55 protein-coding genes and 1 pseudogene (1 of these 56 running past the window's edge) are annotated in these 55,088 nt (G+C 72.9%); 23 read left to right on the top strand and 33 right to left on the bottom strand.

Features of this window, described 5'->3' with window-relative positions; all coding sequences use genetic code 11:
* Both BSZ37_RS20410 and BSZ37_RS22900 read right to left on the bottom strand, forming a co-directional pair.
* On the bottom strand, nt 1-1,936 hold the 5' portion of the coding sequence (locus BSZ37_RS20410) for a relaxase/mobilization nuclease domain-containing protein (RefSeq protein WP_179299802.1). 59 nt of this gene lie to the left of the window's left edge; the window shows 1,936 of its 1,995 coding nt (coding positions 1-1,936); the start codon lies at nt 1,934-1,936; its stop codon lies beyond the left edge, outside the window.
* A 148-nt stretch (nt 1,937-2,084) separates the two neighbouring features.
* A complete protein-coding gene (locus tag BSZ37_RS22900) occupies nt 2,085-2,579 on the bottom strand; it encodes a plasmid mobilization protein (RefSeq protein WP_095512530.1) in 495 nt (164 codons plus the stop codon).
* A gap of 602 nt (nt 2,580-3,181) precedes the next feature.
* Between BSZ37_RS22900 and BSZ37_RS22820 the strand changes: the two genes are divergently transcribed.
* From BSZ37_RS22820 to BSZ37_RS20390, 3 genes are all read left to right on the top strand, one after another.
* On the top strand, nt 3,182-4,354 hold the full coding sequence (locus BSZ37_RS22820; RefSeq protein ID WP_095512529.1) for a peptidoglycan DD-metalloendopeptidase family protein: 1,173 nt from the start codon (nt 3,182-3,184) through the stop codon (nt 4,352-4,354).
* 134 nt (nt 4,355-4,488) lie between these two features.
* Nucleotides 4,489-5,811 (top strand): hypothetical protein, encoded by a 1,323-nt coding sequence (locus tag BSZ37_RS20395; RefSeq protein ID WP_095512528.1) that lies wholly within the window; start codon nt 4,489-4,491, stop codon nt 5,809-5,811.
* A gap of 79 nt (nt 5,812-5,890) precedes the next feature.
* A complete protein-coding gene (locus BSZ37_RS20390; protein WP_095512527.1) occupies nt 5,891-6,280 on the top strand; it encodes a plasmid mobilization protein in 390 nt (129 codons plus the stop codon).
* Nucleotides 6,281-6,315: 35 nt separating this feature from the next.
* Here BSZ37_RS20390 and BSZ37_RS20385 read toward each other — a convergent pair whose 3' ends face one another.
* From BSZ37_RS20385 to parS, 3 genes are all read right to left on the bottom strand, one after another.
* A complete protein-coding gene (locus BSZ37_RS20385) occupies nt 6,316-7,749 on the bottom strand; it encodes a replication initiator protein A (protein ID WP_095512526.1) in 1,434 nt (477 codons plus the stop codon).
* Nucleotides 7,750-8,146: 397 nt separating this feature from the next.
* Nucleotides 8,147-8,617, bottom strand: coding sequence for an RES family NAD+ phosphorylase (locus BSZ37_RS20380; protein ID WP_095512525.1), 471 nt, complete (start codon nt 8,615-8,617; stop codon nt 8,147-8,149).
* Complete coding sequence (gene parS / locus BSZ37_RS20375; protein ID WP_095512524.1) at nt 8,614-9,048, bottom strand: type II RES/Xre toxin-antitoxin system antitoxin; 435 nt, start codon at nt 9,046-9,048, stop codon at nt 8,614-8,616. The genes BSZ37_RS20380 and parS overlap by 4 nt, the downstream gene beginning before the upstream one ends.
* Nucleotides 9,049-9,306: 258 nt before the next feature.
* Between parS and BSZ37_RS20370 the strand changes: the two genes are divergently transcribed.
* The 4 genes from BSZ37_RS20370 to BSZ37_RS20355 all read left to right on the top strand — a co-directional run bounded on the left by BSZ37_RS20370 (nt 9,307) and on the right by BSZ37_RS20355 (nt 11,894).
* Nucleotides 9,307-9,675, top strand: a complete 369-nt coding sequence (locus tag BSZ37_RS20370; protein ID WP_143537778.1) for an AbrB/MazE/SpoVT family DNA-binding domain-containing protein — start codon at nt 9,307-9,309, stop codon at nt 9,673-9,675.
* Nucleotides 9,676-9,921: 246 nt separating this feature from the next.
* Nucleotides 9,922-10,206 (top strand): FitA-like ribbon-helix-helix domain-containing protein, encoded by a 285-nt coding sequence (locus BSZ37_RS20365; protein ID WP_095512522.1) that lies wholly within the window; start codon nt 9,922-9,924, stop codon nt 10,204-10,206.
* A complete protein-coding gene (locus BSZ37_RS20360) occupies nt 10,203-10,610 on the top strand; it encodes a type II toxin-antitoxin system VapC family toxin (RefSeq protein ID WP_095512521.1) in 408 nt (135 codons plus the stop codon). Before BSZ37_RS20365 ends, BSZ37_RS20360 begins: the two co-directional genes overlap by 4 nt.
* 225 nt (nt 10,611-10,835) lie before the next feature.
* The gene (locus BSZ37_RS20355) at nt 10,836-11,894 is read left to right on the top strand and encodes a tyrosine-type recombinase/integrase (protein WP_095512520.1); all 1,059 of its coding nucleotides are present in this window, start codon (nt 10,836-10,838) and stop codon (nt 11,892-11,894) included.
* A gap of 31 nt (nt 11,895-11,925) precedes the next feature.
* Here BSZ37_RS20355 and BSZ37_RS20350 read toward each other — a convergent pair whose 3' ends face one another.
* Nucleotides 11,926-13,083 (bottom strand): AAA family ATPase, encoded by a 1,158-nt coding sequence (locus BSZ37_RS20350; RefSeq protein WP_095512519.1) that lies wholly within the window; start codon nt 13,081-13,083, stop codon nt 11,926-11,928.
* A gap of 104 nt (nt 13,084-13,187) precedes the next feature.
* Here BSZ37_RS20350 and BSZ37_RS20345 point away from each other — a divergent pair, with 104 nt between their 5' ends.
* From BSZ37_RS20345 to BSZ37_RS20325, 5 genes are all read left to right on the top strand, one after another.
* Nucleotides 13,188-15,524, top strand: a complete 2,337-nt coding sequence (locus BSZ37_RS20345) for an ATP-binding protein (protein ID WP_095512518.1) — start codon at nt 13,188-13,190, stop codon at nt 15,522-15,524.
* Nucleotide 15,525: 1 nt separating this feature from the next.
* Nucleotides 15,526-16,632: a hypothetical protein gene (locus tag BSZ37_RS20340; RefSeq protein WP_095512517.1), complete on the top strand. Its 1,107-nt coding sequence runs from the start codon at nt 15,526-15,528 to the stop codon at nt 16,630-16,632.
* On the top strand, nt 16,629-17,405 hold the full coding sequence (locus tag BSZ37_RS20335) for a hypothetical protein (protein WP_143537776.1): 777 nt from the start codon (nt 16,629-16,631) through the stop codon (nt 17,403-17,405). Before BSZ37_RS20340 ends, BSZ37_RS20335 begins: the two co-directional genes overlap by 4 nt.
* A gap of 13 nt (nt 17,406-17,418) precedes the next feature.
* The gene (locus tag BSZ37_RS20330; protein ID WP_245838732.1) at nt 17,419-19,158 is read left to right on the top strand and encodes an Eco57I restriction-modification methylase domain-containing protein; all 1,740 of its coding nucleotides are present in this window, start codon (nt 17,419-17,421) and stop codon (nt 19,156-19,158) included.
* A 229-nt stretch (nt 19,159-19,387) separates the two neighbouring features.
* Nucleotides 19,388-19,750 carry a helix-turn-helix domain-containing protein gene (locus BSZ37_RS20325; protein ID WP_179299798.1) on the top strand — a complete coding sequence of 121 codons (363 nt, stop codon included), beginning with the start codon at nt 19,388-19,390 and terminating at the stop codon, nt 19,748-19,750.
* Between the two features lie 219 nt (nt 19,751-19,969).
* On the opposite strand, the gene BSZ37_RS20320 is transcribed toward BSZ37_RS20325, so the two are convergent.
* The 8 genes from BSZ37_RS20320 to BSZ37_RS20285 form a co-directional block, all read right to left on the bottom strand.
* Nucleotides 19,970-20,338 carry a hypothetical protein gene (locus BSZ37_RS20320; protein WP_095512513.1) on the bottom strand — a complete coding sequence of 123 codons (369 nt, stop codon included), beginning with the start codon at nt 20,336-20,338 and terminating at the stop codon, nt 19,970-19,972.
* Nucleotides 20,338-21,207, bottom strand: coding sequence for a nucleotidyl transferase AbiEii/AbiGii toxin family protein (locus BSZ37_RS20315; RefSeq protein WP_095512512.1), 870 nt, complete (start codon nt 21,205-21,207; stop codon nt 20,338-20,340). The genes BSZ37_RS20320 and BSZ37_RS20315 overlap by 1 nt, the downstream gene beginning before the upstream one ends.
* Complete coding sequence (locus BSZ37_RS20310; RefSeq protein ID WP_095512511.1) at nt 21,204-22,319, bottom strand: type IV toxin-antitoxin system AbiEi family antitoxin; 1,116 nt, start codon at nt 22,317-22,319, stop codon at nt 21,204-21,206. The genes BSZ37_RS20315 and BSZ37_RS20310 overlap by 4 nt, the downstream gene beginning before the upstream one ends.
* A gap of 58 nt (nt 22,320-22,377) precedes the next feature.
* Nucleotides 22,378-23,673: a hypothetical protein gene (locus BSZ37_RS20305; RefSeq protein ID WP_095512510.1), complete on the bottom strand. Its 1,296-nt coding sequence runs from the start codon at nt 23,671-23,673 to the stop codon at nt 22,378-22,380.
* Between the two features lie 24 nt (nt 23,674-23,697).
* Nucleotides 23,698-23,847, bottom strand: coding sequence for an SEFIR domain-containing protein (locus BSZ37_RS20300; RefSeq protein ID WP_095512509.1), 150 nt, complete (start codon nt 23,845-23,847; stop codon nt 23,698-23,700).
* Entirely contained in the window at nt 23,847-27,395 is a 3,549-nt protein-coding gene (locus BSZ37_RS20295) for a DNA methyltransferase (protein ID WP_095512508.1), read from the bottom strand. Before BSZ37_RS20295 ends, BSZ37_RS20300 begins: the two co-directional genes overlap by 1 nt.
* A gap of 200 nt (nt 27,396-27,595) precedes the next feature.
* Complete coding sequence (locus BSZ37_RS20290) at nt 27,596-27,946, bottom strand: TerB family tellurite resistance protein (RefSeq protein ID WP_095512507.1); 351 nt, start codon at nt 27,944-27,946, stop codon at nt 27,596-27,598.
* Nucleotides 27,947-28,133: 187 nt separating this feature from the next.
* Entirely contained in the window at nt 28,134-29,276 is a 1,143-nt protein-coding gene (locus BSZ37_RS20285; protein WP_095512506.1) for an AAA family ATPase, read from the bottom strand.
* A 411-nt stretch (nt 29,277-29,687) separates the two neighbouring features.
* Here BSZ37_RS20285 and BSZ37_RS20280 point away from each other — a divergent pair, with 411 nt between their 5' ends.
* Nucleotides 29,688-30,311: a DUF433 domain-containing protein gene (locus tag BSZ37_RS20280; protein WP_095512505.1), complete on the top strand. Its 624-nt coding sequence runs from the start codon at nt 29,688-29,690 to the stop codon at nt 30,309-30,311.
* Between the two features lie 91 nt (nt 30,312-30,402).
* Nucleotides 30,403-30,819 (top strand): annotated as a pseudogene (locus tag BSZ37_RS20275) (PIN domain-containing protein); the annotation flags it as partial.
* Between the two features lie 21 nt (nt 30,820-30,840).
* On the opposite strand, the gene BSZ37_RS20270 reads toward BSZ37_RS20275, so the two are convergent.
* The 12 genes from BSZ37_RS20270 to BSZ37_RS20215 form a co-directional block, all read right to left on the bottom strand.
* Nucleotides 30,841-31,266 (bottom strand): hypothetical protein, encoded by a 426-nt coding sequence (locus tag BSZ37_RS20270; RefSeq protein WP_095512503.1) that lies wholly within the window; start codon nt 31,264-31,266, stop codon nt 30,841-30,843.
* Between the two features lie 86 nt (nt 31,267-31,352).
* On the bottom strand, nt 31,353-31,775 hold the full coding sequence (locus BSZ37_RS20265) for a hypothetical protein (RefSeq protein ID WP_095512502.1): 423 nt from the start codon (nt 31,773-31,775) through the stop codon (nt 31,353-31,355).
* 121 nt (nt 31,776-31,896) lie between these two features.
* A complete protein-coding gene (locus BSZ37_RS20260) occupies nt 31,897-32,856 on the bottom strand; it encodes a DUF6166 domain-containing protein (RefSeq protein WP_095512501.1) in 960 nt (319 codons plus the stop codon).
* Nucleotides 32,857-32,961: 105 nt separating this feature from the next.
* Nucleotides 32,962-33,279 carry a hypothetical protein gene (locus tag BSZ37_RS20255; RefSeq protein ID WP_095512500.1) on the bottom strand — a complete coding sequence of 106 codons (318 nt, stop codon included), beginning with the start codon at nt 33,277-33,279 and terminating at the stop codon, nt 32,962-32,964.
* 106 nt (nt 33,280-33,385) lie between these two features.
* Nucleotides 33,386-34,165, bottom strand: coding sequence for a JAB domain-containing protein (locus BSZ37_RS20250; protein ID WP_218830605.1), 780 nt, complete (start codon nt 34,163-34,165; stop codon nt 33,386-33,388).
* Between the two features lie 216 nt (nt 34,166-34,381).
* Complete coding sequence (locus BSZ37_RS20245) at nt 34,382-35,227, bottom strand: Mom family adenine methylcarbamoylation protein (RefSeq protein WP_179299797.1); 846 nt, start codon at nt 35,225-35,227, stop codon at nt 34,382-34,384.
* Between the two features lie 234 nt (nt 35,228-35,461).
* Entirely contained in the window at nt 35,462-36,157 is a 696-nt protein-coding gene (locus tag BSZ37_RS20240; RefSeq protein WP_095512499.1) for a hypothetical protein, read from the bottom strand.
* Between the two features lie 409 nt (nt 36,158-36,566).
* Entirely contained in the window at nt 36,567-37,070 is a 504-nt protein-coding gene (locus BSZ37_RS20235) for a hypothetical protein (RefSeq protein ID WP_095512498.1), read from the bottom strand.
* 127 nt (nt 37,071-37,197) lie between these two features.
* On the bottom strand, nt 37,198-40,455 hold the full coding sequence (locus BSZ37_RS20230) for a strawberry notch-like NTP hydrolase domain-containing protein (RefSeq protein ID WP_218830604.1): 3,258 nt from the start codon (nt 40,453-40,455) through the stop codon (nt 37,198-37,200).
* A gap of 397 nt (nt 40,456-40,852) precedes the next feature.
* Nucleotides 40,853-41,944 (bottom strand): acyltransferase family protein, encoded by a 1,092-nt coding sequence (locus BSZ37_RS20225; protein ID WP_179299796.1) that lies wholly within the window; start codon nt 41,942-41,944, stop codon nt 40,853-40,855.
* Nucleotides 41,945-42,017: 73 nt separating this feature from the next.
* Nucleotides 42,018-42,446 (bottom strand): hypothetical protein, encoded by a 429-nt coding sequence (locus BSZ37_RS20220; RefSeq protein WP_095512495.1) that lies wholly within the window; start codon nt 42,444-42,446, stop codon nt 42,018-42,020.
* Between the two features lie 169 nt (nt 42,447-42,615).
* Nucleotides 42,616-43,056: a hypothetical protein gene (locus BSZ37_RS20215; protein ID WP_095512494.1), complete on the bottom strand. Its 441-nt coding sequence runs from the start codon at nt 43,054-43,056 to the stop codon at nt 42,616-42,618.
* Between the two features lie 137 nt (nt 43,057-43,193).
* On the opposite strand from BSZ37_RS20215, the gene BSZ37_RS20210 reads away from it, so the two are divergent.
* Genes BSZ37_RS20210 through BSZ37_RS20170 form a run of 9 tightly spaced genes read left to right on the top strand, consistent with a single transcriptional unit; the run spans nt 43,194 to nt 47,259 of the window.
* Complete coding sequence (locus tag BSZ37_RS20210; RefSeq protein WP_095512493.1) at nt 43,194-43,460, top strand: glutaredoxin family protein; 267 nt, start codon at nt 43,194-43,196, stop codon at nt 43,458-43,460.
* Nucleotides 43,457-43,888 (top strand): hypothetical protein, encoded by a 432-nt coding sequence (locus BSZ37_RS20205; protein WP_095512492.1) that lies wholly within the window; start codon nt 43,457-43,459, stop codon nt 43,886-43,888. The genes BSZ37_RS20210 and BSZ37_RS20205 overlap by 4 nt, the downstream gene beginning before the upstream one ends.
* Before the next feature lie 49 nt (nt 43,889-43,937).
* Nucleotides 43,938-44,264, top strand: coding sequence for a four-helix bundle copper-binding protein (locus BSZ37_RS20200; protein WP_095512491.1), 327 nt, complete (start codon nt 43,938-43,940; stop codon nt 44,262-44,264).
* 4 nt (nt 44,265-44,268) lie between these two features.
* Nucleotides 44,269-45,111, top strand: coding sequence for a hypothetical protein (locus BSZ37_RS20195; RefSeq protein ID WP_095512490.1), 843 nt, complete (start codon nt 44,269-44,271; stop codon nt 45,109-45,111).
* Nucleotides 45,112-45,123: 12 nt separating this feature from the next.
* Nucleotides 45,124-45,621, top strand: coding sequence for a heavy-metal-associated domain-containing protein (locus BSZ37_RS20190; RefSeq protein ID WP_095512489.1), 498 nt, complete (start codon nt 45,124-45,126; stop codon nt 45,619-45,621).
* The gene (locus tag BSZ37_RS20185; protein WP_095512488.1) at nt 45,618-46,040 is read left to right on the top strand and encodes a hypothetical protein; all 423 of its coding nucleotides are present in this window, start codon (nt 45,618-45,620) and stop codon (nt 46,038-46,040) included. Before BSZ37_RS20190 ends, BSZ37_RS20185 begins: the two co-directional genes overlap by 4 nt.
* 2 nt (nt 46,041-46,042) lie before the next feature.
* On the top strand, nt 46,043-46,366 hold the full coding sequence (locus tag BSZ37_RS20180; RefSeq protein WP_095512487.1) for a heavy-metal-associated domain-containing protein: 324 nt from the start codon (nt 46,043-46,045) through the stop codon (nt 46,364-46,366).
* Nucleotides 46,367-46,370: 4 nt separating this feature from the next.
* Entirely contained in the window at nt 46,371-46,847 is a 477-nt protein-coding gene (locus tag BSZ37_RS20175; protein WP_095512486.1) for a YybH family protein, read from the top strand.
* Nucleotides 46,848-46,851: 4 nt separating this feature from the next.
* Nucleotides 46,852-47,259: a heavy metal-responsive transcriptional regulator gene (locus BSZ37_RS20170; RefSeq protein ID WP_095512485.1), complete on the top strand. Its 408-nt coding sequence runs from the start codon at nt 46,852-46,854 to the stop codon at nt 47,257-47,259.
* 10 nt (nt 47,260-47,269) lie between these two features.
* On the opposite strand, the gene BSZ37_RS20165 is transcribed toward BSZ37_RS20170, so the two are convergent.
* The 7 genes from BSZ37_RS20165 to BSZ37_RS20135 form a co-directional block, all read right to left on the bottom strand.
* Complete coding sequence (locus BSZ37_RS20165; protein ID WP_095512484.1) at nt 47,270-47,932, bottom strand: methyltransferase domain-containing protein; 663 nt, start codon at nt 47,930-47,932, stop codon at nt 47,270-47,272.
* Nucleotides 47,929-49,464: a multicopper oxidase family protein gene (locus BSZ37_RS22730; protein ID WP_095512483.1), complete on the bottom strand. Its 1,536-nt coding sequence runs from the start codon at nt 49,462-49,464 to the stop codon at nt 47,929-47,931. The genes BSZ37_RS20165 and BSZ37_RS22730 overlap by 4 nt, the downstream gene beginning before the upstream one ends.
* 11 nt (nt 49,465-49,475) lie before the next feature.
* Nucleotides 49,476-50,045, bottom strand: a complete 570-nt coding sequence (locus BSZ37_RS20155) for a TlpA family protein disulfide reductase (RefSeq protein WP_095512482.1) — start codon at nt 50,043-50,045, stop codon at nt 49,476-49,478.
* Nucleotides 50,042-51,928, bottom strand: coding sequence for a protein-disulfide reductase DsbD family protein (locus BSZ37_RS20150; protein ID WP_179299795.1), 1,887 nt, complete (start codon nt 51,926-51,928; stop codon nt 50,042-50,044). Before BSZ37_RS20150 ends, BSZ37_RS20155 begins: the two co-directional genes overlap by 4 nt.
* Before the next feature lie 5 nt (nt 51,929-51,933).
* On the bottom strand, nt 51,934-53,775 hold the full coding sequence (gene mrdA, locus BSZ37_RS20145) for a penicillin-binding protein 2 (protein ID WP_095512480.1): 1,842 nt from the start codon (nt 53,773-53,775) through the stop codon (nt 51,934-51,936).
* A 222-nt stretch (nt 53,776-53,997) separates the two neighbouring features.
* Complete coding sequence (locus tag BSZ37_RS22725) at nt 53,998-54,504, bottom strand: DUF411 domain-containing protein (protein WP_095512479.1); 507 nt, start codon at nt 54,502-54,504, stop codon at nt 53,998-54,000.
* Between the two features lie 94 nt (nt 54,505-54,598).
* Nucleotides 54,599-55,066, bottom strand: a complete 468-nt coding sequence (locus BSZ37_RS20135) for a cupredoxin domain-containing protein (RefSeq protein ID WP_095512478.1) — start codon at nt 55,064-55,066, stop codon at nt 54,599-54,601.
* Nucleotides 55,067-55,088 lie beyond the last annotated feature (22 nt).

Genomic DNA, 55,088 nt, shown 5'->3' with positions numbered 1-55,088 from the left:
CGACCGTGCCCACCCGAGCGGCGAGCGCACGGGTAGCGCGCCGTGTCCCACGGACGGTACTGCGAGGAGCACCGTGAGCGGCGCGGAGCCCCTCCGGGACGCGACCGATCCGCCCGGCCGCCCGGCTGATCCGGGCGTCGAGGTCACGCAGCCGACGATCCCCCAGCGGCGTGCCGTCCGGCCCCGCGAGCGCCCGCTCCATCCGCCGGAGCCGGACCGCCAGCGCGCGTGCGACGGGATCGCTCGCGTGGCGCCCCGCACCCGCACTCAACGTCCGCGACGCCCCTGCCGCCTCCACGCGGGCCTGGTTCGCGCGGATGTAGCCCGCTCCCGTACGGGCGGCCTCCGAGGCCCCCGACCGCGCGGGGTCCGTCGTCTCGCGTCGGAGCAGGCCGAGCGCGCGTTTCGTCTCCGCCTTTCGGAGCGCGCCGAACGCCTCCGGCCGCTCGGCCATCTTCTGGGCCGCCGCGTCGGGTCCCTCGCGGGCGGCGAGCCCGAGGAACCGTTCACCCGCTGCGGTCGGGTCGGCGTAGACCCGTCCGAGCGCCTGCGAAAACGCCTCGCTCGCTCGGGCGGTCCGCGCCGTCGCCTTCTGAGCTGTGCGAGAGGCGCTCGCCCGGGTCCTGGCGAGCGCGTTTGCCGCGTGCCCGCGCCGGGCTCCGAGGCGGCCGACCCTCTCCCGCTCGGCGACGAGCGCGGCGAGGCGGTCGACCCGCCCGCCCGGCCTGACGTCGCGGTGGGAGGCCCGCTGTGCGAGCGTACGCTCGGCGAGGGACGGCCGGGGCTCCGCTTCCGTTTGACCCTGTGGCCCGCCGACCGCTCGGCGTGACGTGGCGGCCCCGGCCGCGAGGCGCGCGGCGGTGCCCGCAAGCCGGGGGAGCCGCCGCTCGACGTCCGTGTCCGGCTGTCCGCTCGCCCCGAGCGCCGCGAGCCCGCCCCGAGCAAGGCGGGAGGCGAGGACCGCTTTTGTCCTCGGGGCTACCAGCGAGGCCCGGTCCCCGGTGTGCCCAGCCGACGGCGTGCGCCCGAGCGCGCGGCGCCGAGCCCGGACCTGTCGGGACGTCCGGGCTGCCCCGCGCGTCCTGGGCCGCCCCCGGCGGGGCGACCGTGGGCTGTCTGCGCGGCGGGCAGCGTCCCGATCCGACGCCGCATTTCCGGAGTGGCGTGGCCCACCACCCTCCGTCCGTCCCGCCGACTCACGGAGCGGACCGAGCCGGTCCTCCAGCCGCTTTCGGCTCACCGTCCGTGAGACCGACGAGAGCTTCGCCTCTCGCGTCCCGTCGGTCACGACGGCGTCCCGGCCCCGGCGCTCCACGCGGAGTCCACTCGCGGCGAGGCGGGCGTTGAGATCGGCCCACGACTCCGACTCCCGGAGGTCGCCGAGCGACGTGGCCCGGACCTCCACGGCGAAGCCCTTCGAGCCGGCCGCCCCAGGTGAGGCTCCGTCCGGGAGCTCCTGTTCGAGCTCCCGGTTCCGACCCGTCCACCGGACGCCGAGCTCTCGCTCCTGGGCCTCCATCGAGGCCCGGAGCCGGTAGCGGTCGCGCCACGTCGACCACGCCTTCCCGTCTGGCCCCACGCGGTTGACCATGAGGTGGACGTGGGCGTGGGGCTGGTCCGTGTGCCGGACGACGAGGGCCTGGTGGTCCTCCAGCCCGAGGTCCCGGAGCGTCCGGTCGGCCGCCGCCCGGACCTCGGCCTCGGTCGGGTGGTCGTCGGGGTCGAATGCGATGGCGATGTGGTAGACCGGCTTCGCCACGCCGCTCGCGGCGGCCTCGTCCCGCATCTCGGCCGCGACCGCGTCGGGGTCGATCCGGCCCCCGTCCATCCCCTCCATCATGTTCCGCGTCTCGGCCCAGCCCACCCTCCCGTCGTCGCCGACGAGGTAGGTCCCAAGTGCCCCGAAGCTCTGGCCGGATGACGACGCAGCGATCACGACGGCCCCTCCGCTGAGCGGGATTCGCCCGCGTCCACCTCGGCGCGGCGTAGTAGGCGTGCACATATTATCGACACTCCCCGAGAGCGACGGGTAGCCCGCGTCCAGTTCCAGCCTGGTTCGCGGTAGAGGAGGGGTGCTGGTGCGCTCATGGTGTCCCCTCCAGACCGTCGTCCCCCGCCGCCCTTCCGACGCGGGCGACGGCGGCACGGACCTCGGCGATCGCGGCCTGCGCCTTGGCCTCGGTCGCGCCGCCCGCATTCGCCCGCCGGACGAGTTGATTGAGGTTGACGCCGATCCGACGGAGTGCTTTCCGGGCCGCCGCGTCGGCGAGCGGGACCACGGGCCGACCGAGCGCTCGGCGCCGCAGGAACTCCGAGACGGAGAGCCCGGCCTGGGACGCGGCCTCCCTGATCTGGTCGCGCTCGACGGAGGTGACCTGGAACCCGACCTGGACCTTCGGCCCCTCCTCCGGTTTTCGCGGCGGACGCCCCCCGGTCCGCTGGCGGCGTACCTTCGCCAGTGCTCCGCCAGAGACGGCCGGAGCCTGCCGGGTGGCGGGACCGGGCTGGCTCTCCGACCGCTGGGCACCCCCAGGCAGGGCGCCGGAGTCGGGCGAGTTCTTTATGGAAGAAAACCTCACTTGCCGAAAATCGCTTCACCAAAGTCAGGACCCCCAACATAGACGACGGCCCCATCGTCGATCAACCCCCGATTGCTCTGCCGAGGGCCGACCGACGGCAGAGAGCAGCGAGGACCATTCAGAGCCTCACGGGAGCCCCACCGAACCGGCGGAGGCCGGGGAGCGCCGGGACGCGGTAGAGCACCGACGCGACCCCACTCCGAGGCCTGAGTGAGCACTCGACCCCCGGCGTGACCGTCGCTTCGCAGCTCGACCCCGGTGCCCCGAACTCCCCGACACAGCAGGCGCGGATTTGACATCGCAGGAGGGAAGACGCTCGGGCACCGAGGTCGAGGTGTCTGTCGGTCTCCCTCGCCGACGGAGCCACATCGTCAGGCGCGACTCCGTGGGCGGGGCGGGGTGGTCCGAGCGGACGGGGGTCGCCTCCCGCCGGTGGGGGAAGGGAGCCGCCCACGCTGGACCTCGCGGTCTGTCACGATGGAGAGGGCGCGGGTCACGGAGCCGTGCCTCACCCGTCCCCCGTGGACCCTCTCCTTCTGTGATCGTGGGTCTCTCGCACATATGCCCGCCGTCTCGTTTGGGCGTCTGCCCGGCGGGGTCGGGTGGCGGGATCGGACGGCTTCCGACACCTACCAGGGAGAGCCCCCGGCCCGGACCGCGGTCGGGATCGCAGTCCTCACCCGGCCGTGTCCGAGCGCCCCCGTCCGTCCCCTAGGTTCCGCACCGCCGTCGGCCAGTTCGTCCGGGCCGCTGCCGTCCACAACGGGGTGTTCCGACCGGCCCCCGTCGTCCTCGTCCGCGCGCTCGCCGAGGTCGTCAGTGGAGGAGTGGCGACGCACGACGGGGGCGGCGCCGCTGATCGCGAGAGGGAAGGTCCACGTACGGCGACGGGCCGTCGCCGGAGGGGATCAGCGCTCGCCGCGTGGTCCACCCGCGCGGCCCTCTCCGTCGTGACCGTCGGCGCGTGCGTGGGGGCGCTCGCAGGGCCGGTCGTCACGTCCGGCGAAAGGGCTGGCGTGGGCGGCGCGTCGGCGTCGGCGCTGAGCGCTCTGTGGTCGTACGCCGAGGCCTCCCGGTCCGCGGGCGCGGAACTCACCCCCGGCGTGGTGCGGCCCACGTCCACGCCGGTGCCGGACTCCGCCCTAGTCGCCGGGCTCCACCGGCGTGCGGCGACCCTCCGGCGGCGGCCCGCCGTCCCCCCGGGCCTCCCGGTCGGCGCACCCGTCGCAGGTCCCGTCAGCTCGCCGTTCGGTCCCCGGCCACACCCCGTCACGCGCCGGGTCCGGAACCACTGGGGGACCGACTTCGCCGTCCCCCTCCGCACGCCCGTCCGGGCGACGGCCGATGGCCGGGTGCTCTCCGTCGGTCGGCGGCCGGGCTACGGGCTCACGGTCGAGCTGGAGCACCGGGACCGGTCCGGGCTCGAGACGACCACCCTCTACGCCCACCTCGACGCCGCCACCGTCGCCGAGGGCGCGCCCGTCCGGCGGGGCGACGTCGTCGGGCTGAGCGGCGGGGTGGGGCCTGGCGCCGGGCTCTCGACGGGTCCCCACGTCCACTACGAGGTCCGCGAGCGGACGCCCGGTCGGGCGGCCTCCAGCGCGCGGGCCGTCGACCCGGCCGTCCTCTACGACCGCGTCCGGTCGTGGGGGGCCGAGACCGTCCGCCAGCGCCGCGCGCTCATGAGCACAGCCCGAGCGCTGGCGGCCCGCGCCCGGGCGGAGGGCGGCGCTCCCACCACCGTCTCCCGGACGGCTCTCCTCCCGGATCGATGAACCCCACCGCACGCGCTCGAACCGAGCGCTCTACCCGCGCGACGTCCGATCAGCCCGCACCTCGGGACGGCCCCCCCCACGTCGCGACCTCGGCCACCCGGTCCCCGATCCCGCTCACGGATGGCGAGCGGGGCGTGCTCGAAGCCCTCCTCCGCCTCGCGAGAGACGGTGGTTCGGGATCGGTCTCGGTCCCCGTCGCCGACCTCGCCGGAGCGGCCGGGCTGGCCGCGGGCGACACGCAGGGGGCGGCCTCCGTCCTCCGCTCGCTCGCCGGGCGCGTCGCCGAGTGGACGTCCCCGACCCGCCGGACGATCGCGCCGCTGCTCGCGGAGGTCCAGGTGGAGGGGTCCGTGTGCCGGTGCGTCCTGTCCCCCGCCCTACGCCGCCAGCTCTCACCGGACGAGGACGACGCGAGAGGGGGGACCCCGGCGCTGAGGCAGCGGCTCACCGAGTTCGGGCTGACCGGGCGCCAGGTCGAGCGCGCGCTCGAGCTCCCCGCCGAGCACGTCGAGCGGAACCTGGCCTACGTCGAGGGCGAGCTCGCGCGCGGCCGGGAGATCGAGGCGCTCGGGGCGTACACCTACCGGGCGATCCAGGGCGACTGGGGCGGGAGCGCCGAGGCGGCCCGGAAGAAGCGGGCGGCCGTCCGGCAAGAGGCGTCGGCCCGGGCGAAGGAGACGGCCCGCGCTCTGTTCCCGCCCCCGGCGCTCGTCCTCGACCGGGCCGCGCGGCTGGAGGCCGAGGAGGACCGGAGGCTCGACGAGCACGTAGCGGGGCTCACGGACGCCGAGAGGGTCCGGCTCGACGCCGAGGCCGTGCAGCACCTCCGGGCGTCCTCGCACCCCGGCGCGGCCGAGGTCGAGCGGGCCGTCACCGCGGACGCCGAGCCGACGCTCGGGCCGGCCGCGCTCGGCGCGCTCACGGCCGCGCGCCGCGACGTCATGGCCGACTGGCTCCGGCGTGGGGCGTTCGCGGTCCTCGTCGGTCTCTCGGTCTTCGCTGCCGGTTGCACCCGAGGAGAGTCGGCGGTTCCACGGTCCACCTCCGAGGAGCACGCCTTGACGGCAGAGGACCTCCCGCTCCTCGGCGTGTGGGATCTCGCGGACGTGGGCTCGGGGTTCGGAGAGTGCCACGAGGCGTCCATCGGGTTCCGCTCCGACGGCCGGTACATGGCGAAGAGCGGGGACCAGGTCGTCGTCGGACGCTACGTGGCCGAGCCCGCCGTCGTCGACGGGCGAGAGGGGTTCCTCGTCGCCCAACGACCGGAGGCCCACAACGACCGGCCGAACTGCCAGGGGGTGCCCGCCGACGTGTCGTTGGCGACGAGTCCTCCTGCCGCGTTCGTCGAGGTGCACCTCGCTACGGACGACCGCCAGCCCGAGCGCGCGCGGCTGTACTTCGGCGGGCAGTCGGAGCGCCTAGCCGCGCACCTCGTCCGCCGGACGCTCCACGATTGAGACGGGTCCTCCCCGGAACGGACGGGGGCGCCGTCTATCTTTGAACCGCCCCCCACGATTCCGACGTCCCCCCGCCCGGATGACCGCTACGAGAGAGACCGACCCAGACGCCATCGCCGACGACACCGGCGGGAGTGATTCCGCCGACGGCCCACCGTCATGGCTCACCGACGGGCCTGCCGAGACGCGGAGGACGACGACCCGGAGCTTCCGGCTCTCGCCGTCCGAATGCGACCGGATCGACCGGGCCGCGGCCGAGGTGGGGATGACGACCTCGGCCTACCTCCGGTCCCGCGTGCTCGGGCCGGGACCCGACGTGGCCGCGTGGCGGCGGGCGTACGAGCTGGTCAGAGAGCTCGAGGCGGAGGCGGAGCGTGGGCCGGTATCGGCCGAGCGCGTGGGCCGGTTGCGGGCGGCGTTCGAGGAGGTCGCCCTCACCGTCTTCCCCGAGGGTGGGGCCGGAGGTTGATCCCAGCGGACGGGGCCGCCGTCCGTTTCCCAGGATTACGAGTCGGGCTCGGCGCGCCGGTTGAGCCGGTCGAGGAGGAGCCGGTTCCGCTCGCGGACAAAGGTGCGGCGGGCCTCGGCGTCGTCTTCGGCGAGGGCGACGCGGACGGTGGGGGGGAGGGCGGCGTGGACGGTCCCGTTGATCTCGGCCTGCTCGTCGTCGGGGAGCGAGCGGTAGATCTCGGTGCACCACCGCTCGGTCTCGCGGTACGCCTCGGCGATCTCGGCCTCCAGAGCCGGGGGGAGCCGGTAGCCCTCGCCGGAGCGGTAGCGGATGGCCGACTTGATCCACGAGCGGGGGCTCTTGATCTCTTTGCCCCCCGCGACGGCCCAGTGGTAGTGCTCGAGCTGGCGGACGACGAGGTTCCAACCGTACTCGCGGACGAGCGTCTCGGCCTCGGCCGGCTCGACGCCCAGCCCCACGAGGGCGGAGACGATGGCCTGGCGGGACGGGTAGAGCACGCACTGAAACCGGAGCGTCCTCGTGAAGACGAACTTCTTGCCGGAGGCCGTCTTCGAGGGTCGGACCTCCCAGGTGCAGTAGCCGCGGTCGGCGAGCGTGTCGAAGTGGGGACCGAGCTTGGAGATGATCTGGGAGGGGTGCTCGGACCCGATCCGGTAGTTGAGGATGCGGTTGGCGAACTCGACCACGTCCATCTCGACGGTCGACCCCTGGAGGAAGCGCTTGTCGAGCCAGCGGTAGGCCAGCTTGACGGTGTCGTTCGGGAGCGCGTAGTAGAACTGGGTCGAGAGCGTCTTCCCGTAGGTGAGCGAGATGAGCTGGAACATGGTCGGGGCCCAGGCCACGTACGTCTCGCCGACGGGGTTGTCCTCGGACGGGTCCATCGCGTGGGAGTCGAGGACGTTGAACGCGAACTTCCAGTGGGTCTGGGTCTCCGGGTTCCAGAGCGCGTTCGTCTCGATCGTCATCGTCTGGAGCTGGTCGATGACGTGCTCGAGCCGGTCGTAATAGTGTTTGGTCGTGGGCCACCCCATGAGCGTGAGGAGCTCGTACCGGGTCGTCCGCAGGATCCGGTCGGAGAACCCGGTGTCCTCGGAGAGCGAGAGGAGGGCGACCATGACGTCGTTGACGTGGTGCTCAGGGATCCCGTTGGCACAGACGACGGACCGGTAGAACCGCTTGCGGACGGTCTTCCCCTTCTCGGTCACGACGCCCTCCCACTCGGCGCGGTAGCTGGTCTCGGTGATCTCGATGTCGAACTGGCGCTCGCCCTTCTCCCAGGGCGTCCGGATCCCCTCCCCGCTCTTGAGCGCCCGGGTGCGGGGGATGCCCAGGACGAGGTCGACGAGGTTCATGTCGTCGTAGCCCTCGACGGGACCACGGGCGAGGTCCTGGTCGATCACGTCGAACAACGTGAGCTGGTCGTCGGGCTTCGTCTCGGGGGTCGGGTCGGCGGAACGTCGGGCCATGGGGGGGCACTCTTTAAAACAAGAACAAAAGACAGAGTAGCTACAAGTTCTGGAGGGGCCGGGAGGCGGGCTAGACCGTTGGGGCGCAACGCGCTATGGATATCCACATTGGGGCGCCATTTTCCCAGGATTACGACCTTTTTCCCAGCCTTACGACACTCGTTTCCCAGGATTACGATGCCGGTTGCCCAGCCTTACGACACCCCTTTCCCAGGATTACGAGTCGGGTTGCCCAGCCTTACGAGCCCGGTTGCCCAGGATTACGAGGGTGTGGATAAGTCCGACCTGGGAGAGAGGGCGAGGTCGTTTCCCAGGATTACGACACCCCCTTCCAGGTCGGGCCGAGCGCGTGAACCGGGCGTAAACCTCGTTTCCCAGGATTACGATACGGCCTGAGCTACTTGACGAGCCGGGGGGCGATGGGGACGGGCTCGGGCGCGCCGATGGCGATCTCGGGGAACGCGGGGTGGGCCGGGTTGAGGATGAGGTTGGTGTGGTGGGGGAGGAGGACGGAGGGGAGGAGGAGCGCGGGCGTGCGGGCGTCGTGGACCCACGTGTCCCCGAACGACTGCGTCGACCGCGAGGGCGGGGTGGAGCGCCAGTCGCCTGGGAGGTCGGGCTCGGGGGCCGATTCTACGAGGTCGTCGGGGACCTCGACCCGAAAGGCGATGCGCCCGAAGAGCGCGCGGTAGGAGGGGAGGTGAACAGTGACCTCGAGGACGGCGAGCGCGAGGGTGTCAGCCGAGTAGACGACGCGGGTGCCGGGCGAGTTGAACCGCCCGCCGACGCGCTGGGCGCCCTCGCCGTCGAAAGCGGTGGCGGCGTACCGGGCGTGGACGACGCGCCAGGCGACCAGTGGGTCGCTCACGCGAGGACCCCGTGGTCGATCCGGTGGAGGAGGGCCTCGACCTCACGGGCGCCGGGCTCCGTGTGGGCGTAGGCGAGGGGCGTCGAGCCGCCGAGCGCCCACTGGGGGAGGTGGAACCAACGCCGGGCGTCGTCCTCGGCCGCCTCGCGCTCGCCGTCGGCGTCGAAGGTCTCGACCGCTTTCTCGAAGAGCCGGGCGAGGCGGTAGAGCCGGTCGGACTCCTCGGGGGCCAGCCGCCCGGCCTGGCGGCGGCGGGCGAGCGTGCGGGGCGAGGCCCCGGCGGCCCGGGCGAGCTCGGCGGGGGAGAGTGCGAGGCGGTCGGCGAGGCGGTCGGCGGCCGTCGGTGGGAACCCCCGCTCGACGCGGGCGATGGCGTCGGCGGAGGTGGCGGCGCGGAGGCCGAGGGACCAACCGAGCGGGGTCGTGCTCATGGGGACAGGTGGCTTATGTGAACGGCCAGATGGCAAGATACTGACGGGGACCGTGTCGGGTTGCGAGGACCGGCGTGGGGGCGAGGCTCGCTGGGACGTACAGGGAGGACGCGACGGAAGGGGCGGTCTCACGGGCTCAGGCCCGCGGTCGGCAAGCGCGCCTCCGTCAGCCACTCCGTAGACGCTCGCGCATGGCGGCGGCTCGGCACCGTTCGTGGCGTCGTATTCTGGCCGTGCAGAAATTCTGCTCAGCGCCCCTTGTCTACGATCCGAGACCGCGCCGCCGCGAAGAAACGCCCCGCTCGTCGAGCCCCCGGCGTGCGGGGCGCGGCCGTCCAGGTCCGCGACCGCGGGGTCATCACGCTCCCGAAACCGCTCCGCGAGCGGTACGGGCTCGGCACGGGCGACGTCCTCGACATCGTCGACCTCGACGGCGTGTTCGTCCTGAGCCCCCGGGCGTCGGTCGTCCCCGAGCTCGCGGCCGAGATCGAGCGGCTCCGTGTCGAGGCCGGACTCTCGACCGAGGACCTATTGGAGAGCCTGCGCGCCGAGCGCGAGCGGGCCACGCGCGAGCGGTACGGGGACACCCTCGTCGACGGGCTGGCGACGCCCGACGCCGAGGGCTGAGACCGGAGGCCTCTCCTCCGCGTGACGGTCGACGCCGACGTGCTGTTCGCCGGCTAGGCCTCGCCGTCGGATCGCTCGGCGGGCCTGGTCATAGGCCCGCCGACGGTCCGACTCCGGTCGTCCGACCTCGCGCTCATCGACGGGGCCACCAGCGTGGAGGAGGCGCGTGGGTCCCCTCATCGGTTGTCTTGGTGGCATACCGAGTGTACGTTGCCATCGTTCTGAATGCGTCCTGCCCCCACGGCCATGCCTACGATCACTGTCCGGAACGTCCCCGACGCCGTCGTCCGCCGGCTCAAGGCCCGCGCCGAGCGGAACCGCCGGAGCCTCAACGGCGAGGTCGTCACGCTCCTCGAGGAGGCCGCGCTCGCCCCGCCCCAAGACGTCGAGGCCCTGCTGGCCGAGGCCGACTCCTGGTTCACCGGTCCGCTCCCGGACCTCGCGGCCGAGGGGAAGCGGGCGGGTCGGAAGTACGAGACGGCCAGGGAGCCCCACCCGGGGGGGGCGGCGCCCCCAGGGGACCCGTCGTGATCGTCGTCGACACCGACGTCGTCTCGGCGTTCTGGATCCGGGGGGGGCGGACGTCGGTGGCTCGCCAAGCCCGCAAGCGCGACGGGGACTGGGTGGTCCCGCCGCTCTGGCGGTCCGAGTTCCGGAGCGTGCTCCGCCAGTACCTCGTCGGCGGCTACGTCTCGCTGGGCCAGGCGCTGTGGTTCGCCGAGAAGGCCGAGGCCGACCTCCGCGGGCGCGAGCGGGCGACCGGGACGGCCGACGTGCTCCGACTCGTCGAACGGACCGGGCACTCGGCGTACGACTGCGAGTACGTCGCGCTGGCCGAGGCCGAGGGCGCCCGGTTGGTGACGGGCGACCGGACGGTGGCCCGGCTCTTCCCGACGACGGCCGTGCTGCTGGAGGACTTCGCTGCGGGGGGCTGACGGGAGTAGCCATTATTGCAGATTTCCCATACCCCCGATTCACCCCGACGGGAGCGCCAACCGGTCGGGCCGTCTCCCCGACGCGGGCGGGCCGAGCGGAGGGGGCGGGGCGGATAATTTTGACTTATGAGAATCACAGTTCTCAGAAGTCGTATGTTCCACGACGACGACCTCCGGCTACTCGCTTGGATCGGGTAGTGGACGAAGTGAAATTGCAATAACGGAATGAACGAGTCGGCCCTTTCTGTCCCAGCCCTCGCCGTCGTCGAGGTAGGCCACCAACGGCCGGGCCCCAACCCGGCGACGGTCTACTTCGCCCGGCTCGCGCCCGGCAGCCGCCGGACGATGCGCGGGGCGCTCGCGACGGTGGCCGCCATTTGCGTGCCCGACGCGGATCCGGCGCCGGATCCGGAGGCGTTCCCGTGGTGGTCGTTCCGAGCCGAGCACGCCAAGGCTGTCCGGGCCGTGCTCGCTGAGCGGTTCAAGTACACGACCGTCAACAAGACGCTCTCCGCGCTCCGGGGCGTGCTGCGAGAGGCGTGGGAGCTTGGGCTCATGGAGACCGAGCATTACCACCGGGCGGCGGCCGTCCGCGCCGTCAAGGGGTCCTCGGCGGCGGCGGCCACAGGCCGGTCCCTCGCAAGAGGCGAGCTCCGCGCGCTCATCGAGGCGTGCCTGACCCCGGTCTCACCTCGGAAGGGCGTCGCGCCCGTCGTCACCGAGAAGGGCCAGCGGGACGCGGCGCTCGTCGCGCTCGGGTACGGGTGCGGGCTCCGCCGCGACGAGCTGGCATCGCTCGCCGTCGGGGACCTCGACCTCGTGCAGCGGCGGGTCGTCGTGCGCGGCAAGGGCAACAAGGAGCGCGTCGTGCCGATCCCGCCGGGGGCCTTCCACGCGCTCCGCGACTACCTGGAGGTGCGGACCGGGGGGCTCGTCGGCCGGGACGGCGAGGCCTCCCTCCTCTCGCCTCTATATAAGGAGACTCCCCTCTTCGTCCGGGCCAGGCGGGGCGGGGCGCTGGTGGCCGACGCCGACACGCTGACCGGCCAGGCAGTGTACCACGTGCTCAAGACGCGGGCGGCAGAGGCCGGTGTAGAGGCGTTCAGCCCCCACGACCTCCGCCGGACGTACGTCGGCGACCTCCTCGACGAGGGGGCCGACCTCGCCGTCGCCCAGCAGCTCGCGGGGCACGCCAGCCCGACGACGACGGCCGGGTACGACCGGCGCGGGGAGCGCGCGAAGGAGCAGGCGGCCTCCAGGCTCGACGTCCCCTACGACGGATAAGATGCCGCGCTACACGCCCACAGCGAGGGTCCTAAGGTCTCACCACGTACTGCGATAACCAGGCAGCGAAGAACGGGTCCTCAAGGCGATGTCTGACGCTCCCCCTCGCCTCCTCCTCGCGGGCAACGCCGATGCGGACGAGCGCGTCGAGAGCCGTCCGCATCGTGCTCAAGGGCAGGCCGTACTGGCGGAGGATCGGGCGGGAGTACAGCCCGGTTCCGTCTGTGGCGACGACGGCGAGGAGCGACTTCTGTTGGGCGGCTGTGAGTCGGTTCCAGGTCTGGGTGTAGAACGGGTCGTCGCGGCGGACGAGCCGGTCGAGCACATCGCGTACGTCGGCTTCCGTGAGGGGGCCGTCCGCTCCCTCACTCCGAACGGTTGCCCAGCACTCGTGGGCCAGCCGTTGCACGTTGTATGGCACGTCCTCGGCGAGGTCGAGGATGGCCTCAACAGCGTCGTCGCCGAGTGACCTGGGGGCCCCCTCGAAGCCGGCTTGGAGGAACGGGCGGAAGTCGTCTCGTGGGATGGGTCCGACGAAGAGGCGGGAGCCGAGCCGGTAAAACGGGCGAGCGGGGTCGCCCGTCATCTCGGACAGGAGGGCCGTCTTGGAACCGGCGAACACGTAGGCGAGGTGGTCGTGGCTCTGGACGGCCGCGCGGACTTGGCCCTCGGCCTCCACGCCCCCCCGCTCGACGACCTGCTGAAACTCGTCGATGACGACGGCCACACGCTTACCCGAGGCACCAGCGAGCTTGTCGAGCCCGTCGAGCGCCTCGACGAGGAGGACCTCCTCGTCAGTGCTCGCGGCAGCCCCGAGCGAGACGGAGAATGACTGGTCGAGCGGGTTGTACGAGAGTTGGGGGCGGAGGACACCGAAGGCCTCCTGGATCTTCTGCCCCGCCTTCTTGATCGATCCCGTGAGGTGGGTGGCCGCGTCGGCGACGAGGGCGCGGGAGAGGAGTGAGAGTGTCGGGTAAGCCTCGGCGTTGTGGCGGAGGACGACGGCACCGCCCGCGCGGGCGCGCTCGGCCGCCGCACGGAGGATGGAGGTCTTGCCGAAACGGCGCGGGCCGATGAGGAAGAGGCGCCCCCCGTCTTCCATCGTCTGGAGGACGGTGTCGACCTCGTCGGCGCGGTCGACCAACTCGCTGGCGGAGAGCTCTCGGCCGAACTCGAAGGGGTTGGTCAAGACTGCTGCGAGGTTGTGCGCTGCGCTATATTACGAAAGCAGCGTTCCTCTGTGTGCCTCCCGTCCTTCTACGCCCGCGGCCACTGGCTCTGGCACCGCCCTCGATGCCCGACTCCACCGATACATCCGAGACGACCGAGGGGTCCCTTCGATTCGGGGTAGACGCCGGGCTCTTGTTCCAACTGGGCGAGCAGCTCGTCGCCCGTCGCTCCGTCGCGCTCTCGGAGCTTATCAAGAACGCCTACGACGCCGACGCCACGGAGGTCTCAGTCCTCCTCGAGGGCGTGACGAAGCCGAACGGGTCAATCATCGTCCAAGACAATGGAACGGGGATGACGTTCGAGCAGGTGCGGGACCACTGGATGCGGGTGGCGACCGACGCGAAGCGCAGAGAGCCTTACTCCCCCATCGCGAAGCGCCCCAGGACAGGGGAGAAGGGGGTGGGCCGGTTCGCGACCCGGAGGCTCGGGCACAAGCTCACGCTAGTGTCCGTCGCCGAGCGGCCGGAGGGGGACCGGGAGGAGGTGACCGTCGAGTTCGACTGGGCCGGACGGTTCAAGCACGGGCTGTCGCTCGACACGATCGACGTCGACTACTCCCGCCGCCCGGTCCCGAACGACTACCCGACCGGGACCGTCGTGTACGTCGAGGACACCCGGGATCGGTGGACGGAGGACGACATGGCCGCGCTCCGCAAGGACCTTGTCGCCTTGGTCAACCCATTCGCGGGGTCCAAGCTCGTCGGCGACGTGCGACCAGAACCGAAGCAAGACCCTGACGGGTCAGCCGAGCCCGACCAGGGGGGAAGCCCGCCCGAGTCGCTCGGCTTCAAAGTCAAACTGGAGGCCCCGGAGTTCCCAGACTACGAGGGCGAGGTCACCGACTACTTCCTCACGGCGGCATGGGCCACGCTGGCAGGCGTCGTGGAGGCCGACGGGAGCGCCCGGTACCGGATCAAGATCCGCGAGACGGGCGAGGACCTGACGCACGAGACCGACCCTGGGACGTTCTCCAGCATCCCCAAGGCCGAGTTCGTCATCTTCTACTTCGTGTACAAAGGGGACCTGTTCGGCGAGTTCAACTTCGGCTCGAACGACGCCCGTCGGATCGGTCGGTCGGTCGGGGGCGTGCGGATCTACCTCGACGACTTCCGGGTCTTCCCGTACGGAGACCCCCAAGACGACTGGCTCCGCCTGAACGAGATGCGGGCGAGCCGGACCCCCCAGCTCCTGAGGAGGAACATGGGGATGAAGGAGGCCGCCGGTCTCCCCGCATCCGAGCGCCCCGAACTCCTCGTCCCGGGCAACAACCAGTTGTTCGGGGCCGTCGAGATCTCGCGGTTCGACCAGCCCGCCATCGAGGTCAACGTGAGCCGCGAACGGCTGACTGAAAACGATGCGTTCGAGGAGCTCCGGGGGTTCGTGTCGCTGGGGATCTACTGGATGACCGTCCAGTACTCCCGCGTGACCCTCCCTGAGCGGGAGGCCCGCCGCCAGGATCGGCGCGAGAGTGCGGCGGTGAAGGCCGAGGACGCCGAGGGTCTTCTCCGGAAGCTGAAGGACCAGATCGGCGACGACCCCTCGACGGTCATCGAGCAGCTCCCCCAGATCAAGGAGGCAGTCGATGCGCTAGGAGCGCAGATCCGTGACGTCCGAGACTCGGCAGAGTCCGAGCTTAGGGACCGGATTAGCGAGCGAGCCATGCTCCGGGTGCTGGCATCGACGGGAACGGCGGTGAGCGTGGTGACGCACCAGCTCGAGGGCGTCACGGAGGGGGCTGACAGCATCGCGACCGACGTCCGGGAGGCAGTCGAAGCCGGCGGCGAAGACGTACGGGTCGCGTTCGAGCCTATCGTCGGTCGCGTTGAGGGGTGGAAGGAGCTGGTAGAGAAGCAGGTTGGCCTCCTCGGGTTCTTGCTCGGCCGAAATTCGAAAGACCGACGACGGCGCGTCACGCTCCGCCCGTTCGTTGGCAATCTGGCGGACGGGTTCTCAGCCTACCGTCAGAGGCTGTCCGTCGAGTTCACGAACGCGGTCCCCGGCGGCCTCCGGACCCCACCCCTGTACGAGGCCGAGCTCGGAGCCATCCTCCTCAACGCATATACAAACTCCCTCAAGGCACTGAGGGACGTCGACCCCTCACGGAGGCACTTCGGCGTCTCGGCTGAGGCCTCTGACGGAGAGTTCAGACTCTACGTTTTCGACACCGGGCCAGGCATCCCAGAGGCGGACTGGGAGCGGGTGTTCGAGCCGTTCGTTTCAACGAGCGAGCCGGACCCGGTCCTAGGCGCGGGGACCGGGCTCGGACTCATGGTCGTAGCCGACCTCCTGTCCGAGTACGGGGGGCGTGCATCGTTCGTGGACCCACGGGATGTCGCGTCGCTCCCTCCGTGCGCCGTCCCATGGGCGACGGTGCTCCAGGTCTCTTTGCCCCTCGCCTAGCATGTCCGAAACGTCCCCAGTCGACGTCGTTTACATCGACGACCAAGAGAGAGAGCCCGCGCGGTACGCCGAGAGGTTGAGCAGCAGTGGCACGATCTCGTGCCGTGTGATTGATCCGCCAGCCCTCGACGAGCTCCGCGCGTTCATGGTGGAGCACCGAGCCGACCTCTACCTCATCGATCAGGATCTGTCAGACAAACGGGGCTACCTCGGGAGCGGGTTGGCGGCCCACATCCGTTCGGAGGCCCCCGACTACCCCGTAGTACTCGTATCGCGCCGGACGGTCCTGAACGAGGCGAAGTACGGGCGTCCGGCCGAGGGGTTCGACGACGTCCACGTGGTGGACGACCTAATTCTGAAGGCGCGGTTCAACCGAGACCTGGAGAGAGTCGTCCATACACTCGCCGAACTTGCTGAGGGATACGCCTCGCTTCGAGATCGGACCGGGGGGTCTCGGAACGCGGCTCTCCAGTGGGCTCTCGCTGCGACCGACGAAGAGATCGACGCCGTCCGGGAGGCATCGCCCCCCGTCGGGACCGCCCAGTGGCGGCCGTTCCCCGCCGCGAGATGGATTCGTCACACGCTCCTCGCCTACCCCGGGCCGCTTCTCGGGCCGCTCCACGCTGCGGTCTCGCTCGGCATCACCAGGGAAGCGTTCGAGAGCGAGCGTGTTCAGAAAGTGTTTGCAGGCGCGCGATACGCGGGGCTATTCGCGCCCTACGAGGGGCGGTGGTGGCGGGGGCGCCTCCTGTCTATCGCCACGAAACTCGTCGTAGAAGCAGAGCTCCGCGGACCCGTCCGAACCAATCTCCGCATTGCATTGGGGGAGGACGACGCCCCCCTCCCTGCGCCCGTCTGCGTGTGGGATGGGACGGAGGGCGCCGAGGCCGTGTGCTACGTCCTCCACGAGCCCGTGAAGCTCAGCCATAGCCTCCGGTACTACCCGGACGCCCGTCCGAGCGTGATGGACCCCGCCCGCGTCTCGTACCGCGCCATCTACGCCGACGACTCGTTCGACGAGGAGTTGCTCGACTCGTCGGGTCAGGACATGCTGGAGCAGGTCTCGGCGCTGCCCGATCCCATCGCTGACTCCGGGACGCAAGCATGAGCCCGTCACAGATCCGGAAGGGACTCCAAGAGGTACGCCGGTCGATGGGGAGCGTCCTTCGCGATGGCGCCCTCGCGGTCATCGCGGAGGCGGAGGCGAAGACGTATTCGTCGCGCGCGTTCGTCATCTACCCCGAGGCGCCCCTCGCGTTCGCGCCCGTTCCTTACGGCGAACTCGCCCGAGACGTGTGGGTTGACTTGTACTGCGATGTCCGGTGGGAGGGCGACGACCCGCTTCCATCCCAGCAGGACCTGAAGATCAGGGTGTGGACCGACATCGACGAACCGTTCCTTCACCCACACGAGAGGGCCGCTCTGGAAGCGAGTCCATGCGAAGGTGATCCTGTTCTCCTCGACGCCATCGAGACGGCTCGCTACGGGGGCCGGGTCATCCACCGCTGCCACTACGACCGGGCCAACGTCGAGGACGGCCCCACGCCGCGTTCACAACCTGGCCCGCGGTTCCACCTTCAGTTCGGGGGGGAGCCCCGCGATGACGAGTTCCCGTGGCTCACACGGGTGATCTCCATCCCCCGCCTACCTGCGCCTCCCATCGACCTCGTGCTGGCGTGCGACATCGTCGCGTCCAACTTCTACCCGGACCTCCATCAGAAGCTCGTCGGCGACTCGCAGTGGACGGCGGCCGTGAAGAGGAGCGAGGGCGGAGCGTTGAGGTCGTACCTCGAGCGATCACTCCAAGCCATCCAGCGGGATGAGTGCGTGCTCCACTACTGGGACAACCCGGCCCTCACGGAGCGAGAACGTGATGAGTGAGCCGTTGATCGAGATGACCCCCGAGCGCCGCCGAGAGCTCGGCTCGTTCTACACGCCGCTCCCCGTAGCGACGGCGCTCGCTCGGTGGGCCGTCCGCCGCGCGGACGACACGGTGCTCGACCCGAGCTACGGGGGGTGCGCGTTCTTCAACGCGGCGATGGTGGCTCTAGACGAGGCCGGTGCGACGGTCCCCGCTCGCCAGATCTACGGGGTCGACGTCGACCCCGGTGCGAAGGGGTACCTCCCCCCCCTTCTCCGCGCAGGGGCTGAACCGAGCCAATTTGTGGAGAGTGACTTCATGGAGGTCACGCCCTGCGACTTCCCAACCGCACGGTTCTCTACCGTGATCGGGAACCCCCCCTTCATCCGGTACCACTACATCCCGAGAAATGCGAAAGCGGTCGCGATCAAGGCCCTCAACAATCAGGGACTCAGCGTTTCCGGGCGGGCCAGCTACTGGGCGTATTTCCTCCTCTACTCGGCGCATTTCCTAGAGGAGGGCGGACGCCTCGCGATGATTCTGCCGGGGGCGTTCCTCCACACGGATTACGCGGTTGGCGTTCGTGAGCAGCTCTCGCGGCTGTTCAAAACGGTCTACGTTCTCCCGATCCGAGAGCGCCTCTTCGAGCACACGGACGAGGAGGCCGTCGTCGTGTGTGGGGACGGGGCTCACCTCCCAAACGAGGAGGTCCGGGTCGGGGACGTGGAGGGGACAGAGGCGCTCGCCACGGTTCTCTCGGACCTCGACCGGCACACACGTCCATTCGCGGCGAGCGGAGACGTGGGGGGGTGGATGCGCGCCCTCCTGTCGCCGGAGCAAGAACGGCTGTACGACGACTTGGCGAACGCGGACGGCGTCGTCCGCCTCCGAGACGTGGCTGTGCCACGGATTGGGGTCGTCACGGGCAACAACGGGTTCTTCGTCATGTCGCCCGATGAGCGGGACCGCCGTGAGATTCCCGCCGAGTGGTTCAAGCCCGTTGTCCGAAAGCTCGCCCAACTCCCCGGCCTCATCGCGACTGACGACGACATCGACAGTCACCTCTCAGGGGAGACCCGGTCGCTCCTCCTCACCATCGCCAAGGGCGACCACGTCCCAAGTCCGCTTCAGACGTACCTCGATGAGGGCGAGCAGAACGGCGTGGACGGGGCACACAAGTGTCAAATCCGAGACCCGTGGTACTCCGTCCCGCACACCGAGACGCCCCCCGCGTTCATGCACTGCATGTCCGCATCCTGGCCGCGGATCGTGGTGAATCGGTCCCGAGCGACGTGCACCAACAACATCATCCGGCTCGACTGGCCCGAAGCGGGGCGGCACCCTTCTCTCTTTGGCCCAGAGCGGACGAGAGAAGAGGACCCGTGGCTGCCCTTGGCACTGGGGATGCTCTCATCTCTGAGCCAACTCAGTGCCGAACTAGTCGGCCGGAGTTACGGCGGGGGGATTCTCAAGGTGGAGCCAGGCGAGACGTCGAAGCTCCTAGTCCCCCTCCTTCCTGACCGCATCGCCGCCGACCTCGCACCCCGGGTCGACACAATGATGCGCGCTGGTGATGGGCACCTCGCCACCGAAGCCGTCGACCGAGCGCTTTCTGAGCACACGCCGTGGCTGACCGACCGAGCACTCGGTGAGATCCGCGAGGCTCGGAACCTGGTGTTCCTCAGACGCCGGCAGCACCGGGCTGACGCCGCAAGAATATCGGATCTCTATTCGCATTCCCCACCCTCTGAGCCGAGCATCGCTCCTGAGTAGACGCTCATGGGGCCGCCGTTTGCTGGGACAACCAAGTTTCGTTTGTTTCGTTTATTGGCTCCACTCCGAACCGGACCCACTCATGAGCGACCCGACCGTATTCGACCCCCATTCCCTCCCTCAGCGGGCGCTCGCCGCCCTCCACGCCCACCGGGCAGCGCTCACCGAAGCAGCGGACGGCGAGCACGAGGGGTCTACACTGTCTGTTCGGTTCGGTGACGGGGACTCCGTGGACCTCCCCCCCGCCCTCGCGCGCGTGGTGGCGGCGGCGCTGGCGGAGGTCGCGGACGGCCATGCCGTCGAGGTCCGAACGGTGGCCGAGGAGCTCACGACGCAGGAGGCGGCCGACCTTTTGGGCGTCTCGCGCCCGTTCGTGGTCAAGCTCGTCGACGGTGGCGAGCTCCCGGCGCGGCGGGTCGGGACGCACCGGCGACTCCGACGGGCTGACGTGCTCGCTCACAGGGAGCGGATGCGAGCGGCGACGGCCGAGGCGCTACAGGATTTGACCGACGACGCGCAGGCGCTAGGCTTCTATGACGCGGACCCGCGGATGCCGGGGGCCGAGGGGCCGCCGTCGGCGGCACCGGCGTAGCGTGCGGATCGCAGTCCTCGACGCCAGCGTGCTCTACGGCGCGTTCAGCCGCGATGTCCTGCTCCGGCTCGCGGCGGCCGGGCTGTACAGGGTAGCGGGCAGATCGGTGCAAAATGTCGCAGTAGCACCGAGCGCCTCTTGCTACGCGGCGGGGGGTCCCCTACACGAGGGGGCGGGTGGATCACTCCACCCGCCCCCGTCCCGACGCGCTAAGCAGGGTTACCGGGCGACCGTGACCCGGCGGACGAACCGGTCGATGTCCTCGATGTACGGGACGGTCCCCTTCTCGGGCTCGGCGTGGACGAGGTAGGAGAAGACGATGGCCTGCTCCAGCCGGACGCGGAGGAGGGCGTACGCCTCCGTCGTTTGGGCATAGGCCGTGAGGAGGCGGACGGAGTAGCTCGCGTTCAGTGCGTGGAGCATGAGGAGCTGGACGACCCTACCCTCGATCGTCCCCCAGTCTTCGGGCTGCGCGCCCCCCTCGTCCGCCGCGACGACGAAGGCCTGCTCCGAGAACCAGAAGAGGTCGGCGACGTCGTCAAGGTGCGGGAGGAGGGGACCGTACTGCTGGACCAGATTCTTCGGCATCAGAGCTCGGGGTCGCCGGTGAAGGGGTTGACCCGGTCGAGGAGCACTGCGACTCGTTGGAGGGCGTCCTGGCGGGCTTGGTCGTACGCCTCGGTGCCGGGCTCCATCCCTCGGAAGCGGGCGACATCGACCGGGCCGTGGTGGTCAACCGACGCGAAGGCGTCGGCGAGGCGGCCGAGGGCCTCGCGGACGAGGCCGTGGCTCGCGTGCGCGGCGACGGCCGCCGCAAGCCCGTCGAGCCCGGCCGGGTGGTGGCGGAGGAGGAACCACACGTCGTAGGCGTCCTTCGGCTTGTCGCGGAGAGCGAGCGCGGCGGCCTTCGTGACGAGGAACGGGACGGGGCCGGCGACGCGGAGGTGGGCGCGCGCCAAGCGGCCGTCGGGGAGCGCGCCATCCAGGGGGACCTCGACCGAGAGGTCGCGCTCGAAGGCGAGGTCTGCGCCACGGGCCTTGCGGGGGCGCGTGCCCTGGACGGCCTGGGAACGTCGGTTCTTGCCGGTCCCGCCGTACTCAGCCGCGAGGAGGTCGAGCTCGACGACGACGGGGTTGGGCGTGCCGCCGTCGCCGAGGCGGACGTCGCGGTAGAACACGAACTGGCGGGCCGGGTCGGGGTCGTTCCGGTAGCCCGCGCCGTCGAGGAGGTCGCGGAGGCGGGCGTAGCCGGTGTCCGAGAGCGCGACGTGGTCGAGCGCGAGGTCGACGTCGGTGGAGCCGACGTGGCCCGCGCCCGGCGCGAGGAGCTCGGGGACCCACCCTCCGACGAGGACGACGTGGTCGCCGTACTCGCCGAGCACGCGCGCGAGCTCGAGGAGCACGCGGCGCGTGGCCTCGACGGCGCGGGAGGGATAGTCGGCCTCGGTCGTCTTCATCGGCGTGCCGGGCGGAGGTCGGCCCAGGTGGGCGCGAGGGCGTGGCGGCGGAGGTGGTCGGCGGCCTCCTCTCCCCTCCCCTTCTCCCGTGCGAGGTCGAGGACGAGTTGGACTGGGTGGGCGACGGGGAGACCGTCGACGTCCCGCGCTCCGTAGAACGCGCCGTTGTCGTAGGGCTCGTGGAGGCGGACGTTGGCGCCGGTCTCGACGGGCCGGAGCCCCGCGCGCTCCGCGACCTCCTCCAGAGCGTCCGCCTCGACGAGGACGCTCGCGTGGGAGTAGCGGACGTGGGGGGCCACGCGCTCGGCACCCGAGAACGACGTGAGCGCGGCGCGTGCGCCAGAGGCCCGGACGGCGTCGCAGACGCGGCGCTCGGCGTCAGCGACGCCGTCGAGGGAGTAGTAGCCGCGCGGCTTCGGCCGGCGGCGGTCGGCGGCGAGCCAAGCGTCGACGAGGCCGTCGGGGTCGGCGAGGGCGAGGCCATCGGGCGTATCGCGGGCGTACTCGGCGTCGAGGAGCGACTCCTTGGCCTTGGCGACGAGCCCGATGCTCACGTCGACCTCGTCGGCGAGCTCCTGGAGCCGCCAGGCGCGGGCGGGGTGGGCGAGGAGGGCGCGGGCGACGCGGGAGGTCTTCGGCGCGAAGAGCGAGGCGAGCGGGCGGCCCTCCGGGTCGGGGTTCGTGTGCCCGGACCGCTCGACGTAGACGGGGCCGAAGGCGAGGCGGGCGTTCCCGGCGAGGTCGAAGTAGCCCATCCCCTCCTCCGCCGCGACGGCGGCCCCCCGGTCCGAGACGTAGGGAGCGGCGAAGACGGGGTACGGGTTGGGGAGCCCCTCCTCGTACGCGACGGGGAGACGCCGCCCGAACCACGCGGCCGAGAGTCGGCCGTACCGGGGGTGCCCGACGCGCTTGACGTCGACGACGAGCGTGTGGGTCTCGCCACCGGTCAGGCGGACGACGGCGAGGATCTCGGCGTGGAGCGTCCCCCCTCCCTCGAGGGACCGACCCATCCCGGCCCCGTCCAGCACCTCGACGCTCTCGATGGCGGGGACGCCGTCGAGGACGGAGAGGAGGCGGTCCGCCGCGAGGGGAGCGAGCTCGAACTCTTTCACGCCTGCAAGCTACTTCACCGCTCGGTGAAAACGCCTTATGGAGTGAAACCAGCCGTTCCTACGGGACGGTGGCTAGCTGCTCGTCGCCGATGAGCCCTGGGACGTAGACGTCGTGGTCGTGAATCCAGCCGTCCCGCCCCATCCCCCTCGCCCGCTGGCGGATCTCGTCGGCGGACGACACGCCGAGCATCGGCTTCAGGCGCTCGAAGTGCTCCCGCGAGACCGACCGGGCGAAGACGTCGAACGTCCCGTGCCGCCGCGCCTTGTAGACGAGGGTGCTCGGCCACCAGTAACCGAGGTCGCTGCCCGCCGCGCGGAGGGCGAGGACGAGGTCGGCCTGCATGACGGCGTCGAAGGGGACACCGGAGGAGTCGGCCCGGCCGTGGAGCCACGTGCCCTGGTCGCTGATCCACCGCTCGTTCCGGTCCTGGTGGTACCGGCGGAGGGCCTCGGACCCCTGCTGGAGGTACGTGAACGGGACGAGCCCGCTGCCCCGACTGCTCTCGGGGAGCGTGAACGGCTCGGAGAGCATGTACGCCGCGGTCTCGTAGCGGCGGCGCTGGACGAGCAGGGCGAGGGCGTAGAGGAACAGTTCGGGGACGGAGAGGCGGAAGTGGTCGCGATTCCAGGAGTTGGCCCGGTGGTTCACGAACAGCGGTTCGAGAAGCGGGAGGCACCGCTGGAAGAACAGGTGGACCGGCTCCCACCCCTCCGGGGCGGGCCGGTAGCGGACGAGCGCCTTGAGGACACCGAGGGCCTCGTCCCGAACCGGCCGGAGCTGGTCGGCGCGCTCGACGACGGCGGTCTGGATCGGGCGGTCGTCCTCGGGGTCGAGGTCGAACCGGGGCAGGTTCTCGGCCAACGTCTCGAAGTAGTCGTCGACGGCCCCATCGGCCTCGCGACGGCCCTCGCGGAGGGCCTTGATCGCGTAGCGCTGGCGGACGGACGTGCTCGTCGTCGGGGCGTCGCCGTCGGTGACGAACGCGGGCGCCTTGCCACGGGACGGCCGGACGTGGGGCGGCTTGTCGTAGATCCAGCGCGCGAGGCGGGTGAGGGCATCGCCGTAGCCCTCGTCGTCGACCATGTCGATGTGGATGCGCCCGCCGTAGAACGCCGGCGTGGCCCGCCCACCGGGCTCGGGCCGCTCGCGGAGGACGGCGACGAACTTCCGCGTCTCCGCCTTCTGGTGGTCCGGAGCGTCCGGGTCGGTCTGGGCGGCGCGGTAGAGCTCGGTCGTGAGGATCTGGGCCTCGGTGCCGACCCCGCCCTCGCGGGCGTCCGCCTTGCGGACGTACTCGCGGTCGCAGACGAGGACGACCTTCCCCAGCGCGGGGTCGGTCACGATCCGCTCCATGAAGGGGTACGGGTCGTCGCCGTCCTAGAGGTCCCACTTGTCGAGGACGACGTCGAGGTCGAGGTCCACGAGGTCGGTGGCGAGGCGGAGCACCCAGTCCTCGTGCTCGGGGCTGCTCCAGCTGTACAAGAGGAACGTGCGCGGTCCCTGGGGGCGGTCGTCGGCGTCGGCCATCAAGCGGCGAAGGTGTCGGCGTCGGCGCGGCGGGCCTGGCCGAGCGAGGCGAGCGTGTCGAGGAGGTCGGCGACGGCGGCGCGGGGGGCGCGCTTGAACCGGCGGGCGACGGCCTCGACCGTCATCGGCCGGTCGGCCTCGCGGAGCACGCGGCGGAGGGCGAGCGCCCGCGTGGCCGTGTCGGACGGCCACGGCTCGGGCTCGACCGAGCTGGCGACGGCCTCTGGCGTAGCGAGCTCGATCTCGGCCTGCGTCGTCTCGCCGGGGGCCTGGAACGCCGGGCGGAGGTAGCGGACGAGCCCGGCGGCCTCCTCGGCCTGGCGCTCGATGTTGAGCGTGGACAGGCGCCGGACCAGTTCGGCGGGCTCGAGGTCGACGGGCCAGCCGTAGGCGTCGGCGACGGCCCGGTCGAGGTCGTCGTGGATCTGGCGGAGGAGGGTCGCGCCGACGTCGCGGTGGAGCTTCTGCTTCCCCGCGTCCAGCGGCTCCCCCTCCCCTGCCGCCGCGGCCCGGTCGGCCTCGACGGCGTCGTAGACGGCCGTGTAATCGAGGTGAGGGTGGGCGGCGAGCACGCGCGTACGGTGGGCGTCGAGGCGCGTGGCCGCGTCTCGAATCGCCTCCTTTTGCTCGTCCGTGGCGTCGGGGAACGGGAAGCGGTGGAAGACCTCGGTGTGCGTGTAGCGCGGCCGGTCCTCCAACGTCCCCCCCTTCTCGACGGCCCACGTCGTGTGGATCCGGCTCGACAGAACGCCGAAGTGGTACGGGTCCTCGACGGCGAGGACGACGGCCGAGTTGTTCGTGAGCGCGTCGGCGTCGAGGTAGGCGAAGTACCGGTGCTTCGAGGTCTCGACGGTCCCGAGGTAGCGCGCGAGCCCGGCGGTCGCCTTCCGCATCTCGGGGCGCTCCCAGGCGTGGATCCACCAGAGGTCGCGGATCTTGGGCCGGTTGTTCACGTCGCGCTCCGGCTTGACCGTGTCGTAGAGGTGGCCGTAGGCGACGGGGTAGCCGTCGCGGAGCTCGTCGAGCGAGAGGCCGAAGGTGTCGATGACGAGCTTGTCGCGGGGGGCGCCCTTCTTGATCTGGGTCCCGCCCCAGAACGTCTTGAGGAGGGTGTGGCTCGCGCCGTCGGCCTCGAACTCGGCGCGGCGGTCGGGGTCGATCTCGAACCCCGCCCCGTTCGTCTGGACGCCCGTGTGGGAGATGTTCTCGTTGGCCCGGAGCGGGGCGAGGAGCGACGGGTCCACGCCCGCGCGGAGGTCGGAGTAGACCGTCCCGCGCTCGACGACGACCTCGGCGTGGCGGGGCTCCTCCTCCGGCGCGTCCTCGCTGCCCTTCGCCAGCTCGACGGCGACGACGACGCCCTCGGCGGGGCCGCGGACGCCGACGGTCATCGCCACGCGCACGGCGGCGGCGTACACGTCGTCCACCCAGGGGTGGTCGGGGACGGCGACGGCGAGCGCGAGCGGCGGGGGCGCCTTCTTGCCGCCCTCGCCGGCGACGTGGTAGGCGACGACGCGTCGGCTCTGTGTCTGCGAGATCGAGTTGGTCGTGATGAGCCCGAACCGCTCGGCCTCCCCTTCGCGGACCGCCTCGGCGGCGCGGTGCCACCAGTACATCACGTAGTCCGAGCCGTTAGGGAGAGCGGGGTAGGCGTCGCGGAGGGCCTGGGCGTACCCGTCGCCGAGCACGCTCTGCATCCGCTTCGACCCCACGAAGGGCGGGTTGCCGATGATGAAGTCGGCCTGGGGCCAATTGGCGGGGCGGGCACCCTCATAGTCGTAGATCGTCGTGCGCGCGTCGGGGTCCGGGACCTCCTCGCCCGTCGTGGGGTGCGTCTTGGTGGTCCGGCCGTCCCACGTCGTCACCGGCTCGCCGTCGCCCCCGAGGCGGGGCGTCTTGGCGTCGTAGGCCAGGACGGCGTCGCGGCACTCGACGTTGCCGTAGGCCTTGAGGACCGGGTCGGAGAGGCCCTGCGGCCCGTCGTGCGTGCGGAGGTGCCACTGGAGATACCCGATCCAGAGCACGAGGTCGGCGATGGCCGCCGCGCGGGGGTTGACCTCGATGCCGAGGAGCTGCGCCGGCGTCACGGCGGCCCCTTCGAGGTCGAGCCCGGAGACGCCGTAGCGGGCGAGCGCGGCCTGGACCTCGCCCTCGATCCGCTTGAGGTGCTCGAGCGTGACGTAGAGGAAGTTGCCCGAGCCGCAGGCCGGGTCGAGCACGCGGACCGACGTCAGCCGGGTGAGGTAGCGGCGGAGCTCGGCGAGGACGGCGCGGCGGGTGGCCCGGTCGTGGGCGTCGAGGGCCTTCCCGCCCTCGGGCGCGCTCTCGGCGGCCTCAGCCTCGATCTGAGCCACGGCCGCCTGCGCCGCGTCCCACTCCTCCCGGAGCGGGTCGACCACAGCCGGCACGACGAGCCGCTCGACGTAGGCGCGGGGGGTGTAGTGGGCGCCGAGCTTGTGGCGCTCGCGGGGGTCGAGCGCCCGCTCCAGGAGCGTCCCAAAGATGGCCGGCTCGACCTCGCGCCAGTCGGCCTCGGCCGCGGCGAGGAGGAGGTCGAGCTGGTGGGCGTCGAGCGGGAGCGCTTGCGTTTCGGCGAAGAGGCCGCCGTTGAACCGGCGGAGCTTGGCCTTGAGAGCGGCCGAGAACCCGCCGCCGTCCATCGTCGCCCAGAGGTCCGAGAGCGCGTCCGGCAGGACGTCGAGGTGGTCGCGGTACTCGGCGAGGAGCCCGGAGAACGAGCGCTCCGGGATGAGCCGGGCGTCCTCGGCGAACATCGTGAACAGGCTCCGCGAGAGGAACCCGAACACGGCGTCGGGCGCGGCGCCGGACGCCTCCAGGCTCGCCGCCAGCTCGGCGAGCGTGGCCGCGAGCTCGCGCGTGACGGCGGCCTGCCGCCGGGCCGGGTCGAGCGCCTCGGGGTCGGTCCACGCGAGCCGGAGCCGCTCGCGGACGTCGGGGTCGCGGAGGTCGTCGAGCGTGACGCGGTACGTCCGGTTGTCGGGAAACGGGACATAGCGCTGGGGGTGGCCGAAGTTGGCGTAGAGGTCGAGGCAGTACCCGACGTCGCAGGCGATCACGAGCGGCGGGACGGGCTCCTGGTGGCCGTCGAGGTCGAGGTTCCGGGCGTACCGCTCAGCCTGGCGCTTGGCCGCGGCGAGCGTCCGGTCCCAGGCGGGCGTCCCGCGTCGGCCGTGGCCCGCCGACCGGCTCTTCCCCTTCCCCCTGGCGCGGGCCGCGTTCTCGGCGTCGACGCCCTGCTTCGTCTCCAGCACGAAGCACCCCCGTTTGTAGAGGTCGATCCGACCGGTCCCGGCGTCGGCGGCGTCCTGGAAGTCGACGGGCCGCTCGAACACGTACCCGTCGCGGGCCGGGTCCTTCGTCGCGGGCTCGGGGCCGGGCACGCCCAAGAGCGCCGCCAGCTCGATCAGGAACGGCTGGGCGTTGGCGATCTCGGCGGCCTGGGCGGGCCGCCAGCGCTCGATGAACGTGTCGAGCGCCTCGGGGTCTACGTCCTCGTCGGAGTGGGGCGGGCTGTCGGATGTGAGCATCGGCCGGGGGGAATCCAGGGGCAAACCTACCCGCCCTCGGGGTCGGGAGCGCGCGACCGGAAGCGAGAACGTCCGCCTCCGGTCGAAAGCTGGAGCGCGGTGCCCCCTCGCCATCGCTCGGGCGCTACCGGCTGGCGAAGGTTCTTTGCCAATGGGCGGATTCAGAGGCGATCCACGGCCCCGTCTGCCGCGGCCCAGGGTCAGGCGTCGTGCCCCAGCGCTCGCCTGACGAAGTCGATCAGGTGGTCCTCCCCCTGCGTCACACGGCCGTCGGCCGCGGCCACACGGTGGAGGTCGGCGAGGACCCGAGCGCGGGCTGGTCCGTCGAGCCGACGTCCGATCCGTTCGAGGACGGCCCCGAGCCCCACCACCCCGACGTCGACGAGGGCCGCCTCGCGGATGGCGTGATCGACCCCGGCCGGGTCTTGGTCCGGGACCCACGACTCGAGGGCCGCCCGCACGGCGTCGGCCTCCCGCACGTCGAGGTCGCCGTCCACCCCGAACGCGAGCGCCCGGTAGAGCACGGCGAGGTCGAAGAGGAGCGGGGCCATCGGGGAGGGGCGGGAGGGGCGTCAACCTAGCCCCCACGGTGCGCCACGGTCTACGCCGCCCGGTCCGCGCGGAGGAGCGGGATCGAGCCCCCATGGGTGACCCGACGGGTGGGGCGGACGGGCCGCACGAGGCGCCGCGACCGGGTCGGCGGTCGTCCCCACTGGAGGCACGGGGGTCGGAGAGGGCTCAGGAACGGACGGCGAGCCGGCGGACCCAGAGCTTGAAGAACCGGTCGGTGACGACGAAGGCGCCGTCCTCGCGGTCGATCACGTCGAGCTTCAGGAGGCTCTCGGCGGCGCGCTGGGCGTTCGAGGGCGTCCGGAGCCCGTGGGCTTGGACGAACTCGGACGAGAAGGGCTGGACGTCCGGCCCGTCGAGCGCGAGCCCGCGCACGAAGCGCTGCTGGTTCCGGGTGAGCGTCTCCCACCGCGTGGTGAAGGCGTAGCCCTCGCGGCGCAGCAGCACGTCGAGCGCGCCCTCGAGGCCGCCGTCCGCGACGGGCTCGCCGTGGGGCGTCCGCTCCCAGAGGGCGTGGGCGAGGTGCTGGGTGTAGAACGGGTGGCCCTCGGTGAGGGCGCAGAGCGCCTCGACGTGGCGCGGCGCGATGGGCTTGTCGGCCGCGTCGAACCGCTCGGCGACGAACGGGACCCAGTGCTCGGTGGCGATGGGGCCGAGCGGGTAGTGCCCGGCCGAGCGGTAGAGCGGGCGGCGGCTGTCCGAGAACATCCGCTCGATGAGGTGCTTCCGGCTCCCGAGGAAGAACGTGGCGACGCCGTCGTACTGCTGGACGGCCGAGTGGAGGGCGCGCTCGACGTGGTCGTCCTGGTAGAACAGGATCTGCTGGAACTCGTCGAAGACCAGGACGAGCTGGCGGCCCCGCTTCTCGGCGACACGGGGGGGCGCGGCGAGGACCTCGTCGAGGGAGCGGACCTTCTCGGCGGTCGGGCCGCCGAACTGGAGCGAGGGGTTGCCGCCCTGGTCGAGCGAGAGGGTCGGGTTGAGGCGGCTGAACAGCGACTTGCTCGCCTCGAGGAGCTTGTCGGCCCGTGTGGCGGCGGCGGTCGCGAGGGCCTTCGCGGTCGCCTCGACGAAGGCGTCGGCGCCGTCGGTGGGCCAGAGGTCGACGTAGACCGGGACGTAGCGGTCGGAGTCGAGGGCGGCGAGGACCCGCTTGACGAGCGACGTCTTGCCCATGCGCCGCTCGGCGTAGACGAAGAGGCGGTCGCCGTTCTCGGCGGCCCGCGTGAGGTCGGCCTGCTCCTGGTGGCGGTTGCAGAAGGCGTCGGGGCCGACGACGCCGCCGTACTCGAAGGGGTTGACAGGTTGCATGGGAGGGGCTTGGCTCGCTACGCGGCTTGCGTTACGCACGGTGCGTAATATAACATTGACCCCACTAGCATGGGCCTGCGAGTAGCGGCCCGGAGCATTGGTGGGGGCCACGGCGGGGGGCCGGCGAGCCTCTACCTCAGACTAGGTGGAGGCGAAACCCGTAGCCTTAGCGGCCTCCGCTAGCGGAGCGCGGTCGACGGGGACGACGTCCCGCACCCCTCTCCATCGGTGGACAGGCAGGGCGGGTGGCGGGGCCACTTCCTCCTGCGGGCCGGGCGGATCGACCGGTGCGGGTCAGACCGGGGGTTCCCGGAGCCTGCCCGAGTCGATGGCCGGCTTGGAGCTCCCTGAGGGGGCTGTTATAATACATCCGATACTGCGGACGATATACGGACCGCACCCCACCGACCCATGAGCCTCACCCTGACCCCGAACGAGACCGCCTTCGCTGTGGGCCGCGACGTCGACGCCGTCCAGCGCGCCGTCGACAGCGGCGTAGTGGAGAAGCGGACCCGGACGATCCGGGGCCGGACACGGCGCGTGTTCGGGCGCTCCGAGCTCCGGTTCTTCCAAGTGATCACGGGCGTCGAAGAGGACCTGACCCCAAAGGGCCGGAGGAAGCTCTACGAGGCCATCCTTCACCCCCGCGGGAAACGGGTGACCGTCGGCCCGTTCGAGATCGACATCGCAGACGTCGACCGCCAGATCGACGAGCGGTTGGCGGAGCTGAAGCGGATCAAGGAGGTCGTCGAGTCCGGGTCGGCTGGCGAGCCCGTCCTGCGAGGGACGGCGGTCCCGGTCCACGTCGTGGCCGCGCTCGCCGAAGCAGACGGGGTCGAGGGGGCCACGCGGGCGTACCCGTCGCTCTCGCGGGCGGACGTCGAGGCCGCCGTCGCCTACGCCGAGGTGTACCCGAAGAAAGGCCGCCCGTACCCCAAGAAGAGCCTGAAGCGGATGCTCCGCGAGCTGGCGCTCCCGGACGAGGTGTTCGGCGAGCCGGAAGAGGAGAAGGGACCGCGCGTGGTTCGTCTGTAAGCTCGCCAGGACCCATCGAGGACGACACGACGGCGTCGGCGTCATAATGGAGACAGGTACCTGACCCTCGCCCGCGCTCTACCTCCTCGACACCAACGTCTTCCGAGAGATCCAGAGAGGCGACGACGGTCACACGAACGTCCGCGCCTGGCTCGACAGCGTCGATGACTGCGAGGTCCGGCTGAGCGTGATGACCATCCGCGAGGTGAGCCGGGGGATCGAGAGGCTCGCCAAGACCAAACCGGACAAGGCCGCCGAGATCCGCGAGCGGTTCGACGAGCTCATGGCGACCTACGCCAGTCGAGTCGTCGAGATCGGCGTTGAGGCCGCCGAGGAGTGGGGACGTTTGGAGGGCGAGAAAGCCAAGCACCGGGACGACCTCGCGTTCGTCGCGACGGCGCGAGTACGGGAGATGGTCCTCGTGACGCGAAACGTGAAGGACGTCCGGGGCCGGGGGGTCCGCGTGCTCAACCCGTTCACGAAGCCGTGGCGGGTGGTCGATGTCTAGGGGCGACCTTCCGGCGTGAGATCACGCCGCTTTGTCCGAGCCGAGGCGTGGGATCGATTCCCCGTCGAGGTATCGGACGGCCTCCTCCTCCGTCCGGCACGCGACGACCTCCCGCCCGAGCGGCTGGACAAGCTGGGCGTAGAACCGGACGCCGTAGGTGAGGAGCGGCCGGTGGTCCGTCACGAACACGGTCCGCGACCCCGCCAGCCGGTCGCGCGTGTCGGCCTCGAACGCCCGAAACCGTTCGGCGGCCGGGGGCTCGACGACGACCCGGCCCGCGAACCGGAGGTCCCACACCTCGGTGAACCCGGGCTCCCACTCCGGGTGGTCCACGAGGGTCCGGGCGGCCCGGAGCGCGCTCTCAGCGCTCACGTCGCCCCACGGCTGGACGAGCCCGAACCGGCGGTCCGGGAATACGGCGACGGGGTGGTCTTTCTCGGGGGGCATAGCGACCCATTAACCGTCCCTTCACAGAACGGTTGCATCCGCCCAACCGCCGGCCTCTTCTGAAGGCCCGCGTAGGAACGGCTGGCTCAGCGGCTGGAGCCAGCGACAGGGTCGACCGTAGGCCCTTGGAACCGACGAACGGCCCGGACCACGCCACGGGCGTCGCAGAGCGCGAGCTCGACGTCGCCCCCCCACCACACTCCGACCTCGACCTCGGCCGTGGCCTCGAGGTGCCCCGGCTCACCCGGCTCCCCGACCCGGACTAGGAGGGCGGTCCGGCCACCCCCGGCCGGGTGGCCGTCGCCGGTCGAGTCGGGCTCGTCGGCCACCCCGAGCGAGACGGCCCCGACCTCGACCGCGTCGCGCTCGGCCTGACCGGGCTCTCCGAGGGCCACGACGATCTGGATGCCGCCGGGGCCGACCACGGCCCGGGCCTCGCCGGGCCGGGCCGCCAGCGGGCCGTCCGCGCGCGTCGAGGCGAGCTCGCCAACGTGGAACAGGTGGGTCATCGGAGGGCGCGAGCGCTGCGGGTCGTGACCGGCCCGCAGCCGGACGGGGGTCCGACGAAACGGAGACCCCCGTGCCGACGTCGCGTCACAAGAAGGCGGGCCAGTCACTACCCGTTGCCCCCTACGCGGCGCGGCCCACCGACGGCCGGGCCGCCGCGTCGGTCTGGCCCGCGAGCCACGCGGCGACGGCCGCCCGCGAGATCACGGCGCCGTCGTCGGGGACGCGCGAGATGACGTCCGCCTTGAACGCTTGGTAATGGGCGTCGGCCGTCGCCGCGTCAGCCAGGGCGAGGAGGACGGACCGGGCGCAGTCGGCCGGTCCGCTCCCGCCGTACCCCCATTCGGGACCCGACGGCGAGTGACGGACAGCGTGAGGGCACGTCATCCGGGCCGTGCCGTCGCCGTCGCGCCAGAGGCGGACGGCCAGGACCGGCGGGGCCGAACCGGACCGCCCCCCACCGCTGGAACGGTAGGGAACGGTCGTCTCGGCGACCGCTCGGAGCGCCGGTCGGGAAGGGGGTCCCGACGCCCCGTCGAGGCCGGACAGGCGGACGTTGACGCCGAGCGTGACGGGGAGCCCACGCGCCCGCCGGTCGAGGCCCGTGACCGCGTGGAGGTGGACGGCGAGGCCCGTACGGGGTCCAGCGCCGAGGAGCGGGGTCGCCCACGCGACGTGTTTGGGCTGGAGGCGGCCCACGGGCTGGAGCGAGCCGTCAGACCGCACGGCGGAGACGGCGAGGGTCCCGTCGGCCCCGACGGTGACGGCCAACCGGGGCCGACGGCGGACGGGGAGTTGGTCGTAGAGCGCGAGGGCCTCGACGGCGTGCTGGTTCGCCTTCACGCCGACGAGCTTGGTCGGAACGGCCAAGTCGCGGAGCCCGTGGCGGAGCGAGAACGCGACGGCCGTGAGCGCCTTCCGCGTGACGTAGGCGGGGGGGAGCGCGGGGCTCCCGTCGGCCCTCTGGGTGGCGTGGACGAGGTCGGCCCAGCGGGCGGCCTGGTCCGTGAGGGTCTGGGCGGACGCGGCGCTCGGGGAGACGGACTGGGACGCGTCGGATGAGTTGATGGCAGCGAGGTGCATGGCAGGAGAGCGGGGTGGTGACTCGGCACCCCCCACCGCGGGGGGCGCTCGCCACGAGCCGCGCCCCCCACGGCGGGGACCCCGCTCAGGCGCCGCTAGTGAGGCCTAATACTCCGAGGGCAGGAGGACCGTCGTCGCCGAGCGGTCGGCCTCGGTGATGACCCAGAGCCGACCGCCAGCCGTCTCGTAGGCCGAGAGGACCCGGGCCGGACACGCCGGATCGAGGGCGAGGTCGTTGGCGAGCGCGTCGCCCTCGCAGACGTCGCCCCAGTCCCCGGCCCGGTGACGGTGGAGGAGCCCCACGACGTCGAGCCCGTGGGCACGGACGACGTCGAGGGCGCCCGTCGTCGCGACGACGTGGCCGAGCGGGATGCGGGCGGGGCGGTCGGTGGACCGTACGGTCGGGGTAGCGGGCGTGCTCATGGCAGCGGGAGTGACGTGCGAGGGGTCCCCCGGCTCGGGGGGCGTTCGCCGCCCGACGCCCCCCTGGCCGGGAGGACCCGTGCCCTCTCTCGGCTCTGCCCTGGGCCTACATCAGTCCCCTCTCCGCCAGGCTCGTATGCCCGTGGTCGGTGATGATGAGGTGGTCGTGGACCGGGACGCCCATGACCTTCCCCGCCTCGACGAGCTGGCGCGTCACGGCCACGTCCTCCCGGCTCGGCTCCGGGTTGCCGGAGGGGTGGTTGTGGGCCAAAATCACGGCCGCCGCGTTGGCGAGGACGGCCGCCTTGAACACCTGCCTCGGCTCGACGATCGACGCCGCGAGCCCGCCTACGCTAGCCACATGTAAACCCGTAAGGGAGTTTGCAGTATCGAGAAAAACGACTAAAAACTCCTCCCTGTCTCGGTCGGAGAAGTACTCGGCGAGCACGACGGCCGCGTCGGCCGGCGAGCGAACTTGGTCCCTCGTCGGGAACGTGAACGTCCGCTCGCGGACGAGCCGGGTCGTGTAGAGCGGGACGCCGGAGAACAGGGCGTCGCGGTAGGCACCGTGAGCTGTGTTCCCGTGCACGTCGGGCTGGCGGAGCGCAGCGACGGGCTCTCGGACGACGGATTGGGGGTCGGCCCCTCGCGAGCCTGGCACGGAGGGCTCGGGGACCGAGCCGTAGAGCACGGTCCGCCGGGCGAACCACGGCGCGTCGGTCTCCACACGGCGGAGCCGTCCGCGGACGGCGAGACGGCGCGCGTGGTACCGCTCACGACGGGTGAGCGAGGGCTGGGGCACGGCGGGCTCGCCGCCGACGCGGTCTCCGCCCTCGGGCATCTTCGCCTCGATGTCGCGGAGCACGTGGAGGTTGAGGGCCGTCAAGCGGCCCCCTGCGGTCAGGCCGCCGCTCTCTGCGGAGCGACCAGCGTTGGGGTTGTCGATTGGCATGGCACCAGGGGCGGACCGCCAGGTCCGCTAGTCGCCCCGCACGGTCACGCTCGACCGCGGTGGGGGCGCCCCCGCCGGCCGACGCGCCCGGAGCGGCGGGCGGGGGCGCCCCTCCACCACGCTTTCTGCACCGCCACGTCGGCGGACCCGTCACCTCGGCCGACCGAACAGGTCGAGCTTGGGGTACGGCTGGGCCTCGCGCCGCGCGCGGCCGGTGAGGACCCCGCGGCGGAGCCCGAAGAGGTAGCGGTGGTTGCCGGGGTGCCGCATCGGGACCGTCACGCGCGGGACCCAGCGGCCGGCCCACGCCCGGAGAGCGTCCGAGTCCATCGCCCCGGGCGGGTCGGCCCCGGCCGCGACCAACTGGGCCACGGCGTAGGCGTGGCCGCGGTCGGCGGATCGGACCTTCGAGGCGGCCCGGTCGGAGAACACGCGGCCCCGGTCGGGACCGGCCCGGAGGAGCCGGAGCGTCCGCGCCCGGCTCCGCCCGGCGTAGACGGCGTTCGAGGCCTGGTAGATCGTCCCGATGTGACCCCCGAACACGCGACGTCCCTCTACCACGCGAGGCGCAGGGTCGGAGAACGAGACGACGCCCTCGACCCCCTCCCGCCGGAGGTGCCGGAAACACCGGGCGAGCGTCCACGACTCGGCGTTCGCCCGGACGTGGTCGAGGAGGACGAACCGGCCGAGCTCGACGTGCGCGAGCGGGTCGCCGTGGAACCACGCCGTCGTGACCTCGGGCCGGGGCGGGACCGAGAACACGGCGACGCCGACCAACGGACCGTGGTCGGTCCGCCCGCCGACGCGGGCGTAGAGCCCGAACCGGAACCGGGCGGCGGGGTACGACCCGCTGTAGTGGTGGGCCTGGACGAACGCGCGGGCCGTCGTGTCGTCGGGGATCGGGGCGACCTCGTAGGCCTGGGGGTCGAAGGGCTCGCCCGCTGGCCGGTAGAGGTCCCGTCCGGACCGCCAGCGCTGGACGCGGTCGGTCAGCACGGGTCCGACCGGAAGAGGGGAGGTCGAGTCGGCGAGTCGGTCATGGAGGGGAGCGCACGTCGCGCGTCGGGTTCTAGGGCGGCCGGGCGGCGCGCCTCGCCGACGGCGCGCGCCGACCGGACCGCCAGAGCCCACCTCCCCCACCCTCCGTTGCGACAAAAAAGACCGTTGCGGCAAAAAAGAAGCCCGGCGACCCTTCGGGGTCGCCGGGCTGTAGGCCGGTGGGCTCAGGGTCTACTCCTCGGTCTCCGCGTACGGGTCGGTCGCGTAGAGGAGGCTCCCGTAGCTGGACCCCGGCGCGACCGTGTCGCGGTAGCTCGCCCGGTAGGCGTACGGGCTCTCCTCGGCGACGGCGTGGGCCTCGGCCCAGGCCTTCCGGTCGTCGGCCCAGTCGAGCCACGCCTTGGCCGCCTCGTGCGCCCGGCTGATCGCGACGTGGACCTCACCGCCGCCACCGGCGGCGGAGGCCTCGCCGCCGGTCACGTGGTACCGGAGGACCGGGCCGGTCCCGTAGGCGTCGGACTCGAGCCGGATGAGCGGGGCCACCCAGAGGGCGTCCTCCGGCGGGAGCTTGCCCAACGGGTGCTTCTCCGTGATCGTGCCCGTCCGGTCGGCCACTTCGAGGAACAGGTGGACCTCGTCGGCCGCGTGCTCGGCCGGGTCCGTGACGACGACGCGGGCCACGAGCTCCGGGTACCGGTCGCCTCCGGCGGCCCGAGCGGCGAGCCGGGCGAGCCCGGCGGGCACGCAGTCTTGGAGACGGGTCGGGAAGACGAGGCCCCGTGTGCGGAGGCCGAGGCTGGTCCTCAGGGCGTGCTCCTTCATGTGGTACGGGTGGAACGCGGGGCACGACGCCCGGCGGAGCCGGTTCGCGAAGCGGGTCCAGGTCCGGGCCTGAGCGTAGTGCGGACGGGAATACGTGCGGATCATGGCGGTCCTCGTGAGAGGGAGTCGTGACGACCGCCGTGCCCGGGGACCCGAGTGGTCCCCGCCAGCCAGCGGCCACACAGGCAGCAGGCGTAAGGCCGGACTACGGGGTCAAAGGGCCGCTCGCGGCCCGGGTGGAGCGCCCCCGCGCGGAGCGACCGTCGCGAACCCCTCGTTGGGGTTCGTGTCGCAGCGCGAGCACGGGGCGAACGACCTTGACGCTGTCCGGCCGTCGCCTAAACTGCCAGAAACCGCTGCCAACACCCCGCCCCCTCCTGACTCCCTCGCGGAAGCTCTGTGAGCGAGGGGGGCAGGGGCCTATGCCGGAGCCTCAGCGGATCTCCGATCCGCCCTGGCTCCGACGACCCGCTTTCGACAGCGACAGGCCGCACCTCCGGGCTATGGAACCGATTCAGAACGGCAACCCGTCGTCGTCCATGACCACGGAAGACCCCGACGCGATCACCAGCTCCCGCTCGGTTGCCTCGCCCGGCTGCCGGTAAGCGTCGAGCGAGGCCTCGGCTCGCGAGTGGGCCTCGGGGTCGCAGACCGCCGACGGCAGGCCCGCCCCAGCGTCGTCGTAGCCCGCGAGGTACGCCTCCAGGTCGTGCCCGTACTGGCGCCCGAACCACCGAGCGTACGCCCCCGCGCTCGCGTGGCGGTGGCGCCAGGTGAGCTCTTTGAAGTGGAGCGCCGTCATGTGGTGGACGAGCCGCCGCTCGGCGGCGTCCCAGACGCACCGGGAGCCCGTGAGGGTTACCCACTCCGTCATCGGGCGCTCGGAATACCCGTCAGCGAGGCAGGCCTCGTAGCCCGCCTGGTACGCCGTCTCGTAGAACGCTTCGGGGTCCGGTTCAGGGAGGCAGCGGCAGAGGAGCCGGTTGCACCCGTGGCAGAAGTCGCCGGGGCCGGGCATGGATCGCGACATGAGTCTCGGAGCGAGGGGGTCCTGGGCGACCGCCGGCCGGGTGCCGGGGCCGCTCTCCGCCTCCGCGGAGCGGCCCCGGCGTCGGTCTCCCGCCCCTCATGGGGCACCATCTCCCTCAGGCGGCGAGACGAGCGGGGTAGCCCGTCTCCCCTCCTCGGTCCCCGAGGTGGTCCGTTGCCGGACCACTCCGGACCTCGACCACGGGCCGGTGCTCGGTCACCGCCCGGAGGACGCCCGGTGCGCGCTCGCCCGTCGGGACGAAGAACCGCGTCCGCCAGTTGTGGACCTCGGCGAAGACCCCGTCGGCCTCCAGCTCGCGCATGGCCGCGAGGTCCGGCCCCACGAGCTCGATCCGGTGCTCACCGGCGACGCGGCGTCGGAGGAGCCGCCAGCCGTTGGCGAGGTCGGCCTCGGCACCCGCCATGAGCCGCTGGGCCAGCGCCTCGGACGTCGTCTCGACGCGGTCCGCCGCGCCGAGCGCCCGGAGCGTCGCGCTCAGGTGCTCTGCGGCTACCGCCCGGCCGATCATGCGCTCGCCGCCGTCCGTTTGAGCCCGGTAGATCCTCGGGTGCCCGGCGATCCGGTCCCAGATCGGGAGGATCGTCCCGGTCACGAGGTGGACCGGCTCGGTGTAGAACTCGGGTGCCGAGCGGACGCCCTCGGCCCAGAGCCGCTTCGCCTCGTCCGTCGGGACGGGCTGGTGGCCTCCCTCGTCACCGGAGCGGTGGATGTCCGTCTCGTCCATGAGCCGGTTCGAGCGGACGCCGACACGGCGGAGCCGCCCGACGACGCGGCCGGTCTCGGTCGTCCGGCTCCCGGCCCGGAACAGCGCGTACGGCTGCCCGCTCCGGCGGTTGACGACGAACCCGGCCCACGAGCCCGCCCCCTGCGCCTTCCTCGCTCGCGTCCAGACCTCGTCCCAGTCCACGATCTCCGTCCGCCGGGTCAACTCCAACGTGACCACCTGCGTCGTGGCCCCCGAGCGGGGGTGCGTGTAGACGAGCCGCTCGTCGGTCTTGCGCGTGCGCTCGGCCCGGATCGTCTCGACGCCCACGTCGAGCGTCCCCGCCTCGCGCGCGGCCTCCGTCGCCTCCTCCAAGTAGGAGTACCACGAGTCGAAGACGGCGTCCATCGAGCCCGTCTTCAAGGACAGGAGCCGGTTGAGGAACTTCGGGACGTCCGGGATCGCCTCGACGTTCAGCGAGCCCTCAGCGTCGAGCACCCGGATCCCCATCTGGCCCTCGACGAGGGCCGGCGTGACCCCGGCCGCGCCGGCCCGGCCGCCCCCGGTGTAGAGGTCGACGAACCAGTTGAACAGGCTGGCCTTCGAGAGCGGGGTTTCGAGGTTGAACTCCGACGACAAGAGCCCCTGGCTCGCCGTCTGCCGCTGGCCCTTCGTGAGCGCGCCGAGCTGGTCGAGCCGACGGGCGATGGTCGAGAGGAAGCGGCGCTGGGCCTTGAGGTTGGTCGTGACCAAGACGAGCTCGGGCGGGCACGCCTGGTTCGCCCGGTGGACCCGGCCCATCCCCTGCACGCACCGGGCGCTGCTCCAGCCCGGCTCGACGCAGTACAGCACCCGGCGCTGCTGGTTCTCGGCCGCGAGGTCGGCGTGGTAGCTCCGGCCGGTCCCCCCGGCCTGGCTGAACACGAGCACGCGGCGCTTGCCCGCCATGAACTCGTCGGCCTCCGCGTCGCACGTCCGCCGCGTCCGGCGCTCCTCCACGACCTGCTCCACCCCGTCGACGGTCTTGGTCACGAACCGGCGGCCCCGGCCGGTCACCTCGGCCACGGCGTCGGGGCCGAAGTGGGCGACGACCTGGTCGAGCACGCCGTGCGGGACGGACACCGCGCCCACCTCCAGCATGAGCCGGTCTCTCGCGGCCACGGCCTCAGGCGACCGCACGAAGTCCCCGGCCGCACTCCGTACCGGACGGCTCCGGACGCGCCCGTCGTCGTCGAGGTACTCCTCGTAGAGCGTGGTCGGGAACGAGGCCTCGACGAACTGCAGGAGCTGGTCGCGCGGGGTCACGTCGAGGTCCCGTAGATCATCACCATTCGCCACGGCCTTCGCGTAGGCCCGCTCGGTCGCCGCCTCCATCGTGGACACGAGTTGGACGACGCAGCTCTCGCCCGAGGCCAGCCTCGCCTCCATGTCGCGGATGAGGCTCGGCGCGCTCATGGCGACCAAGAGGTGGAGGAAGAACCGCTGGTGGGCGCCCCAGAACTGGCTGTACGCCGTAGCTCTGGCTCTCCCGCACTTGTCGGCCTTCGTGACCTCCAAGGCCGATTCCAAATTCCGGAGGACGACCTGCCACGCCTCGGCGCAGCGGTCGTAGGTCGCCGCCTGGTGGGGCGCGAGGTCGTGGACGAGCGTCCGGTAGTCGACGCCGTCGTAGGAGACGGACCGCGCGAGGTAGAGCCCCATCGACTTGAGGTCCTTCGCCACCAGCTCCATCGCCGCGATGCCACCCGCGCTGACTTTCTCGACGAACGCCTCGACGGTCGGGAACGGGGTGCCCCGGCCCCAGAGCCCGAGGCGGGCGGCGTAGGCGAGGTTGGCGACCTCGGTGGCCCCGGTCGCGCTCGCGTAGACGACGCGGGCGTTGGGGAGACGGTCTTGCAAATCGACCACCGCCAGCGCGCGCTGGGACGCCTTCCTGACCCCGCGGCTCCCCTGAGTGTCCAGGGCGGAAGCGGCGTTGTGCGACTCGTCGTAGACGATGACGCCCTCGAACCCGGCCTCGTCACCACCGGCCGTGAGCCAGGCGACGACCTGCTCCAGTCGGTCGACGCCCGTCACGGTGCCCCCCTTCTCGCGCGGCTTGCCCTTGAGCGTGTCGTAGCTCGCGAAGCAGACGCCCTCGGCGCGGGGGATCGGCCCCTTGCACGCGCCGAGGTCGAAGACGAAGTCGGCCGGGCCGCCGAGGGCGGTCCAGTCGCGGACGGCGTCGCGCATGAGGCTCCGGTTCTCGGACACCCAGAGCGCCCGGCGGCGGCCCTGGAGGACGTTGTCGAGGATGACCCCCGCCGCTTGCCTCCCCTTCCCCACCCCGGTCGCGTCGCCGACGAAGTAGCCCTGACGTGGGCCGACCTCGTCACCGGCGCCCGGGAGGTGCTCCGCGTGCGCGGCGCCCGCTCGGACGATGGTCTCGAGCTGGGCGTCGGAGAGGTGGCCCCCGGTCACGAGGGGCTCGGGCAGCGTCGGGCGGTAGTCGCACTCGGGCGCCGTGGCCGCGGCCATCGCCGCCGACTCCACGAGCTTCGTGGGATGGGGCTGGCTGCCCGGGACACGGACGCTCGGGCGGTAGGCGTCGAACACGCTCGCCGTGAGCGCGCCGGAGGGCACGTCCGCGTCGGCGGCCTCGACCGCCACCGGAGACGTGCTCGCGAAGGGCCACGACGGGACGGCGGCACTCGGCCGAGGCAGGGGCTCCGTCCTGACGGGCGGGGCGAGTGCCCGGACGCGGGGTGCGAGGAGGGCGAAGAGGTCGAGCTGTTCGACGTGGGGCGATACGGCGGACGGGGTAGCCCGCGAAGCGAGAGGAGACATCGGTAGGGTTCGATAGGGGTCGAAGTCGGAGGCCCCGTTCCGGGACACGACCCGGGGGCGCTCCGGCCCGCCGCGTTGACGGGCTCGCCCACCGGCCCGGCACCGCGGGGGGACGGCGAGCCCCGCCGACTCCACCCTCTCCGTCTACACCCTCCCCCCCTCTGACCGACCTGGCTTGTGCCCACAGTGACCGGCTCCTCCCCACCCCGACGACCGACGCTCAACCCACGGGGGCGAGGGCGGGCGACGGCCGGTCCGACCTCCGGGGGGCCAGGCGGCGGCGGACCCACAGGGCCGGGCGCTCGACGGCGGCGTAGAACGCGCCGCCCACGGCAGCGATCAGGACGAGCGCCCCGGCGACGTGGACCGCTGGCGGGACGCCCGGGAGCGCGTCCATCGCAAGGCGCCGGTACACGTCGGCCGCCACCGTGTGCGTCATGTAGACGCTGTACGACGTGAGCGCGACGGCCCGGACGGCCCGGCTCGACGCGAGCGGGAGCGGCCGTCGGTCGGCTGTGGCTACGACGAGCGCGACGAAGGCGAGCGCGACGCCGGTGTAGGCGTACCGGTTGAGGACGTCGAGCGGGAGCCACGGGACCGTGGCCACGAACGCGAGGCCGGGGAGCACGACGAGCCGCCCCGCCCGGCGGAGGCCGGGCCACAGGCCGGGACGGCAGTGGTAGACCCAAGCCGCCGCGACGCCGAGCGCGAGCCCTTCCAGGCGCATGTGGGTGTCCGTGTACTGCGGCCCCCACGGGTCGGCCCCGTCCGGGACGGTCAGGACCCGGGCGACGAGCGAGACGAGCGCGGCGGCCCCGAGCGCGACCGGGACGCCGCCCCGGACCCGGAGCGCGATCCCGAGCACGACCGGGAGCCCGAGGTAGAAGTGCTCCTCGACGCAGAGCGACCAGCTCACGCCCCAGTACGGCATCCCCGTGTAGTTCTGGACGAACACGAGGTAGCGCCAGTCGAACGGGTCCGGGTTGTCCGTGAACGCGGCCCGGAGCCCGTACACCGCGACGAGCGCGACGAGGTAGGGCGGGATCGTCCGGAGCCACCGCCGCGCCCAGAACCGGCCGACCTCGACGTCGCCGTGGCGGCCGAGCTCGCGCCAATAGAGCCCGCCGATGAGCCACCCCGAGAGCACGAAGAAAAGGTCGACGCCCACCCACCCCGACTCGAACACGTGGTTCATCGTGGGTCCGACGTCGATGACGCGCTCGCCAACGAGGTTGACGGGCACGACGAGCGCGATCGCGATCGCACGGAGCAGGTCGAGGTTGGCGACGCGCGAGGCGGGGGCGGCGTCCATGCGCGGTCCGGGGGGAGCGCGGAAGATGGCCATGGCTCCCTGACCTCAACCTGGACGACACCTTAAATTCCTGTCAGGTAGACAGATCCGTACGCCGCGTCGCCCAAGCGGCGAGCGTGGGCAAGACCGTCACCTGGGCGATGGGGAGCAGGCCGACGTCGTGCCCCGCCACCCGAACGGTCGGCATCCGGTCGGTGTAGGACCACAGGTTCAGGCGCTGCGCGGCCCACTCGAGGCCGACGGCGGCGGCGAACCCGACGCCCAGGAGCGCGGCGGTGCCGCTCGGCGTGAGGCGCCGGACGGGCTCGCGGCCGACGAGCTGCTCGGCGACGGCGGCCACCCCGAGGTTGATGGCGACGTCGCCGGCGGTGGCCGCGAGCATGAGCGCGTCGTGCTCGGGCTTCGGCAGGCCCGTCATGTCGTAGTACGGGGGGCACTGGGCGTATTCCCACGCGCCGTGGAGGGCGGCGGACCAGAGGGCGAAGCGGGTACGTCGTTCCATCAGGACGGGGGTGCGTCGGCGCCGATGGTCGCGGCTCCGAAGTAGAAGGAGCGGTCGGCGTCGAGCGGCGCGTGTCGGTGGAGGGGGGAGTCGGAGGTCCAGGAAGGCCATCTCCCACGTTGCCCCGAGCGGCATGGAGGGCGATGACGAGCATGGCGATAAGAAGAGACTACGTGCGATGTCGCGTGGCCCCCCAAACGGCGAGGGCGGGCAGGATCGTGACCTGGACGATGGGCGAGAGCCCGACCGTGTGGCCGAGGACCGTCAGCGTGGGCATGAGAGCGGTGTACCCCCAGAGGTCGAGCGCCTGAGCGCCCCACTCCAGGCCGACCGACGCCACGAACCCGACGCCCAAGAGCGCCGCCCAGCCGACGCTGCCGGGCGGGTCGAGGCGCCGCGCCCCGACGGCGAGGGCGGCGCCGAGGGCGACGCCGAGCGTGATGACGACGTCGCCCGCGATGGCCCCCCACATCCAGACCGTCGCGCGCCAGAAGCCCCAGTCCCACATGTCGTAGAGGACCGTGCACTGGCCGAACTCCCAGAGCGCGTGGAGCCCGAAGCCCCAGAGGGCGATCCGGCGGAGGGGGAGCTGCGTGTAGCCTCGGAGCATGGCGGGTGGCGTGACCCGCACGATACGGGCCGCTGGAGGCGCGCAGTCGTGGGCCCGAACAGATGAAGATCTAGCGAACGCGGAACGTTGGTCTTACCCCCAGGGGCGTTGGCCGCTTGAACCCACCCCACTCCCCCATGTCTACGCCCCGCAAGATCGACGTCTACACCACCGGCTGCCCCCTCTGCGAGGAGGCCGTCACCCTCGTCCGCAGGGTCGCCTGCGACTCGTGCGAGGTCGAGGTCCACGACCTGACCGACGCGGCCGTCGCCGAGCGGGCCGTGGCCCTCGGCGTCCGCTCCGTCCCCGCCGTCGTCGTCGACGGCGAGCTGGCCGGGTGCTGCCGGTCCGGCGGCGTGACCGAGGCGGGCCTCCGCGAGGCCGGCGTCGGGCAGGCCGCGTGACCCCGCTCGGCGCCCACACGCTGGTCACGGTCGGCCTCGTCGGACTGGCGCTCAACGGCGTCTGGGAGGCCGTCCAGCTCCGGCCGCTCTACACGTGCTGGGAGCGGTGGAGCCCGTGGCAGCGCGTGCTCTTCCCGCTCTCGGCGGTCCTCGGCGACGGCGTCGCGGTGGTCGCCGTGGCGTGGGTCGCGGGCCGGCTCGTCGGCGCCGAGGCGCTGACGCCGCCGGGCGTCGCCGGGTGGCTGGTCCTGCTCGGGCTGGCGCTCCCGCTCGCCGTGCTCTTGGAGCGCGCCGCGCTCGCGCTCGACCTCTGGCGCTACCGGCCCGCGATGCCGACGGCCCGCGTGTTCGGCCGCGACGTCGGGCTCGCGCCCGTCGCCCAGATCACCGTCCTCCCCGCCCTGAGCGTCGCCCTCACGACGATGTGACGCTCGCCCGCCGCAACCCTCTTTTCCTTCCTCCCTCATCCCCGTTCCCATGTCCACCCTCTCCGACGACCTCCAAGACTGCATCGACGCCTGCAACGCCTCCATCACGGCCGCCAACGCCTGCCTCTCCGAGCACCTCGGCGAGGAGGCGATGGCGCGGTGCCTCGCGCTGTGCCTCGACTGCACCGACCTCTGCACGGCGTGCGTCCAGATGATGGCGCGCGGCTCGGACTACGTCGCCCGCGTCTGCGCCATCTGCGCCGACCTCTGCGAGGCGTGCGCCGACGAGTGCGCCCGGTTCGACTCCGAGTCCTGCCAGGCGTGCGCCGAGGCGTGCCGCCGCTGCGCCGAGCAGTGCCGTCAGATGGCCGCCTGATCCGATGCCCCGACTCGCCTGCACCCTGCTCCTCGCCGCCGCCCTCCTCGGGGGGACGGCCGCCGCGCAAGGCGGCCACGGCCCCGTCTTCGGGCTCGCCACGCCGACGCTCCCCGAGGGCGCCTGGAACGGCGACGCCACGCTGATGTCGGCCGGCCGCGGCGGCGAGCGCGGGCTGATGGCCCGGCAGACCCTCCGCTACGGGCTCACCGAGGACGTCCAGCTCAACCTCTCGGTCCCCCAGACCCTCGCCGCGCTGCCTAGCCCGTCCCGCACGCGGATCGGGACGATGATGGGCGGGATGGGCGACCTCGAGGCCCTCGCGCTGTGGCGGCTCCAGAAGCACTACCCCGGCGGCGGCCGCCGCGTCGAGTCGACGGCGCTCGCGAGCGTGCTCGTGCCCGTCGTGGCCGAGCGCGGCGGCGTCCGGGCCGCGCCCGGCGCGAACGCGGCCGTCGTGACCGGCTACGCCTCGCGGAGCCTCTACGGGTGGGTCGGGGCCGGGGCGCAGGGCCACCTCGCCCGCGACGGCGACCGCCTGGGGCCGCTCGGCTACGCGAGCGCCGTGGTCGGCTACCGCCCGCCGGTTTTCCAGGGCGACTACCCCAAGCCCGACCTCCGCGTCTTCGTCGAGGCCGTCGCCGAGGTGGCCGGGCGCGACCGGGTCGCGGGCGAGGCCGTCGCCGCGAGCGGGGGCGAGCGCGTGCTCGTCGGCCCGACGGCGCTCGGGCTGTACCGCGCCTGGGGCCTGGGCGCGGGCGTCCTGTTCCCCGTCTACGACCGCTCCAACGGCCCGCAGCCCCGCGAGGACGCCCGCCTCGCCGTCAACCTCTCCTACTGGTTCTAACCGACGACCCCCATGACCCTCCGACTCCTCGCCTTGCTCGGGCTCGCCGCGCTGCTCGCGCCGCCGCCCGCCCACGCCCAGATCCAGCAGGCCCGCCAGGCCGTGTTCGGGATGGACTGCTCGCCGTGCGCCTACGCCCTCGAGCGCCGGCTGGGCCGCCTCGACGGTGTCGAGGGCGTGACCGTCAGCCTCAACGACGCCGAGGCCGTCGTCCGGCTCCGCGGCGCCAACGACGCCCTCCTGGGCGCGCTCCGCGAGGCCGTCCGCGAGGCCGGGTTCGACCCGCGCGCGACGACGCTCCGCGTGGCCGGCACGCTCCGCCAGACCGGCGGGCGTTGGGAGCTAGTGACGCCCGCCGGCGAGCGGTTCCACGTGGCCTCTGCTGCCTCTGGCGCCCGGGAGGCGCTCCAGGCCCAAGACGGCCGCCGCGTGGTCGTGACCGGCCGCGTCGGCGAGGGGCCGCCGTCCGCTCGCGGCTGGGTGCTGACGCGCGCGGCCCTGGCGTCGTGAGCGCGTCCGCCCCCCCGCCCGCGGCCCCCGGCGGCCGGACGTTCCGGCAGAAGCTGTCGAGCGTCCTCGCCCTGTTCACGTCGACGGGCACGCTGTTCTGCTGCGCGCTCCCGTCGGCCATCGCCGCCCTCGCCGGCGGGGCGGCCGTGGCCTCGTTCGTCTCGACGTTCCCGTGGCTCGTCCCGCTCTCGCAGCACAAGGGGTGGATCTTCCTCGGCTCCGGGCTGATGATCGCGCTGAGCGGCGTGCTGATCTACCGGCCGCGCGGGGCCGTCGCCTGCACCATCGCGGGGGGCGAGGGCTGCGCCGTCGCAGGGCGGTTCACGAAGGTGACGTTCTGGCTCTCCGCCGCGATCTTCTCCGTCGGGACTTTCTTCGCCTACGGCCTCGTCCCCGCCCTCCGTTTCCTCGACGCCTGACCATGCGCCTGCCCCTCGTCGCCTTTCTGCTCCTCGCCGCGTGCGGCCCGCCCGACGGGCCGGCCGCCTCGGAGGTCGCCTCCCCGGACCTCACCGTCCACGTGTCGGGCCTCGCGTGTGAGACCTGCGCGGCCAGCCTGACGGCCGCCCTGGAGGCCCTCGACGGCGTCGAGGCCGTGGCCGTCGACCTCGACGAACGGGACCAGCGCGCGGACGTGGCGCTCGCGCCGGGCCACCGCGTAGCGGACGCCGCCGTGCGCGAGGCCGTCACCGACGCCGGGTTTACCATGCGACACGTCGAGCGCCCCACCACCCCTTCCCCCTGATTACATGCCGCTCCGCCTCTCCCTGATCGTGCTCGCCGCCCTCGGCCTCGCCGCCTGCGCCGACGCGGGCGACCCGGCGGCCCCTGCAGACGCGCCCGCGCCGCCCGACGTCCGGACCGTGCTCGACGCCCAGGAGCGGGCCTTCCGCGACGCCGACATGGCCGCGCTCGACGGCCTGTGGTCGGCCGACCCCGACGTGGTGGTCTTCGAGCAAGGCGGCGTCGACAGTTCGTGGGCGGCCTACCGCGACGGCCACCTCGGCCCCGAGCTCGTCGCCCTCGACAGCCTCGACTTCCGCCACCGCGACGTCCACGTCCGGACCGGCGACCGGCTGGCGGTCGCGACGGGCCGCTATACGCTCTCGGCCCAGCACGACGGCGAGCCCGTCGAGAGCGACGGCGTGTTCACGACGGTCTTCGAGCGGGCCGACGACGGCCCCTGGCAGATCGTCCACACGCACCTGAGCCGCCCCCGCCGCTGAGCTCATGAGCACGACCATGACCCGGGGCCAGGTGGCCGACGCCTCCGGCGTGACGTCCGAGACGGTCCGCTACTACGAGGAGCGGGGGCTCATCCCGCCGCCGCGCCGGAGCCCGTCGGGGTACCGGCTCTACGGGCCGGCGTACGTCGAGCGGATCCGGTTCGTGAAGCGGGCGCAGGAGCTCGGGTTCACGCTCTCCGAGGCCGGCGGTCTGCTGGAGGTCGGGCTCGACGCGCCGGAGGGCGGGTGCGGCGACGTCCGCGCGGAGGCGCTGGCGAAGCTGGCCGACGTGGAAGAGAAGCTCCGGGACCTGGCGTCGATCCGCGACGCGCTGCGGGCGCTGGCCGACGCCTGCCCCGGGGCCGGGCCGCGGAGCGCGTGCCCCATCCTCGACACGCTGCGGGGGGCGTAGCGGACGCCAGCTAGCGGCCCGCCCCCGCCACGACGTAGGCCCCACCGCCGTAGAACGAGCGGTCGGCGTCGAGCGCGACGTGCCGGGCGACGACCGGGCGGAGGTCGCGCCGGGCCATCTCCCACGTCTCCCCGAACGGGGCGGCGAGCGCGAAGGCGGCCGTCTGGACGAGGCCGGGCCACGAGCGGGGGATGCGGAAGTCGAGCACGGCGAGGCGCCCGCCGGGGGCGAGCGCGCCCGCGACCCGGGCGACGACGGCCTCGGGGTCCGGCATCATCGAGAGCGAGAACGTGGCGAGGACGCGGTCGGGCGCGCCGAGGTCGGCCGTGAGCGCGTCGGCCTGGACGAGGTCCACCTGCGGGAGGTGGCGCGTGCGGGCGTGGGCCTCCGCGAGGGCGCCCGAGGACACGTCGAGGCCCACCACGCGCCCCGCGTCCCCGACCGCCTGGGCGAGGGGCGGGAGGTTGCGGCCGGTGCCGCAGCCGAGGTCGAGGACGGTGTGGCCGGGCCGGACGTCGAGCGCGCGGAGGGCGTGGCGACGGTAGGCCCCGGCGCGGAAGCCGACGAGCGGGTAGAGCGAGAGGGCGAGGTCGTAGCGCGGGGCCACGCGGTCGTAGACGGCGCGGACGCGCTCGGTCCAGTCCGGGGCGGCAGTGGCGGGGCGGTCGGTCATACGTAGCGGACCTCGCGGGCCATCCCGGCGTGGAGGTGGTAGAGGTTGTGGCAGTGGAAGAACCACCGGCCCGGGTTGTCGGCGACGAACTCGAACGAGGCCCGGCCCATGTGGGGCGCGACCTGGACGGTGTCCTTGAGCACGTTCCCCGTCCGGAAGAAGTGGCCGTGGAGGTGCATCGGGTGGAGCATCATGCTCATGTTCGACATGTCCACTCGGACGCGCTCGCCCTCGCGGACCTCGAGCGGCGCGGCGTCGGGGTACGCCTCCCCGCCCATCGTCCACACGTCGGGGGCCATCATCATCCCCCCCGAGAGTCGGAGGTCGAACGTGCGGTCCGGCGCGCCCTCCGCCGGGAGCGTCTCGACCGACTGGAGGTCGCCGTAGCGGAGCGCCCGGCCGCCCTGGAGGCCCTCGGGGAGCCCGTCGCGGAGGGAGGAGCCGGCGGCGCCGGCGTAGCGGAGCACGGCGCGGGCCGGGGCGCTGTCGCCCTCGACCGTCGCCGCGACGAGGGGCCAGACGCCGGGGTTGTCGGCCTCGACCACGACGTCGTAGCGCTCGCCCATCCCGATCGTGAGGCGGTCGACCGTGACCGGCTCGACGGGCCGCCCGTCCGTGTGGGTCACGGTCATCCGGTGGCCGCCCATGGCGACGCGGTAGGTCGTGGCCCCGCCGGGGTTGATGAGCCGGAGCCGGACGCGCTCGCCGCGCCGGACCTCGAACTCGGCCGGGGCCTCGGGGAGGCGGCCGTTGACGGCCAGGCCGGCGTAGGGCGGGACGACCCCGCCCGTCATGCCGTCCATCATCCCGCCGCCGCGCTCCCGCCCGCCGCCCTGCCCCCGGTCCCGTCCCCTCATGCGGCCCATCATCCCGCCCCGCCCCATCATCCCCATCCCACCGTCGCCGTCCTCGACCAGCTCGCTGAGCGGCCTCGGGGCGTCCATCAGCACGTCGTCGAGGACGAGGACGTGCTCGCGGTCGTACTCGACGTGGGGCGTCGTCTCTTCGACGACGAGCGGACCGAGCAAGCCCCGGTCGAGCTGGAGGCCCTGGTGGCTGTGGTACATGTAGCTCCCGGAGGGCGTCGCCTCGAACTCGTAGACCGTCCGGCCGCCCGGCGGGATCGGCTCCTGCGTCAGGCCGGGCACGCCGTCCATCGGGTTCGGGACGGGGACGCCGTGCCAGTGGACCGTCGTGCCGACTCCGGGGAGGTCGTTCTCGACGGTGACGCGGAGCCGCTCGCCCTCGCGGACGCGGATCTCGGGGCCGGGGTACTGCCCGTTGTAGCCCCAGGTCCGCCAGACGCGGCCGGGGGCGAGCTCGACCTCGACCGGCCCGGCCACCAGGCGGACCTCCCGGGCGGGGCCGTCGGCGACCGGCCGCCGGGCCGGGAGTGCCGCCGCGGCCCGGTCGGCGTCGCGGCACCCGGCGAGGAGGGGTCCGCCGACCGCGAGGCCCGCCAGCGCGGCGGTGCCGCTGCGGAGGAACGTGCGGCGGTCCGTCGTGGACCGTGTCGGCAAGGAGGGGGCCATCGGTGGATCCGTCACGGCGTTGCGGAGCCGGGCGCCGGGCGTGGCGCGTCGAGAAGGGCGCGGAGGAGCGGGCGGAGCTGTTCGTCCGAGGTCAAGCCCCGCAGGCGGTACCGGACGACCCCGTCGCGGTCGACGAGGAGCGTGGTCGGGAGGGCCACCAGGCCGCCGTAGGGCTCGAGGAGCGCCCCGTCGTCCAGGACGAGCGGGTAGGTCACCCCGAACTCCTCGGCGAAGGGCCGGACGTCGTCGAAGCCGCCCTCGTCGAGCGAGACGCCCACGAAGCGGACGCCCTCGTCCCCCAGTTCGTCCTGGAGCGCCACGAACTCCGGCGTCTCGACCCGGCACGGGAGGCACCACGTGGCCCAGAAGTTAACGAGCACGACCTCGCCGCGGTGGTCGGAGAGCCGGAACGGGCCGCCGTCGAGTGCGGGCCGCTCGAAGTCCGGCGCGGGGAAGGCGAGCGTGTCGAGCTCGGCGAGGGCGGCGGGGGGAGGCGCCGCAGCCGAGGAGGGGGGCTCCGGAGGCTCGTCGGCGCACCCCGCCACGACGGCGAGGAGGAGTACGGGGAGGCGGGCGGTCATGGCGATGGGGAGGCCGGGGCCGATCGGGAGGAGGGCGGCGGGCGACGAGCGAGCTCCTGCCAGACGCCTTCGACGTGCTCCAGGAACGGGCCTGGCCCGACGAACCCGACGACGCGGGAGCCCGGGACCTCGTCGCCCCCGGGGCCGAGGAACACGAGCGTCGGGACCCCGGCCACGTCGAACCGCTGGCGGAGGGCCTCGGCCCCTGGGGAATCGAAGTGGGTGAGGTCCACCTTGAGCCGGGCGACCCCCCCGGTCGCCTCGATGACGTCCCCGTCGGTGAAGGTGACCTGGTCGAGCTCGAGGCACGGGATGCACCAGTCGGCCGTGAAGTCGAGGAGGACGGGGCGGCCCTCGGCCCGCGCGTCGCGGAGCGCCGCGTCCGAGTACGGCCTCCAGGCGACGCCGGGCTCGCCAAACTGAACGAACGCCGCGAGGCCCAGGACCACGGCCGTCCCGCCCACGGCCCTCGCGACCCACCGGAACCCGGGGGTCCGCCGGGCCGACGTCTCGGCGAAGCCGAGGTAGAGCCCCCCGGCGACGAGGGCGAGCGGCACCGCGTAGATCGCTCGGGCGGGGGCTACCGCGAGGCCGAGGTAGAAGAGGGCGGCCCCGAGGAGCACGACGCCGAACAGCTTCTTGACCCACACCATCCAGACGCCGGACCGAGGCAGCCGCGAGAGCAGCCCGCTGAACGTGCCCAGCACGAGGTAGGGCAGGCCGAGCCCCAGGGCGAGCACCGACAGCGCGCTCAGCCCGAAGAGGGGGTCGCCCCGGGTCCCGACGAACGCCAGGAGCGCGATGACCGGCGCCCCGATGCAGGGCGCGGCGAACACGCCGACCACGAGCCCCGACAGGTAGAGGCCCAGCGGTCCCGTCGCGCGGTGGGCCGCGCCGAGCCGGGTCGTCAGCGCCGACGGCAGCCGGATCTCGTAGAGCCCGAACGCGCTGAGGGCCAGCCCGAAGAGGAGCGCCCCGATCCCGGCCAGCATCCACGGGCTCTGGAGCCACCCCCCGAAAAGGCTCCCCGTGAGAGCCGCCGCGACGCCGAGGACGCTGTACGTGGTGACGATCCCGAGGAGGTAGAGGAACGCCCGCCCGAACGACCGTCCCAGGCCGACCTCCCCCTGGGTACCGAACAGGGAGACCGTGACGGAGAGCATGGGGTACACGCACGGCGTCAGGTTGAGGGCCAGGCCGATCGCGAAGATGGCCAGGAAGGCCCAGAGCGGCCCGCGCTCGGCGAGCAGGCGCTCGACGCGCCCGCCCCCCGGCGGCGCGTCTGGCGGCGCCCCGGCGCCCCCGGCGGCCCCGGCGGCCCCGTAGGCGGCGGACTCGTAGGCGGCGAAGACGTCGGCGTGGACCGGCCGGGTCTCGGCCCCGGCCGGGACGACCCGGACCGGGACCTCCGCACGGAGCGTGGACGGCGCGAGGCAGACCCGGTCGTTGCAGGCCTGGACGCGAACGGTCACGCCCAGCCCGTAGGCCCCGGGCGCGACGGTGTCCCCCACGCGGATCGAGAGGAGGACGGGCACGGTCCCCTCGTACACGTCGAGGGGCGCGTCCGCGAAAGCGAACGCCACGGGACGGGCGGGGGGGTACCGGGCGTCGGCGAGGAGGAACCCGGGGCGGCCGTCGAGGGAGACCTCCGTCCCGATGAGGTAGTCCTCGCTCGGCCGGTGCGCGTTGACGTGCCACCCGTCCTCGACCGTCAGCACGACGGCGGCCCGGAGCGCCTCGCCGGGGCGCACGCCGTCCGCCTCCAGGGCCGCCTCGACCCCGACCCGCTCCGCGCTGGACCCGGGGGCCGCGCCCGCCTGCGCCCACGCGCGCGCGGGTGCCAGCAGCAGCAGGAAGGCGAGGAGGGCTGAGAGGAGGCGCATGGGCGTCATGGGCCGTCGAGCGGCTCGCTCCGCACGTCCTCGACGAGGCGGCGGACGAGCTCGGGGCGGTCGACGGCGCCCGTCAGGTAGCGCTCGATGAGGAGGCTCGCGATGGGGGCCGCCGCCGTCGAGCCGAACCCGGCGTTCTCGACGAACACGGCGACCGCGACCCGGGCGTCGGCGGGCCGGTCGGAGTAGGGCGCGAAGGCGATGAAGAGGGAGTGGTCCTCGCCCTGGGGGTTCTGCGCCGTCCCCGTCTTGCCCGCCACGGGGACGCCCTCGACGGCGGCCACGCGGGCCGTCCCGTCCGTCACGACGGCCCGCATCGCGGCCCGGACGACGGCGAGGTTCCGGGGGTCAACGCCGAGCCGGGTCGGGCGCGGGAGGCCCGGCCGGACCTCGTCGCCGGTGTCGGGCTGGCGGAGGAGCCGGGCGGCGTGGGGCGCGACGAGCGTGCCGCCGTTGGCGAGCGCGGCCGTGTAGCGGGCGAGCTGCATGGGCGTCACGGCCACGTTCCCCTGCCCGATCCCGAGCGAGACCAGGTACCCCCGCGTCCACCCGTCCTCGCCGTAGGTCCGGTCGAAGTAGGCCGAGTCAGGCCAGAGCCCCGGGCTCTGGTCCGGGAAGTCGGTCGGCATGGGCTCGCCGAACCCGACGCGGCGGCCCCACGCGCTGTAGCGGTCGAGCCCGAGCTCGAGCCCGAGCGCGTAGAAGAACTCGTTGCACGAGACCCGGACGGCGTCCGCGACGTCGAGCGGCCCGTAGTTGCCGTGGCCGCCGAACCGCCGCCCACCGTAGGTGAAGGCCCCCGTGCAGGGGTACGTCGTCTCGGGCGTGATGGCCCCCTCCTCCAGCCCGGCCAGCCCCATGAGCGGCTTGATCGTGGAGCCCAGGGGCTGGGCGCTGAGCAGGGCGCGGTCGAAGAGCGGGCGCTCGGGGTCCGTGTTCAGCGCGCGCCACGCGGCCGGGTCGATGGGCGGGGCGAGGAGGGCGGGGTCGTAGTCGGGCGCCGAGACGAGGGCGAGGACCCCGCCCGTCTGCGGGTCCAGGGCGACGGCCGCGCCGCGCTTGCCGACGAAGAGGCTCTCGGCGAGGGCCTGGAGGCCCGCGTCGAGCGTGAGCGTGAGGTCGTAGCCCGAGACGGGGGCGACGTCCTGCTCCCCGTCGCGCCAGCGGCCCACGGCGCGGCCCCGGACGTCGACGAGGTCGAAGCGCGCGCCGGGCCGTCCGCGGAGGAGCGCGTCGTAGGCCTTCTCCATCCCGGTCTGGCCGACGAGGTCGCCGGGGGCGTAGTCGCCCTGCTCGGCGAGCCGCTCGAGCTGGTCGGGGCCGACCTCGCCGAGCGTGCCGACGGTGTGCGCCGCGCGGACCGGCCCGTAGCGCCGCCGTTGGCCCTCGGCGACGCTGACGCCCGGGAGCCGGAAGAGGGCCTCTTCCAGGCGCGCGACCCCGGCGAGCGGGAGGCCCCGGACGATGGGGCTCGGGCGGTACGGGTTCCACCGCCGGGCGGCGTCGACGCGAGCGGCCACGACGGAGTCGGGGAGCCCGAGGAGCCGGGCGAGCTCGGGCGCGGCGCCCGCCGGGAGGAGGTACGGGAGGACGTCGACGGTGAACGTGGCCTCGTTGCCCACGAGGAGCGTCCCGTGGCGGTCGAACATCCGGCCCCGAGCGGGCTCGGCGCGACGGGCGCGGACGGCGTTGTCGCGGGCGGCCTCGGCGTACCGGTCCTGGTCCACCACTTGGAGCTGGACGAGGCGGGCGCCCAGGACGCCCACGACCCCGATGACGAGCCCCGTGAAGATTCGGAACCGGAGGGTCCGAGTTTGCTTGGGGTCCGCGTCACGCATCGGCAGACGGAGCGGCGCTGCGACCGAGGGCACCGCCCAACGCGGGCGGCGCGCTGGCGGGGTCCCCGACGGCGGGGTAGTCCGGGAGGACGAACGAGGCGAGGCCCCGCCGGGCGAGCATGGACCCGGGTCCCCCGACCGCCCGGCGGGGGAGGACCCCGAGCGGCGACCACGCTGCGGTGGGGGACGTGGGCATGTTGGAGTGGGTGCTGTCCGCGGCCGCTAGCGACCGTGGCCGGCGAACACCGAGGTCTGGCCGTCGGCGACGAGGAGCACGTCGTAGGGCTGGACCGCGTCGCCCTGCTCCATACCGGGCGACCCGACGGGCATCCCGGGCACGGCGAGCCCCGTCGCCTCGGGGGCCTCGCTGAGCAGGCGGGCGACGTCGGCGGCGGGGACGTGGCCCTCCACGACGTAGCCGTCCACCACGGCCGTGTGGCACGACTGGAGGGCGGCGGGGACCCCGTGCTCCGCTTTCACGGCCTGCACGTCGTCCGTCTCCACGGTCTCGGTGGGGAAGCCGTACGCGCGGAGGTGGTCGACCCACGACGCGCAGCACCCGCACGTGGGCGACTTGTACACGGTGACGGTCGGGAGCGACGCGGCCCCGTTCGCGGCCGCCGGGGCGGCGGCGTCCGGGGCGTCGGCGGAACCGGGCCGGGGCGAGCCCGGGGAGCAGGCGGCGAGAGCGACGGCGAGGACCGTGGTGGCGGCGATGGTACGCGCCATGGGCGGGCTGGGGCTGGGGCGGACGGGCCGCACGCTGGGGAGGGCGCCGCCCGCGGAGGCCGCGGGCGGGACGCCCCTGGGGGACCGTACGGGGCTAGGAGACGACGGCGATCGTCCCGCGCTGCATGTCCATGCCGCAGACCCACTCGACCTCGCCCGCCTCGGTCGGCGTGAACTCGATGGCGACCGGCTCGCCGAGCGGGAGGTCGGTGGCCTCGACGCCGTAGGCGGGGAGGGTGACCTGGGACGAGCACTCGTCCTCGACCGTCCGCGTAAAGACGAGCCGGGTGGGGACGCCGGCCTGGAGCCGGATCTCGCGGGGGGCGTAGCCCATCCGCCCGGCCTCGATCTCGACGGTCTGGACGCCGTCGACGACCTCGGCCTCGACCGGGCCGCTCGCGGCCTCCGCGCCCATGCCCGGCATGTCCGGCATGGCGTCGGTCGTCGGGGCGGGGTCGGCGGTCTCCTGGACGGCGTCGCCGTCGCCGCAGGCGGCGAGGGCGAGGGGGGCGACGAGGAGCGCGGTGAAGACGGCGCGGCGGGGGAAAAAGGAGCGGGTCATGGGTGCGGGGGTTTAGGGCTGT

The organism is Rubrivirga marina (genome assembly GCF_002283365.1).
In the GTDB taxonomy this organism is placed as follows: Bacteria; Bacteroidota; Rhodothermia; order Rhodothermales; family Rubricoccaceae; genus Rubrivirga; species Rubrivirga marina.
Note: the sequence above shows the minus strand (reverse complement) of the source record. Positions and strands in the feature narration are given on the sequence as shown.

Excerpts from the sequence above, each read along its gene's own strand:
- BSZ37_RS20255 (WP_095512500.1), bottom strand. The coding sequence starts at position 33,279 with ATGAGCACGCCCGCTACCCCGACCGTACGGTCCACCGACCGCCCCGCC.
- BSZ37_RS20170 (WP_095512485.1), top strand. The coding sequence starts at position 46,852 with ATGAGCACGACCATGACCCGGGGCCAGGTGGCCGACGCCTCCGGCGTG.
- BSZ37_RS20215 (WP_095512494.1), bottom strand. The coding sequence starts at position 43,056 with ATGCTCCGAGGCTACACGCAGCTCCCCCTCCGCCGGATCGCCCTCTGG.
- BSZ37_RS20200 (WP_095512491.1), top strand. The coding sequence starts at position 43,938 with ATGTCCACCCTCTCCGACGACCTCCAAGACTGCATCGACGCCTGCAAC.
- BSZ37_RS22730 (WP_095512483.1), bottom strand. The coding sequence starts at position 49,464 with ATGGCCCCCTCCTTGCCGACACGGTCCACGACGGACCGCCGCACGTTC.
- BSZ37_RS20165 (WP_095512484.1), bottom strand. The coding sequence starts at position 47,932 with ATGACCGACCGCCCCGCCACTGCCGCCCCGGACTGGACCGAGCGCGTC.
- BSZ37_RS20285 (WP_095512506.1), bottom strand. The coding sequence starts at position 29,276 with ATGCAACCTGTCAACCCCTTCGAGTACGGCGGCGTCGTCGGCCCCGAC.
- mrdA (WP_095512480.1), bottom strand. The coding sequence starts at position 53,775 with ATGCGTGACGCGGACCCCAAGCAAACTCGGACCCTCCGGTTCCGAATC.
- BSZ37_RS20305 (WP_095512510.1), bottom strand. The coding sequence starts at position 23,673 with ATGGAGCGGATCGTGACCGACCCCGCGCTGGGGAAGGTCGTCCTCGTC.
- BSZ37_RS20320 (WP_095512513.1), bottom strand. The coding sequence starts at position 20,338 with ATGCCGAAGAATCTGGTCCAGCAGTACGGTCCCCTCCTCCCGCACCTT.
- BSZ37_RS22725 (WP_095512479.1), bottom strand. The coding sequence starts at position 54,504 with ATGGCGCGTACCATCGCCGCCACCACGGTCCTCGCCGTCGCTCTCGCC.
- parS (WP_095512524.1), bottom strand. The coding sequence starts at position 9,048 with ATGAGCACGACCCCGCTCGGTTGGTCCCTCGGCCTCCGCGCCGCCACC.
- BSZ37_RS20330 (WP_245838732.1), top strand. The coding sequence starts at position 17,419 with ATGACCCCCGAGCGCCGCCGAGAGCTCGGCTCGTTCTACACGCCGCTC.
- BSZ37_RS20355 (WP_095512520.1), top strand. The coding sequence starts at position 10,836 with ATGAACGAGTCGGCCCTTTCTGTCCCAGCCCTCGCCGTCGTCGAGGTA.
- BSZ37_RS20150 (WP_179299795.1), bottom strand. The coding sequence starts at position 51,928 with ATGCGCCTCCTCTCAGCCCTCCTCGCCTTCCTGCTGCTGCTGGCACCC.
- BSZ37_RS20260 (WP_095512501.1), bottom strand. The coding sequence starts at position 32,856 with ATGCACCTCGCTGCCATCAACTCATCCGACGCGTCCCAGTCCGTCTCC.
- BSZ37_RS20180 (WP_095512487.1), top strand. The coding sequence starts at position 46,043 with ATGCGCCTGCCCCTCGTCGCCTTTCTGCTCCTCGCCGCGTGCGGCCCG.
- BSZ37_RS20335 (WP_143537776.1), top strand. The coding sequence starts at position 16,629 with ATGAGCCCGTCACAGATCCGGAAGGGACTCCAAGAGGTACGCCGGTCG.
- BSZ37_RS20290 (WP_095512507.1), bottom strand. The coding sequence starts at position 27,946 with ATGGCCCCGCTCCTCTTCGACCTCGCCGTGCTCTACCGGGCGCTCGCG.
- BSZ37_RS20135 (WP_095512478.1), bottom strand. The coding sequence starts at position 55,066 with ATGACCCGCTCCTTTTTCCCCCGCCGCGCCGTCTTCACCGCGCTCCTC.
- BSZ37_RS20190 (WP_095512489.1), top strand. The coding sequence starts at position 45,124 with ATGACCCTCCGACTCCTCGCCTTGCTCGGGCTCGCCGCGCTGCTCGCG.
- BSZ37_RS20240 (WP_095512499.1), bottom strand. The coding sequence starts at position 36,157 with ATGATCCGCACGTATTCCCGTCCGCACTACGCTCAGGCCCGGACCTGG.
- BSZ37_RS20225 (WP_179299796.1), bottom strand. The coding sequence starts at position 41,944 with ATGGACGCCGCCCCCGCCTCGCGCGTCGCCAACCTCGACCTGCTCCGT.
- BSZ37_RS20300 (WP_095512509.1), bottom strand. The coding sequence starts at position 23,847 with ATGGCCGACGCCGACGACCGCCCCCAGGGACCGCGCACGTTCCTCTTG.
- BSZ37_RS20265 (WP_095512502.1), bottom strand. The coding sequence starts at position 31,775 with ATGACCCACCTGTTCCACGTTGGCGAGCTCGCCTCGACGCGCGCGGAC.
- BSZ37_RS20235 (WP_095512498.1), bottom strand. The coding sequence starts at position 37,070 with ATGCCCGGCCCCGGCGACTTCTGCCACGGGTGCAACCGGCTCCTCTGC.
- BSZ37_RS20155 (WP_095512482.1), bottom strand. The coding sequence starts at position 50,045 with ATGACCGCCCGCCTCCCCGTACTCCTCCTCGCCGTCGTGGCGGGGTGC.
- BSZ37_RS20315 (WP_095512512.1), bottom strand. The coding sequence starts at position 21,207 with ATGAAGACGACCGAGGCCGACTATCCCTCCCGCGCCGTCGAGGCCACG.
- BSZ37_RS20270 (WP_095512503.1), bottom strand. The coding sequence starts at position 31,266 with ATGCCCCCCGAGAAAGACCACCCCGTCGCCGTATTCCCGGACCGCCGG.
- BSZ37_RS20280 (WP_095512505.1), top strand. The coding sequence starts at position 29,688 with ATGAGCCTCACCCTGACCCCGAACGAGACCGCCTTCGCTGTGGGCCGC.
- BSZ37_RS20390 (WP_095512527.1), top strand. The coding sequence starts at position 5,891 with ATGACCGCTACGAGAGAGACCGACCCAGACGCCATCGCCGACGACACC.
- BSZ37_RS20385 (WP_095512526.1), bottom strand. The coding sequence starts at position 7,749 with ATGGCCCGACGTTCCGCCGACCCGACCCCCGAGACGAAGCCCGACGAC.
- BSZ37_RS20220 (WP_095512495.1), bottom strand. The coding sequence starts at position 42,446 with ATGGAACGACGTACCCGCTTCGCCCTCTGGTCCGCCGCCCTCCACGGC.
- BSZ37_RS20210 (WP_095512493.1), top strand. The coding sequence starts at position 43,194 with ATGTCTACGCCCCGCAAGATCGACGTCTACACCACCGGCTGCCCCCTC.
- BSZ37_RS20195 (WP_095512490.1), top strand. The coding sequence starts at position 44,269 with ATGCCCCGACTCGCCTGCACCCTGCTCCTCGCCGCCGCCCTCCTCGGG.
- BSZ37_RS20365 (WP_095512522.1), top strand. The coding sequence starts at position 9,922 with ATGCCTACGATCACTGTCCGGAACGTCCCCGACGCCGTCGTCCGCCGG.
- BSZ37_RS20340 (WP_095512517.1), top strand. The coding sequence starts at position 15,526 with ATGTCCGAAACGTCCCCAGTCGACGTCGTTTACATCGACGACCAAGAG.
- BSZ37_RS20175 (WP_095512486.1), top strand. The coding sequence starts at position 46,371 with ATGCCGCTCCGCCTCTCCCTGATCGTGCTCGCCGCCCTCGGCCTCGCC.
- BSZ37_RS20295 (WP_095512508.1), bottom strand. The coding sequence starts at position 27,395 with ATGCTCACATCCGACAGCCCGCCCCACTCCGACGAGGACGTAGACCCC.
- BSZ37_RS20345 (WP_095512518.1), top strand. The coding sequence starts at position 13,188 with ATGCCCGACTCCACCGATACATCCGAGACGACCGAGGGGTCCCTTCGA.